The organism is Longimonas haloalkaliphila (assembly GCF_055379825.1).
The window spans coordinates 2618500-2675235 of sequence record NZ_AP043948.1 but is presented as its reverse complement, the minus strand read 5'-3'; the positions used below and the strand labels follow the sequence as shown (position 1 = coordinate 2675235).

Sequence of the window (56736 nt, the reverse complement as noted above, 5' to 3'; positions counted from 1 at the left end):
CGAGAATGGCGAGCGTGTGGTTGTCAAACATGAGGGGGAGGGGGAGCAAAAAAACAACGGAGAGGAGGCTACGCGCAGTTACGCGCTAAATCGTGCCTTTCGTAGAGAGCACCCGGTCTTGGGCCAGGTCGCGGTGTACGGCGGTTCGCAGCGCACGGGCTCCGGCCTTGAAGAGCGCTTCGATCTTGTGGTGGGTGTTGGATCCGTAGAGGACTGTAAGGTGCCAGTTGCAGCGCAGGTGCTCGGCAAACGAGTACCAGAAATGCGGAACCATCTCGGTTGCGAGGTCACCCACGGTGGGACGCCCAAAGTCCGCATCCACCTGACAGTAGAAGCGCCCCGACAGGTCAACAACGCTTCGGGCAAGGGTTTCATCCATCGGCACGTAAGCATGTCCGTAGCGGGCAATGTGGGCCTTGTCGCCCAGCGCCTTGCGGAAGGCCTGTCCGAGCGCGATTGCGATATCCTCGGTGGTGTGGTGGTCGTCGACATGCAGGTCGCCGTCGCACGTTACCTGCATCGAGAACCCGCCGTGGCGCGCAAACAGGTCGAGCATATGATCGAGAAAGCCGATCCCGGTGTCGTTTTCGTACTCGACCTGATCGGGGTCGAGGTGAACCGATACGGAGATGTCGGTTTCGTTGGTGGTGCGGGTCACAGAGGCGGTGCGGGCGGGCAGGTCGGTGGGCATACGCGGTTACGTTGCAAGAGCAGTTACTTCGGGAGAATATCAGAGCAGGCGATACCCGCATCGGCAAACGGCAGTGCGAGCGTATCGTTGCGCTGCCGGGTGTGCTTGGCAGCATAATCACCGTCGTTGGGATCGGTGTAGATCTCAACACACGACGACGGCAGGTTCACGATCCAGTACGTGGGGATATCATGCTGGGCATAGAGACGACGTTTCGTGTCCTGGTCGAACGCAAGCGACGTGTCGGCGACTTCTACCACGAGTGTAGCTGTATCAGGGTGCACGTCGAGGAAGTCTTCATTTGACCCAGGTACAACCATCACGTCAGGCTCCGGCTCCGAAGCGGTGCCCAAAGCAAGTGGCACCTGACTTCGCACATGATGCGAGTCTGGACACATCCCAACCAGCGTGGTCAGAAGACAGGTTGTTACGGCAGCATGGCGACTGTTTTGTGGACCCATAGGCACAATCTGTCCGTGGATCAGCTCAACCCGATCGCTAGGCCCAAGCACACCTGTCTCCACCATACGCTCATACTGCGCACGGCTAAAACGGTAGCCATGCGACAGGGGCGTGCGGTCTGACCCTTGGATTTGTGGGGAAGCAGGGGAAGGCATAGCAGAATTAGCGCGATTGGCGCAGCACTTTTCATGCACGGCTCACGGCAACGAACTGCATGAGCCCGTTACGGTTTTTATACTGTATGCAGTATTGCCAACTGTCCCAATTGTTCGACCTTACGGTTCTGTACAGATCTTTTATGGCCACCTATAGCGAAGCAGACTTTGAGACCAGCCGATTCGATTACGGGGAGCGCGTGCGCATCCTCCTGCGCCATCCGAAGCACGGCGGCGTTTTCGGCATTGCCGAAGGCACCTGCGCCGCTCGCGAAGTGGATGTCGAGTTTGAAGCCCCCGATGGCACTATGCGCCGCAAGACCCTCGTGTGGCTGAAAGACATCGAGGGGTACGAGAAGCCGCACGACAACATCCCCGACGAAACCAAGGAGGTGAAAGAGGCCTGGTTTGCTGAGGAGGCCCTCCGCAAGCTTGAGGGCGACATGCTCGACGGCGTCAGCTTTAACTAACGGCGCCCATCCTGCACGAGGGCGCTGCAGCCACGCATCCCCCTGTACCCGTACCACGCAGTGCCATTGTGCACCGCGCCTGCACCTGTTGTACCCATTTTTATCGGCTACACCCCACTGCACATGTCCAACCCCACCACGTGCCTAACTGTTACCGCCGCGCTGCCCTACGCCAACGGTCCGCTTCACATCGGCCACCTGGCGGGCGCCTACCTGCCCGCCGATCTGTACGTGCGCTACCAGCGCCTGACGGGGCGCGACGTGGCCTTCGTATGCGGCTCCGACGAGATGGGCGTGGCCATCCTGATGCGGGCGCTGCGCGAAGACCGCACGCCGCAAGACATTGTGGATACGTACCATCCGCTCATTAAGGAGAGCTTTGAGCGGTTCGGGATGAGCTTCGATCACTACGGACGCACCACCGACGACGTGCACGCCGAGACGACCCGCGATTTCTTTCGCACGCTCGACGCGAAAGACGCGTTCGCGCTCAAAACGCAGGAGCAGCTCTATGACCCGAAGGCCGAGATGTTCTTGGCAGACCGGTTCGTGATGGGCACCTGTCCGAAGTGTGGCTACGAAGAGGCGTACGGCGACCAGTGCGAGCGGTGCGGGGCCACGCTCAGTCCAGACGAACTGATCGATCCGCGTAGCACCCTCACCGATGCCACGCCCGAGCTCCGCGAAACCACGCACTGGTACCTGCCGCTCGACGAGATGCAGGAGGCCCTCGAAGCCTGGATCGATACGCATCCCGAGTGGAAGAACAATGTGCGGGGGCAGGTGAAAAGCTGGCTCGACGACGGACTGCAGCCGCGCGCCATCACCCGCGACGTGCCGTGGGGCGTGCCGGTACCAGCCGATGTGGCCGAGCGCCACGGCATCGAGGCCGACGGCAAGGTCATCTACGTGTGGTTCGATGCGCCGATCGGCTACATCTCGATCACGAAACAGTGGGCCGAGGAGCAGGGGGATCCGGAGCGCTGGCGCGCCTACTGGCAGGACGACGACACCGAGCTCATCCACTTTGTGGGCAAGGACAACATCGTCTTTCACTGCCTCATGTTTCCGGCGATGCTGCAGGCGCATGGCGACTACGTGCTGCCTGAGAACGTGCCCGCCAACGAGTTCTTGAACCTGGAGGGCAAGAAGCTCTCCACGAGCCGCAACTGGGCGGTGTGGCTGCACGAGTACCTCGACGATTTCGCGGATACGCAAGGCGTCGATATGCTGCGCTATGCGCTGGCCACGACGCTGCCTGAGACCAAAGATGCCGACTTCTCCTGGGATGCCTTCCAGAACCGCGTCAACGGCGAGCTGGCCGACGTGCTGGGCAACTTCGTAAACCGGACCCTCACCTTTGCCGACCGCTACTTCGACGGCGCGGTGCCTCCGCTTGAAGCGCCCACCGACACCGATCAGGCCGTACTCGACGCGCTCGCTGAGGCGCCCGCCGACATCGCTGACTCGTATAATGACTTTCGGATGCGTGAGGCCGTCACCAAGACGATGGCCCTGGCGCGCCGCGGCAACAAGTACTTCAACGACACCGAGCCCTGGCACACGCGCAAAAGCGACCCGCAGGCCTGCGCCAACACGGTGCACGTCTGCCTGCAGGTGTGCGCCGCCCTCAGCATCTTGATGGATCCGGTAGTGCCGCACGCAGCAGCACGCCTCCGCCAGATGCTGAACCTGACCGACGTCCGCACCAGCACGCCTGGCCCCGACGCCTCCGACCGCGGATGGGACGCCGCCGGATCCGCTCTGTTGCAGCCCGGACACCCCTTGAACGACCCCGCTATTCTCTTCGACAAATTAGACGACGAACGCATGGACGCGCAACGCGACAAGCTTGGCACCGACGACTCCGACCCCACGCCCGAAGATCAGGGCTACGAATCCCCCAAAGCCCCCATCGAGTTTGGCGACTTCATGGACCTGGACCTCCGGGTGGGCAAAATTACCCTGGCAGAGCCGGTAGAGGATGCCGATAAGCTGCTTCGCCTGGAAGTGGACCTGGGCTATGAAGAGCGGCAGATCCTGGCAGGCATCGCCCAGCACATGGAGCCCGAGGCTATCATCGGGAAGCACGTGACCGTGGTGGCCAACCTCGCCCCTAAGACCATGTTTGGCCTCGAAAGCCAGGGTATGGTGCTCATGGGTGAAGACCGCGACGGCACCCTGTCGCTTCTGACAACCGATGCAGAGCCGGGGTCGGTGGTGCGGTAACGCGCGTTCCGAAGACATAACCCGCGGCGTTCGCGTTTGTGCACTGCAGGTGGTATGTTTTTTGAAGTGGTACAGCAGTGCATCATAGCACGCTTCGCTTTTATCTGCTCGTTTTTACGTCGCCGGCTCCCTATGTCTGTAGTAAGTGCTCGGTCTGTCACGGTCGTACGTGGCGGCGCACACATCGTGGATGCGGTGTCGATGGCGGCAGAGCCCGGCGAGTGGCTCGGGATTATCGGGCCAAACGGAAGCGGAAAAACCTCGCTGCTCCGCACGCTGTCCGGCTCATGGGCACCCGATGCCGGTACGGTGTGGCTGCACGAGAAAGCGCTTCCCGAATGGTCCGATCGCGAACGGGCGCGGCAGATTGCCGTCGTGAAGCAGGCGCCCTACGTGGCGTTCGACTTTACGGTACGGGAGCTCGTTACGCTGGGCCGCGCGCCGTACCGGGGCTGGATGCAGGCGTTCACCGCTGCCGACCACGAGCACGTTCAGGGCGCCCTTGCGGCGATGGACATTGCACACCTGTCCGACCGGGCCGTGCCGTCGCTCAGCGGGGGCGAGCGCCAGCGTGCGTTCCTCGCACAAGCGCTCGTGCAGACGCCCACCGCCTGGCTGCTTGACGAGCCTACCGCCCATCTGGACATTCAATACTGTTTTTCCTTTTTTCAGTACCTGAAGCAGCGACAGTCCGCGCAAGAGGCCGTCGTTGCGGTGGTGCACGACCTGGAGCTGGCGGCTCGTTTTGCCGACCGCCTGCTGCTGCTGGACGAGGGGCGCGTCGTTACAACCGGATCGCCCCGCGAAGTGCTCACGCGCGACTATCTGGCCCAGGTGTTCGACGTAGACGCAACCCCCGAACCCACCCCGCATGGACTGCGCCTGCAGGTGAACGGCCCCCTCGTATCTTCCTGACGTATCTTCCTGACTTAGCACGTTTTCTTGTATGCCCAAAATCTACACGCGTACCGGCGACGACGGTACAACAGCTCTCTTTGGCGGCGATCGCGTCGGCAAAGGCCATCCACGCATTCGCGCATACGGTACGGTTGATGAGGTGAACGCGCTAGTTGGCGTCGCACGGGCACATCTCCCCGAAACAGAGGCCACCGCACCGCTGCAATCCATCTTTCAGACGCTGCAGGAAGACCTGTTCGTGGTTGGGGCCGACCTGGCCACGCCGGAGAACGCCAAGCCCGTGGTACCGCGCATCACGGAAGCGCATATCAAGACCGTCGAGGAGCACATCGATGCGCTCAACGAAGACCTGGAGCCGCTGAAGCATTTCATCTTGCCGGGTGGGTCGCCTGCTGCCGCGGCGCTGCACAACGCCCGCACCGTATGCCGCCGGGCCGAGCGCCTGAGCGTGGAAGCGAGCGCCTCTACGCCGCTCAACGAACACGCACTCGTCTACCTGAACCGCCTGTCTGACCTGCTCTTCGTGATGGCTCGCTGGGCCAACCACGCCGCAGGGGGGGCTGAACACACCTGGGTGCCCAACGCTGCGGACTCTGCCTCATAGCTGTCTCATCGCCGTTTGTAGCTGTACGCAGCACCCTGCACAACACCCTGCAACACCCTGCCTCCCTACTACCTTTCGTCGTAACCAAACGCATCACCCACATATGTCCAAGTCGCGTATAGCCCGGTGGAGTGCCGCCCTTGTCGGAGGCGTCTGCTCCTTTGCTCTCGTCGTTCTAATCCTATCGCCCTTCGAAGACGAGCGCCCGCCCGACGACGCCGCTCCAACGGTACAGACCGCCGGCTTTGAAGATGCCCCGTCCGAAACTGCCGCCTCGTCGGCGAACGTACACGGCCTGCCCGAACGGGGGTGGGAGGTCTCCGAGCGGGTCATCCGCCGCAACCAGACCTTCGCCGACCTGCTGCTTGCCCACGGCGTGTCGTACCAGCAGGTGGTGAACGTAGCCGGTGCGGTCGAAGATATCTATAACGTGCGACGCCTGCGTACCGGAAGGACCCTGCACGTCTACAAAGACCCGTCCACCGAAACCGCCCGCTACGTTGTTTACGAAGCCAGCGCTACGCGCTACGTGGTGTACGACCTGGACACCCCCGGCGAATCGCGCGTGGTGCAGCGCGAAATCGATACGGCGTGGGAGCACGTGTCGGGCACCATCGACGGATCGCTTTACCAGACCCTCGTAAATAGCGGTGCGCACCCTGAGCTCGTTATCAAGCTGGCCGACGTGTACGCCTGGCAGATCGACTTCTTTCAGATTCGAAAGGGCGACCGGTTCGACATCATCTATGAGTCGCGCTCCATCGAAGGCGAATCCATCCGTCCGGGCGACGTCGTGGCAGCCCGCCTCGTCCATCGCGGCACGCCCTACTACGCCTTCCGCTTTCAGGAAGAGGCCGATGCGCGCATCGAGTATTTCGACGAAGCCGGAAACAGCCTGCGCCGCGAGTTTCTGCGCGCCCCGCTCGACTATACACGCATCAGCTCGCGCTTCTCGAACAATCGCTACCATCCCGTGCTTGGCGTAAACCGCCCCCATCACGGCACCGACTACGCTGCGCCCACGGGCACGCCAATCCGCGCCGTTGGCGATGGCGTGGTAGAGTTTGCCGCACGTAGCGGCGGAAACGGCAACTACGTTCGCATCCGCCACAACGCAACGTATACCACCGGCTACCTGCACATGAGCCGCTTCGCAGAAGGCATCCGCCGCGGCGTGGAGGTGGAGCAGGGGCAGACGATCGGCTATGTAGGACAGACCGGACTGGCTACGGGGCCGCATCTGTGCTACCGCGTCTGGAAGCATGGTACGCCTGTCGACGCGCTCGACCTGGACCTGCCGCCGGCCTACCCGGTGTCTCCTGAGCTGCGCCAGCCCTATCTGCGTATGGTCGACCGCTTGCTTCCCGCGCTGGAGCAGGGCTACTTCGCCGCTGCTCCTGCTAAGTCGCCACTGACCTCCTCATGAGCATGGACTTTCCTGGGCATTCCGGGGTGATAGGGGAAGCGGGGCCGATGGCGCTGTTGCACGGCGGGGCATGGGCTATACCCGACCGGGCGCTCTCCGATCACCATACCGGCTTGCAGGCGGCAGGAACGGTGGCCACACGTGCGCTGAACGCGTCTACACATGCCTGTGCTGCAGTCGCCGCTATCGTGGCGGCGCTTGAGGCCGACGGCGCCTTCGATGCAGGCTGCGGCGCGATGCTCAACCGGGCCGGCGAGGCTGAACTGGACGCCGGGCTCATGGACGGCGTAACCGGACGCTACGGCGGCGCGATGGCTGTAACGCGCATCCGTCACCCCATTCGCGTAGCGCACGACCTGCTCACCGAGGGCGGCGGACAGGCTACGCTGCTTGCCGGGCAAGGCGCCGAGGCGTTCGCTGAACGCGTGGGACACGCGCTCATCGATAATGAGACGCTCATCTGCGCCCGCGAGCGCGCCCGCTACAAAGAGCACCGCGCCGCCGCGGCCGTCGACCCGAGCGATTCGTTTCTTCCGCCCGAAGGGCCGGGCGATACGGTGGGCGCGGTGGTGCGCGACGCCGAGGGCCGGCTGGCTGCAGGCACATCTACAGGCGGCACGCCCTTCAAGTGGCCCGGACGCGTGGGCGACTCGCCGATACCCGGGGCTGGCTACTACGCCACGTCCGATGCCGCTGCCTGTGCCACCGGCTGGGGCGAAGCCATCGCCGGACACAGCCTGTGCGTGCGCGCTGTAGACGCGGTAGCACGCGGCGAAGCGCCGCAGTCTGCCGCCGAGCGCCTCCTGCATGCGATGCAGCAGCGCTACACCCATCCGCGCGGCGAGGGCGCACGGGCCGGACTGCTCGTGCTGCCTGCCACTGGGCCCGGCGCGTGGGCGTTCACTACCCCGAGGATGGCGCGGGCTGCGGTGACTCGCACCGAAATAGCGACCGCTGTGCGTGTGGAAGAGACGCTTCGCCTCCGGTAGCATGCCTCCGGTAGGCAACGATGCCCCCAGCCTGCCGCGACAGACATTCGTTTGGAGCCAATCACTTCGCATTCCCCCTAAACCATTCTATGGATACCCCCCGTATTGAACTTACCGCCGACGGCCTCGGGCAGCAATTTGGGCGGTTGGTGCTGTTTCGGGATATGGCATTTACGCTTCGAGAGGGGGCCTCGGTAGCGATTACGGGGGCGAACGGGTCGGGAAAGTCGACGCTGCTGCGGATCTTGCTGGGGCTGCTTACGCCGACGGTCGGAGAGGTCACGTTGCAGCTTGACGGCACGCCGGTGGAGCGGGCAGAGCGTCCGCAGCAGATGGGGCTGGTGGCACCGTATCTGGGCGTGTACGATGCCCTGAGTGCGGCGGAGAATCTGGCGTTTCTGGCACGGGCACGCCGGCTGCCGGATGCCGAGGCACGCATCGAAGAGGTGCTGGCGCAGGTTGGGCTCGCCAATCGGGCCGACGACGCGGTGGGCACGTACTCGTCGGGGATGCGCCAGCGCGTGAAGGTGGCGGCCGCGTTGCTTCATCGTCCGCCGGTGCTTCTGCTCGACGAGCCCTCGACCAACTTGGACGCGCCCGGGCGCGCGATGATCGAGGCGGTGCAGCAGGAGCATCTGTCGCGGGGTGGGCTGCTTGTCGTGGCCACCAACCACGCTACCGAAGCCGAGGGCCGCGACCGCGTGATCGACATCGGAGCGTTCTCGGCGTGATGGCTCGGCGCGGCCCCTCCGTGCAGGTCTGGCAGGCCAGACTTGTATAGATCAAAGATGTTGTGTAGATTATAGGCGTTCATAGGCGTGCGGTGTACAAAACACATATTACGACAGCATGCAATAGCCCCCAATTCTTCTTTTCAGCCGTTTCTATGACTCGTTTACGCGTATTTATTTCCGTTTTTCTCCTCTGTGCAGCTGGGCTTCTAATGGGAGGCTGCGCAAGCTCGCAGCCGGATTCCTCCGATGGAGCAGCGCTCTCCTCCGAAACCGAGGAATCGGACGAGCCCGTGCGTGTCAGTCCGCGTTTGGTGGGAGGCAGGCAGGCGTTTTACGATGCGTTTGCGTTTCCACGAGACGACATGGATCGGGCCGAGGAGCGTACCGTACGGGTGCGTCTCCTGATTGAGGCAGATGGATCCGTTGCGGTGCAAGAGGTTGTGCAGTCGTCGGGCGTCTTTGCGATTGATCGGGCGGTGGTCGAGACAATAACCAGCCTGGCGTGGGAGCCCGGCACGGAAGACGGCGAGCCGGTGCCCGTGCGAATGACGATCCCCTTCGTGCTCCGGACGAGTCCGTAGTGCCCGTCTCTTTCCGGTGCAAGTTGTAAGTGCAAATCAGAAGAAGGAAAGAATGATGCTTCGATTCGCAGCACAGATCTGTTCCGTTTTTGTCGTTTCAATGCTGGCTGCACTGTTTGCTGGATGCGGAGGCAGCGAGGCCCCCGGAGCCACCCACACGGTCGAAGACGACGACGGCCGTACGGTTATCTCGAACACCAATGCGCCGGTTTGGCACCACCCTTCCGAAGCGCCGCTTCGGTTCGAGCAAACGGGCTCCTTTGGGGCCGAGGATGCCCCCGCTGAAGCGCTGCTGTCCGAGGTTGCTGATATCGCGGTCGACGATGACGGAAACGTATACGTTCTCGACCGCAACGACAGTCGGATAGTGGCTTTCGATGCTGAAGGAGCCTTTCGGTGGGCGGCAGGCCGCGAGGGGCAGGGGCCCGGCGAGTTTCAGTTTCCGTCAGGGCTGGTGCTGGGCCCAAGCGATGAGCTCCTGGTCTTGCAGATGTCCGGACGCCTCGACGTGTGGAGCGCCGATGGCACGTACGAGCGAAGCCACACCCCCGACAACATGCAGGTGCGACTGGGCAGTCTGGTCAAAGGCACCGAGGCAACAGCTGCCATTGTAGGTGTTGACGAGCAGTTCGAAGGGCTTGCGCAGATCATCAGCACCGAGACCTTCGAGGTGATGCACACGTTTCCTGTTGACGTGCGCATGAACTTTCCGCTGGCATACGGCCCCATCATGCGGGCTGGATACAAAAACGATGTGCTGTACGTAGCTCGCCGGAGCGGATACCAGATCGACACCTACGACGTCACCACAGGGGAGCGTATCCAGCAGATAACCCAGCCCGACGCTGCGGGCATGGTCGGTATGGGGATGGGACAGATCGAGCAGGGGACTCGCTTCTATCAGTTTAGTGCATTGGGGGCTCCGCTCTATTTTTCCGACGGCATGCGTCTTGTTTCGACCTTTCGATCTGAAGGGATCGACGACCCCAACGAGTGGGTCCAGGAGCGAGCAGACGAACTCGGCGCGGTTGAGCACCACGCGTTTCTCGATGTGTACGACGAGGACTACCGCTTAAAGGGACGTTTGCAGTGGAGTGGCACGCGCACGCCCGGCATCGGGCAGCCGGCTATGGTTGGGCCCGATGGCGCGCTGTATACGACGCGCACCGACCCCTACCCGCATGTGCGCCGGTACACGGTTACAGCTGAGTAGGGGGCGTGCTGGTCCCAAACCAGTGCTCCGGCCTCCTCTAAATCCGTTATTGCAAAAAAATGATTGCGATTCAGCAGTACTACTGCAGCAAGGGTGATTGCCACCCTGACTGCAGCGCGGCGAAGTCGAAACACGAGCGCATCGCGATCCCGAACCAGGTCCGGGATGGGTCAACGCAGTGAGTAAAACTCTACCACGTCCTGGATTTTAGAACGGTTGTAGGGAGCAGGCGGCACAGGCAAATACCGCAGTGCAAGTATTTCTTGGGATAGATTGGCACAGAAGGGACCTCAAACCCTCCTGTCCACTTTCTCCCCCTTTTCGAAGGGGGAGATGTCCAGAGGATCACGCCTGCGGCGAAGCTCGAAGACAGAGGGGGCAACAGACTGTGATGAAGTAGCCTACGTGACAATCACCTACCATTGAACCGCTAAATATTGGATAAGCGGATATCCCGGCATTCTACGCCCCCGTAGCGCATCCGATCTGGCCCCTTGATCTTTGCGCAAAACGGACGCGGTGCGCTTCCCTTCGTCTCTGGTGCCGCCTACATTACATATCCATCCCGACAAAACTACCGTAAACCGCGCGTCCATCCCCGCTCTCATGCCCGACCTGTTCGACGCTCCCCAAGACGACGATCGCAAAAAATTTGTCACCATCTCTGGCAACATCGGCGCCGGCAAAAGCTCGCTCACCGATATCCTGAGTTCCTATTTTGGGTGGGAAGCCTTCTACGAAAACGTCGACGACAACCCGTATCTTGACGACTTCTACGACGATATGCGTAGGTGGTCGTTTAATCTGCAAGTCTTCTTCCTCTCCAGCCGGTTCCATCACCAGCGGCGTATCGAAGAATCCGAGCAGTCGGTCGTGCAAGACCGATCTATCTATGAGGATGCCGAGATCTTTGCGCGCAACCTCTACGAAATGAATCTGATGAGCGAGCGCGACTATAAAAACTACACGGAGCTTTTCAGCATCATGACCTCCTACCTGCAGCCGCCCACGCTGCTGGTCTATCTCAAAGCCTCGGTGCCCACGCTCGTCGACCACATCCAGATGCGCGGCCGCAACTTCGAGTCGACCATCCGCATCGACTATCTCGAACGCTTGCAGAAGCACTACAGCAACTGGATCGAAAACTATGACCGCGGCCCGAAGATGATCGTCAATGTCGACGAGGTCGACTTCGTCAACAACGATGCCGACCGCCGCCAGGTCGTGAGCCAGATCGAGAGCCGCCTCTACGGACTCTTCCCCGACGAGTGATGCTGCATCTACGCATCGGGTATATTGCGCTTGCGCTGTGCTGCCTGTGGGTTGGGGTAGAGGGATGCGCACCATCACGCCCCCTCGCCGCGCATCCAACGGCCCTGCAGGGGCAGTCCCCCTTCGATGCGCAGCAGGTGCAGGTGCACCGCACTGCCCGCTCCAGCAATGCTACCGAACCGTGGGCCTGGTATACGCATCAGGTGCATCCCGACACGCTCGACGCTGACACGCTCGACGTGCGCGTCCCGGAGGAAGTCTTCCCCGACGCCGATACGCTCGATACCGATACGCCCCAGCCGCCCCGTGCCAACGCCGACGACGCCGAGGTGTCTTTGCGCCCACTTCCCTTTCTGCCGGCTGCTCCAGAGCGTACGCTGACTGACACGGTGCTCTACCGCCGCGCTCATCCTCGCATCGCCGAAAACCTGGCCGAAGCACCCGGCAGCTTCCTCTATCACCTCGGCCCTGAAGGCAGTCCGCACGGCTGGGCGCGCTACGGACTGCCTCCGCACCACGTTGATTACTGGATCGACGACCGCCGCTATGCCGACCCGGTTACGCAGCAGCCGCGCTACGACCTGATGCCGACCCTCTTCCTGACGCGCCCGAGCGACGATGCGCCCGATGGAAGCGCCGGAGCGGTGCCGCTGTCGCAGCAGTGGCGTACCTTCACACCCGATCGGCCGCTCACCGAACTGCGCTACCGGCGGGGCGGGGGCGACCTGCAGTCCATCGAAGCGGCCCATACGCAGGGGCGCCCTGTCACGTGGTTTGGCCGTCCGGCGCGCTTCGCTGCCACGTTCGGGTATGGCGGACGCTCGACCGCCGACACGTATCTAAGCACCGAACTCGACCTGGAGCGCCAGGTGCTGCTTCGGGTCCGGTATCAGCAGAACCGGTTCGCGGTCGACCTTACGAACTATTCGGTGCGGCACCGCAAGGATACGCACGGCGGCGTAGAGCCGGCAGTGCCCGGCGTGCGGGCCAGCCTGTTCTTTCCGAATCAGGCGAATGTTCGCGATGCCGCCCAGCGCCAGACCATTCGCAACGACCTGGTGCTGCGCGCCCGCCTCGCCTGGACGACCGCCCAGCCCGCGCTGCAGGTCACCGGCGGGTGGACGTCCAATACCTTCGACTATACCCCTGCCACTGAAACCACGCGCATCCGCTCGCAGGTGTGGACGACCACGGTGCGTCAGCCGCTGCGCTGGCAGCGGCATCAGGGTGCGCTCTTTGCCTATACCGAGCGCAACACCGCCCCTCGCGACACGCTCGCCACCGGCAACCCCGTCGTGCAGTCCACACAGGTGGGACTGCGATATACAGCTCCGCTCAGCCCGACCGATATAACCGCGACGGCACAGATGCATCAGCATACCGACCACGCCGTGTATCCTACCGCACAGGTTACCGCGCGCCGCCCTTTCGGAGAGTTGGAGGCCGAGGCGCACATGGCGACCTCGGCCCGCCCCAGCTCGCGCCTTGAGACGTATGGGTCCGGCGCCTTCGTCACGCCGCTCGACGCGCCGGTGCTCACGCGCACCCACCGCGCCCGGCTCGGACTGAGCTATGCGCGCGGCCCGCTCCACGGACAAGTGACGGCTTTCGGGCACCGCATTCAGGATGCCGTTGAGCTGGAGCGGGGGGGCGAGCCCAGTGAAGCCACCGCACGGCAGGCCCCGGGCGCTATCGACGTGGCGGGCGTGTCGGGGCGGCTGCGCTGGCGCTACGCGGCCGAGCGGGGCCTCTACGCCGTGGCGCAGGCGACCGCACTGGAGATGCTCAACGCTACCGCCTCTACGTTTCATCTGCAGTACGCTGAAAGCCTCCCCGACGCATACGGCCGGGGGCGCATCGGAGCGCGGTTTGTGCTCTTTCAGGATCTCGACATCGATCTGTACGCAGAAGCATACGGCTGGTCGGACTTCGGGAGACGCTGGTTCCACGCGCCGACCGGACTGCTTACGCTGCCACAGCTAACCGAGCCAGCGACGCCCGACACACCCATCCGGTTAATGCCGGACGGTGTGATGAACGTGCATGCCGAAATCGACCTGCGGGGCGCTAAGCTGCTATTTAGTTTCGAGAACGCTCTCGGTGGTACCGACATATCCCCTGGCACGTATGTGGTGCCTACCTATCCGCTTCCGAATCAGCGCTTTCGGTTTGGCATCCACTGGCCGCTGTTTGACTGACCGCGCAGCGTAGCAGTGCACACGGACGGGTATGAGAACCAGGTACAAGCATGTGTCCTTGCCTGCGCATCCCCAGAATAAAACCAGAATAAAACGGATCAGAGATAGATTAGATGGAAGGAGGGCGAGGCGGGAACGACTGCCCCATGATACTCATCCGACCTTTTGCAGCATTACGACACAACCGCTGCACAAATTGCCGTTATTGCAAGTAATTTTTTGATACAGCCATGAGTCAGTACAACGAGCAAGACCTGGTCACCCTCTATGAGCGCACCGACGCGCTCGGGGGCTATCTTTGACCCGGCTGAACGCGAAGCCCGCATCGCCGAGCTAAACCAGGAGCGCCTCGACCCGTCGTTCTGGGATGACCCGGAGCGTGCCCGCACCGTCGAAAAGCAAATTGCGCGTGAGCAGGAATGGCTCGATGCGTGGGAAGAGCTTCAGGAGCATGTCGAAACGCTCGAAACGCTTCAGCTGCTGGCATCGGAAGAAGACGAAGATCTGAGTGACGAGATCGATGCCGAAGCGAAGACGCTGCAGCGAAAGCTCGACAAGCTTGAAATGAAGAGCCTGCTCGACGGTCCCGACGACCACCGCGACGCAATCATGACGATCAATCCAGGCGCTGGGGGCACCGAGAGCCAGGATTGGGCGAGCATGCTTTTACGTATGTACAGCCGCTGGGCCGAAAAAGAAGGCTACACCACCGAGATGCTGGGCTACCAGCCTGCTGAGGCAGCCGGCATCAAGAGCGCAACGCTCCGCATCGCCGGAGACAACGCGTACGGCTACCTGAAGTCCGAGCGCGGCGTCCACCGCCTGGTACGGATCTCCCCATTCGACTCCAACAGCCGCCGTCATACCTCGTTTGCGAGCGTGTTTGTGTATCCAGAGGTGGATGACACCATTGAGGTAGACCTGAGCACCGGTTCGACCGAGCTCCAGACCTTCCGCTCCGGCGGGAAAGGAGGGCAGCACGTGAACAAAGTATCTACCGGCGTGCGTCTCATCTGGAACGGGACGCTCTCGAACGGCGACGAAATTGAGGTTGTGGCCGAGTGTACCGAGGAGCGAAGTCAGTTGCAGAACCGCGAGCGCGCCGAGAAGATGCTGAAAAGCCGCGTCTACCAGGCCGAGCAAGAGCTGCAGGAGCAGGCCCGCGAAGAGGTCGAGTCGTCCAAGAAAAGCATCGAGTGGGGCAGCCAGATTCGTTCGTATGTGTTGCATCCGTACACGATGGTGAACGACCACCGCACCGAGACGAAGCTCTCGAATGTGGAGGCTATTCTGGAGGGCGAGATCGATCCGCTCATCCAGGCGTACCTGACGCACGGTAAGAAAGGCATCAAGCCGGTGGAGTCGTAGGTCGGATATGGGGGCCCTTTCCATCTAAAATCACCTTCGCTCTGGAACTGAAGTCCAGAGTGGAGGCTATGGGTCAGAGCCCTGTTTGAAACGATGTTCGCTGTCTACCGAGCTTCGCCATAGGCGTGGTTCTGTGGATGTTCTGTGGAAGAGTGGAAGAGAAATCCAGCACGAGCCCATAGGGCAGCCCATAGGGCGACTGAGGAAGCGACGCTCAAAACATTCTTATCATGGCTTGTCAAACGGCTTTTAGAGCCTGTTTTGATTTCTTAATTTGGGCTCCGAGCGGCGCTGGACTGCAAATTGCCCCCGATGTCGGCCCGTAGCCCCGGCTACGAACCGCCATCGTGGTCCAATTTTCGCTTCAGCGGCGCTCGCTCTCGCCTACAAACCAAAACCCAAACAGGCTCTTAAGGATTCTCCACTCAATCAAAAGTAGGACTGTTCATGGCCTTCTCGCTTCGTGGCAGTGTAATTGTATGCCTGTTTGTGGGTATGCTTTTCGGGGTAACGTCGTGCACCACGGCGTACATGACGCCGCCTCAAACGCCCTCTCAGCAGCGAGGGACGGCAGATTCGGGATCTAATGAAAATGAAGAACGCGCCAGCGAGGCTTCTGCGGGCTCTGCATCGACAGATATCGAGCGTACCCGCACGCGTCCGGAGGGCATCGACAGCGCCCTGGTCCCGGAAATAGTCCCCCTGCTGAACGCAGCGCGCCAGCAGTCCCAGCAGTGCGGCGATGAGACGTACCCGCCGGTTCAGCCGCTGCTGTGGGACGACGCGCTGGGATATGCGGCCTTAGACCACGGTGAAGATATCGCCTTCCACATTATCCGTGGGCATGTCGGTTCAGATGGATCGCAGCTCCGCGATCGGGTTCATCGGTACGGAAACTACTTTGGCCGTCTCGGTGAGACGATAGCACTGGGCACCACGACGCCAGAGCGGGCACTCCAACGCCTGCTCCGTAGCGATGCTCACTGTCGCATCCTCATGACGACCGAGCATAACCGTCTCGGCGCAGCCTGGTCCGAAAACCGGCATGGGTATCCTTATTATGTACTTGTTCTTGGGCGGGCCTACTGAGGCTAACTTCGCAGCCCGTAACTGAAGCGGGAGCACAGCGCATCCTGATACAAATATTGTCTTATGAGTAGCACAATCGCACCACAAACCGACTTCCTCGTTATTGGAAGCGGCGTAGCCGGGCTCACGTTTGCGGTGAAAGCCGCAGCGTACGGTCGGGTCACCGTCATTACGAAAGACGACCTCGGCGAAACCAACACCTCGTACGCACAGGGTGGAATTGCTGCGGTCATCGACGAGTCAGACAGTCCCGATCAGCATCTTGAAGACACGCTGGACGCGGGAGCCGGGCTCTGCGATCCGGAGGTCGTCTCGATTGTCGTAAACGAAGGACCAAAGCGGCTCCGCGAACTCATCGAGTGGGGGGCGCACTTTACCCGCACCGGCAGCTCCGACGCGCTCCACCTGGGACGCGAAGGCGGCCACTCGGCCAATCGCATCGTGCATGCCGACGACGCTACCGGTGCCGAGGTGCAGCGGGCGCTCATGGAGCAGGTACAGGCGCATCCGTCGATCGATCTGCACCCGCAGCACACCGCCGTCGACCTGCTCACCGAGCATCATCTCGGGCAGCACGTCAACCGCATGCGTCCGGATGTGCACTGCTTTGGCGCCTACGTGCTCGACCGCACCACCGGCACCGTGCACACCGTGCAGGCACAAGCCACAATTTTGGCGGCAGGCGGATGCGGACAGGTCTACCAGCACACCACGAATCCGCCTGTGGCCACAGGAGATGGTGTGGCGATGGCCTACCGGGCGAAAGCGCGCGTATCCAACATGGAGTTCGTGCAGTTTCACCCGACCTCGCTCTACCATCCTGATGCTGACTCTTTTCTCATCTCGGAAGCGGTGCGCGGCGAGGGCGGACGCCTCTACAACACCGCGGGCGAGCGCTTCATGCCCGACTACGACGAGCGGGCCGAACTGGCCCCTCGCGACATCGTGGCCCGCGCGATCGACGACCAGATGAAGCGCCATGGCAACGACCACGTCTGGCTCGACATTTCGCACAAGCCCGCCGAAGAGGTCCGTGGGCACTTTCCCATGATTGCGGAGACGTGCCTGCAGTACGGTATCGACATCACCGAAGAACCCATTCCGGTCGTGCCCGCTGCGCACTATATGTGTGGGGGCGTGCAGACGGATGCGCACGGGCGCACCTCAATCGATCAGCTCTACGCAATTGGCGAGGTGGCCTGCACCGGACTCCACGGCGCCAACCGCCTCGCAAGCAACTCGCTCGTAGAGGGGCTCGTGTTCGGGCACCGCGCCATGCAGGTGGCCAAAGACCACCTCGACGACGCCTACGCCCCGCAGCCGATCCCCGACTGGGACCATAGTGGCACAGAGGCCCCCGGCGAAGAGATCCTGATGACGCATAACCGCGATGAACTGAAGCGCGTGATGTCAAACTACGTCGGCATCGTGCGTTCGGACGTCCGCCTGAAACGCGCCGCGCGCCGCATCCACCTGCTCTACGAAGAAACCGAAGCGTTCTACCAGGAGGCGCATGTCTCAACCCGCCTCTGCGAGCTGCGCAACATGATTACCACGTGCTACCTCATCGTGCGCAGCGCCCGCATGCGTCGCGAGAGCCGCGGACTGCACTACACCGTCGACTACCCGGAGTCACAGCCTGAAGAGCAGCGGGCCACGCATCTGTAAAAGAAAAGAGTATTGGGTAGGGTATAGACGCTAAATGATAAAGCGATTGAATGCCGTAGCTCTTTCTTTTTCGAACCTCCTCTCCCTTATTCGGCTTCGCTCCATCAGTCGCCCTACGGGCTTGTGTCGGGGTTCTCCCCTTGTCCAAGGGCAGATGTCCACAGGATCACGCCTTCGGCGAAGCTCGGCAGACGGAGGGGGGGCAGGTTGCGATGATGTAAACCACAGGCAATCATGTAACATTGAACCGCTCCCGAGTATCGTTCGTGTGGGCCCTGGTCCTCATATCCATATGTGCAGGGACACGGCACGCTATGTCTCTACGTGGTTGGGCCACCATGTCGGAATGTCCGCATTTACATGGGCGATACGCATACCTTGCGTACGCCCGTTCAACAGACGGGGTACGCGGTCGTTATACGCGATCGCTATAGGTGTCCCTGCTCGTGAATCCTGGCGCAACAGATGGAAGCTCTTCTCTTCGTTGGTCTTTTTCTTTTTGGCGTACTGATTGCGATGGGCATGACCGTTGTGCCCATCGCCTATGTACTGGTTTCGTTGACAGGCTACACGACGAAGTGGCTGAACGGCGTGTTTGGACGCATTTTTGGATACGGAGCGTTGCTGGCGCTGCTCATGACGGGATGCGGGGCCAGCGGCACGAGTCTCAACGACATTCAGCGCATGCGTCAGGTCGAGCGGACGCCACAGGTAGAGATTGCCTCTATGATCTCAGGTGAAGTGGCCATCACCGGAACGATTCGGTCAGGCAGTGAGCTACTGAACGCTCCTGCCACCGGCTCCGAAACGATTTACTACCGCTATGTGATACAAGAGCGCGACGACGACTCTTGGAAGCAGGTCGAGTCCACAAACAACCGGGTCGAGGAGTTTGTCGTCGAGGATGCAACCGGGCAGGTACGCGTCATCTCAGCCGGGGCGCGCATCGATGCTTCGATAAAGCACCGCCGGGTGGAAGGTGACAGGCGCTACACCGAGTACCGACTGGACCCAGGCGATACCGTCCACCTCATGGGATACGCCACATCAAGTGGACCAGAGTACGTGGTTGGGTTTCAAGAGCAGGGGGACTACTACGCTCGCATCTCCTCGCATGAGACCTCGGCAGAGGGCTTTCGGGGTAATAAAGCGGGGCAGAGCCGCTTTCTGATGGCCTTTGGGATAGGTTGCCTGCTTACCTTCGCGTTCTTTTCCCTTCAACGTCTTCTCGTGCATGGCACCACGTTCTATCTTGTAGGGGCTACCGCTGTCGTCATCGGCGTTATGGGGATGCAAGGCCTGTTCATGCTGCGCAGCGACATCGAACAGGCCCACCGCGCTGCTACGCATGTGATGCAAGAGGGAGAACAGGCCATACAGCAGATTCTGCAACGCCATGACATCGCGGCAGATGCGCAAAGTGCACAGCGGCTCGACGAGCCCCCGTTCACCGTACTCTCGGAGGCAGAGCGGCAGCGCATCCGCGGCGTACGCATCCGCATGGCCCAGGCCGTTGCAAATGCAAACGCCGCGCAAACGCAACTCTTTGACCGAGCCGTGGCCCAGTCGATGGGGCTTTCTGCGTTCTCCGCTATTGAACTGCCTCCTGACGAAGCAGAACGCGTTTCTTCACTCACCGCTATGACGCCTACGCGCCCCAATACCGTAACTGCAATGCTGGCGTTGGTACTTGGCGGGCTGGGCATGTACGCAGGCACCTACTGGGGATTTCGGTGGACGCGCCGGCGTCGCATCATCGAAAACGTTCCGCCCTCGCCGACCGATGGTGTGACGTACGGACTCACCGAACTGGAGGGGACCGTTGAGCTTGCTGACCCGGAGCGGCCGCTGATTTCTCCTGTAACGAGAACTCCGTGCGCGTGCTACACCCACGTCGTGCACCACTCAGACGGGAACGCATCAGGCAGCAGCTCAAGCAATTCAAATGCCACGCATACACAAGAAGGCGTCGACTTTTGGTGTTGTGATGAGAGCGGACGGATTCGGGTTGCGCCGAAAGAGGCCGAGATCTATGGCACGCAGCAGACGCAAAAGTCCATAGGAAAAGAAACGCATGTCGAGACGATTGTAACGCCGGGCGAGACTGTGTACGTGATGGGTACGGCGCAGGTCACCCCCGACACGCATGATGCCCTCATCATCGGTTCCGATGCGACCGACAATGCAGCCCCGTTTGTCGTGAGCACTGTGCCGGCCGATGTGCTGAAGCAGCGCTTTGCTTTGTGGGGAGCCGGACTCCTCAATGTCGGGATCTGGGCGACCACAGTGGCAGGCATCTGGGGCACCAGCATGCTGCTCCCAGTGGGACCGTCGATGTACCTCACGATTGCTGGACTCTCGATTTCATATCTCTTTGTGGTTATGGGGGCCATCTACTACAACGATTTCATTTTCTTGAAGCAACGAGCCGCCCGCAACGCAGCAAACATTGAGGTAGCCCTCCAAAAGCGGTACGACTTGATCGGCAATCTGGCGTCGACGGTGCAGCAGTACGTCGGTCACGAGCGGTCGATTCAAGAAGTGCTGGCCGAGCTGCGAGGATGGCACGACGCAGAGGGTGAACAGAATAACGAGGTACATTCGGGCACGACCGCACGTACAAAACTGCTGGCGCTGGTTGAAGACACGCCTGCGCTGAAGGCCGATACACTGATTCAAAACCTCATCGACCGTCTCGAAAGCGTAGAGAACGACATTGCCTTCATGGGTACGGGCTACAACGATGCGGTAGAACGCTACAACATGCGCATCCGACACGTGCCCGAAATACTGATTGCAAAGATGTTCCGATTCAGGGCGTTGTCGTGGCTATCGTAACCGTCATAGCAACGACATAAACAAGTGCGGCTCGGAACGAGCCGGGGCTACCCTGCTGGGACTGAGACCGATCCGCACATCCGCGCGTGCACCCATGCGGGCACATCCCAGACGACACGTGCGTACTTAGAACCTGTTTGATTTCTTAATTTGGGCTCCGAGCGGCGGCGCTGGACTGGGGCCGAAGGTCATGCCCCTGGTGCAAATTGCCCCCGATGTCGGCCCGTAGCCCCGGCTACGAACCTCCATCGTGGTCCAATTTTCGCCTCAGCGGCGCTCGCTCTCGCCTACAAACCAAAAACCAAACAGGCTCTTAAAACAACGCCGGGTTATCTGCTTGGCCCGTTCGCCAGATTTTGCGCACCCTCTACGCTGCAGCATGTCGTCTCCGCCCGCCCTTCCCGATTGGCAAACCGCTGTTGTAAAAGTCGGTAGCGCCCTCATGGCCCCCGACGCTCGGGGCTGCTCGACCCGTTATCTGCTGCCCATTGCGCAGTGGATCCGGGAACATCGGGCGCAGGGGAAGACCGTGATCGTTGTGTCGTCGGGTGCGGTGGCGGCCGGACGCGCCGCACAGGGCCGCATGGATGCCACTACGTCGCTCACTATCCCGGAAAAGCAAGCGCTGGCCGCCATCGGGCAGTCGCTTCTCATGCAGCACTGGAGCCGCCTCTTCGACGTGCCCTGCGCGCAGGTCCTGCTTACCTACGACGACCTGCGCCGCCGCTCGCGCTTCGTAAATGCCAAGAACACGCTCTCTGCGCTCATCGACACCGGTGCGCTGCCTATCGTGAATGAAAACGATACCGTGGCCGTTGAGGAGCTGCACGTGGGCGACAACGACAACCTGGCCGCGTTCGTCGCCGTGCTCGCTGAGGCCGATCTGCTCGTCATGTGCTCCGATGTCGACGGACTGTACGACGCCGACCCCCACACTACGCCTGGCGCGACCCGCATCCCTCAGGTGGATGCGATCGATGCGTCGATCTATGCCCTTGCGGGAGGGAGTCATCACGCTGCGGCCACCGGGGGGATGCGCACGAAGATCGAGGCTGCCGAAAAAACGACCGACCGAGGCATTCCGGCCGTCATCGTCAATGGCACAAAGCGAGCACACTTCGACGCCCTGCGTAGCGGAGAAGTGCCTGGCACGCTCTTCATGGCGGCGGCGCCCGACCGGCAGCTCTCCAGCCGCAAGCACTGGATGCGCCACGCCCTGTCCGCGACCGGCATACTCTTCGTAGACGCAGGCGCTGCTCGTGCGCTTCAGAAGCAGGGGGCGTCGCTGCTACCGTCAGGGATTACAGACGTGCAGGGCACGTTCGCGCAGGGCGATGCGGTGACCGTAGCGCTGCGCATTGATGGCGAGATTCGGCCCATTGCAAAGGGCATCGCGCAGTACGGAGCCGCCGAGGTGCGGGCTATTCGGGGCAGGCACAGCACCGCCATGACCGAAATCCTCGACACCGCGCCGACCGACCACGTTATTCACCGAAACGATCTGGTGCTACTGTAGCATGCGTGCTTGCAGAGGCAGGAGGAGGGAGCGACCGCGGCACAAGCGCAGACGCGCCGGGTACGGATACAGAGCTTTCTCACCTACAATCAACGCTAAAATCCATGGCCAACGCCTCTACTGCATCCGATCGTTCTATTGAATCTCTGGCGGCGGCATGCAGCGAGGCTGCTCGGCAGGTTGCAAATCTCTCAACCGCGCGCAAGAACCGCGTACTTCAGCACATGGCCGATGCGCTGCTCGACCACCAGGACGCCATCCTGGAAGCCAACGCGACCGACGTATCCGGTGCCCGCGACGACGGACTCCCCGAGGCGATGATCGACCGGCTCGTGCTCAACGAGGAGCGCCTCCAGAAGATGGCTGCTGCCCTGCGTGAAGTGGCAGGGTTTTCGGATCCGGTCGGACAGATGTCAGCGACGACTACGCGCCCAAGCGGCATCGAGGTCGGGCGCATGCGCATCCCGCTGGGCGTTATCGGCATGATCTACGAAGCGCGCCCCAACGTCACCTCCGACGCCGCCGGGCTCTGCTTCAAAGCGGGCAACGCGGTGTTTCTTCGGGGCGGATCCGAGGCGTTTCATGCCAACCACGCCATTGCCGATGCCCTACACGCAGCGCTCGAAGCCGAAGATGTAAACCCGGCAGCTATCACGCTCGTGCCCACGACCGACCGCGCCGCGGTGCAGGAGATGCTCACGCTCAATCAGCACATCGACCTGGTTATTCCGCGTGGCGGCGAGGGGCTCATTCGCTTCGTTGACGAAACCAGTCGTATCCCCGTCATCAAGCACTACAAGGGCGTGTGTCATCTGTATGTGGATGCGGCGGCGAATCTCGACATCGCGGACGATTTGCTCATTGATGGTAAGACCTCGCGCCCGAGCGTCTGCAACGCGCTGGAGACGCTCCTCGTGCACGAAGACGTGGCCGACACGTATGTGCCACAGGCGTGCAGGCTGCTGCAAGACGCCGGCGTCACCGTGCGGGGCGATGAGCAGGTGCGTGCCCGTGTGTCTGACGTAGAACCGGCCACTGAGGATGACTACGCCGCTGAGTTTCTCGATCTTACGATTGCGATGCGTGTGGTGGAGAGCAACGAGGATGCTCGGGAGCACATCGCCACCTACGGATCGAACCATACCGAAGTTATTGTGACCGACGACCTTCCCACTGCGCGGGAATTTGTGCGCACGGTAGATGCCTCGGTAGTGCTCGTGAACGCGTCATCGCGCTTTTCGGATGGGGGCGAGCTCGGACTTGGCGCTGAGATTGGGATCTCAACGACCAAGCTCCACGCCTACGGCCCGATGGGCTTGCAGGCACTCACCACGCAGAAATTCGTCGTGTACGGGGCTGGCGAAACCCGCCACCCCGTACCCGAACGAACGTCCTAATCTGCTGCCGAATTGCAGGTGAGGCATTGTACTGGCAGGGCCTCGACCTAAGAACCTGTTTGGGTTTTGGTTTACAGGCGAGAGCGAGCGCCGCTGCAGCGAAAATTGGACCTCGATGGAGGTTCGTAGCCGGGGCTACGGGCCAACATCGGGAATAATTTGCACCAGGGGCATGACCTTCGGCTCCAGTCCAGCGGAGCCGATCGCAGCCCAAATTAAGAAATCAAAACAGGTTCTAAAACGACGGATGGTGGGGTACGGGAGCTCGCTGGTGGTGACGCGGCGCGAGGGGGGCGTCATCAGCCGATCGGACGCCTTCTGTATCCGAAAGGGCTTCCATCCATAGTGCCCAAGGAGGAGTGCCTTCGTCCCAGAGCTGGTTCAGCGTGTTTTTGTCTTTGAGCGTATCCATCGGATGCCAGAACCCGTCATGGCGATAGGCTGCCAGTTCCCCCGCTCGGGCCAGGCGCTCCAGCGGATCGCGCTCCCAGATCGTATCGTCGCCGTCGATGTAGTGAATAACCGCCGGGTCGAGCACAAAAAAGCCGCCGTTGATCCAGGCGTCTCCATCCTGAGGCTTTTCACGGAAGCGCGTTACGCGTGCGGTTTCCTCAGTCAGCGAAAACGTGCCAAACCGTCCGGGTGGCTGCACGGCTGTCATCGTGGCTAGCAGGCCATGCTTCCGGTGAAAGGCCAGCGACGCCCCAATATCGATATCGGCAACGCCGTCTCCGTACGTAAAGAAAAACGGCTCATCGTCGAGCAGCGGGCTAACTCGTTTGAGGCGCCCGCCGGTAAGGGTCCCGGAGCCTGTATCGATCAGCGACACCGTCCATGGTTCGCTGGCGTTGTTCAGAAACGTCGTGCTGCGGGTGCTCAAGTCGACCCGCATATCAGTATTTAAAAGATGGTAGTTGTAGAAGTACTCTTTGATCATATGGCCTTTGTACCCGCAACAGATGATGAAGTCCGTTACGCCATGGTGGGCGTAAATTTTCATGATATGCCACAGGATGGGTCGATTACCGATTTCGACCATGGGTTTGGGGCGTACACCCGTTTCCTCGGATAGACGGGTGCCGTATCCGCCGGCTAAAATGACAGCTTTCATGGGAGTGCGGGGTGGCAAGTGAGTAAGAAGAACGGTCTGTAATGCAGCGTCGTGCGGCCTATGCGGTAGCATGCACAGGGGCCATGCCAAAGTGGGCGGTCTGCTCGGCCCAGAGGCGATCGATGAGTCGGCCCTCAGGGAGCAGCACATCATCGAAGGTAAGCGCCTGATCTTTGGGGATGTCGCGCAAGAGCGTAGCGCCCTCTGAAAGACCAAGCGGAAGCAGGTTGTCGCGGTAGGTGACATCCGCGTTATCGATCCAGCCGTATGTGCAGAAGCCGCCGAGTCCGTCGAGCGTCTCGCCCTGCTTCAGGTCGCGCTTGGCCAGGGCAAGCACGTGGCACACAGGCGGGCCGAGGGGCGCCACCGTAGCGTCACCGAAGCAGACGGCACGGGCCACGGTGAGCGGCACCTCAAGATGGGGAAGATGATACGGCGTGTAGAACACGTAGAAGGGTCCGTCGCCCATCTTCAGCACCGAGGTATACTGCCGCTTTACAGGGTGGTCGTTGTAAGCAATGACAAAGACCCCTGGACCGGGCTCGGCGCCGATCACGTAGTCGTTGAGTCCGGTATCGAGCAACTCGTCTTTGGGAAACAGATCGACGGCCTCGGTAACGTGCGCACAGCGAGGCCCGTACATGCCGCGCTGCCCGACGGGGAAGCCCGTGGCGTTGGCGGCTACGGCGTTTTCCATTGAGATCTTGGTGCCGTCGGCAAACGAGGTGACCATGTAGGGCGCCTGGCCGTGCTTTTCGGCCCATGCGCGCTGCGTCTCGGGCGTGCGGTAGTGATCGAGCAGGCCTTTTATGTTTCCGACCAGTACCGGGCGGTATCCAATGGCATCGACAAACCGGTACAGGTTCATCATGCTACCGGGCTGGTCGCCATCGATGTCGGTGAGCACGACCCCTGCCTGTTCGGCGTAGACGTTCAAAATGGGGCCGAGCGTGGCATCCAGTTCGGCGTTCGAGAGAATCAGGTGCTTGCCGTTTTCGATTGCAGCGAGCGCGACCTGGGCGCCAAACTCGAATGTGCCGGTGGCTTCAATAATCGCGTCGATGCCTTCGGCACGGCAGAGCAGCTCTGCATCCTCCGTGACCGCGAATCGGTCGGCCGCAATGGCTTCTTCGAGCGCAGACACGGTGCGTACATGGGTTACATCGTCGATCCTGGCCTCGGCGTAGGCGGCCTCGGCGCGTGGGAGGGTGCGGTTCGAGATGGCCACAAGGCGCATCCCGGTGATAGCTGTGCAGATCTGCAGGGCAACGCCGCGGCCCTGATATCCGGCGCCGACAAGCGCCACGCGGATGGGGTTGTTATCGGCTTCGCGCTGTTGGAGGGCGGTATCTACAATGATCATGGTATCTACGAGAAATAAGGGGAGAGGGCGTGCGGGGTGCGCGGACTCAACAGCGTGCTGAGCGGGGTCGTCATTGTGCGATACAGAGCGTCGGGCGTACCGATGTCCAGAAAGCGCCCGTCAGGTACATATACGCTCTGGATGGTGAGTCCGTCGTCGAGTGCATCCTGAAACAGGTGACCAAGATGCAGCTCGCGCTGTTTGAGAGATTTCGGGTCGAGGGATTCCTGTTCGAGGGAGGGAAGAATCTCGGCCAGCCGGTGGTGCAGCCAGCGAGTAAAGGCAGGCTGCCAGGCGGCACACATCCAGGCCGTTCGAAGAGGCGAGTCAGCTCTCTTTACATGAACAGACTGTACGGATCCGTTGGGAGCACGCTCGACCACGTCGACCCGGGCGGGGTCGGAGACAGGCATGCAACCAAGCACCACGTCCGCATCCTCCTGAAGCAGCCGATTGTGCAGTTGGGCAAAAAGGTTGGAGGGATGAAACAGAATATCTGGAAACCCGAGGAGTACGGTGCGGTCGCGAATAAACGGCGCTGCTTGGTTGATGGTAAACGGCACGCCATACGGGTGGCGCATCATGCAGTAGGCAAAGTGCATGCGGAGGCGGTGGCCGTTGCCCCAGTAGGCGGGGATGTCCCACTTGCCGTCACGCAAAATCCAGTAGACGGTTTGGACCCCAGCAGTCCGGTGGGCGGTTAGCAGATGCTGCGACGCGACAACCGGACGCGGGGTGCCGTCGGGCGCCGGGGCCTGGCCGACCGGAAAGAGCTCTTTGCTGCCCGGAAGCGGCGCCACGCGGGTGCCTCGACCGGCAGCGGGGATAAGACCAACGGGGGCAGTACTCATATGAGCGTGGTGGTTGGGGTGAGGAGAGGCCAGGACCGGTCTTTATCGGAGACCACGCGCACCGGTACAGGCCATGCGATGTCGAGTGCAGGGTCGTCGTAGCGAACGCCGTTCTCGGACTCGGGGGCGTAGCGGGCGGTGACGGGGTACATGACTTCTGTGTCGTCGGTGAGGGTGAGGAAGCCGTGGGCGCATCCTTCAGGGATGTAGGCCAGGCGGCGGTTGTCGGCGCTGAGTTCGGTGCCGAACCACTGCCGATACGTGTCTGAGGTGGAACGCAGGTCAACCATCACGTCGAAGATGGCCCCCCGCGTACAGCGCACGATCTTGGCCTCGGAATGCGGAGGCGTCTGGTAGTGAAGCCCCCGCAGCGTACCGGCTTTCGCGCTGTAGCTGATGTTGACCTGTATGATCTTCATGTTGAGTCCGTGCGCTGCAAGCTCATCGACACAGAGCATGCGGGCAAAGAAGCCACGATCGTCACCGTGTGGTTCAGGATCAATCAGGTACGCTCCAGAAATCAGGGCCCGAGTAAACTTCATTATATTGGAGGATTTACGTGGAAAGAAGCGCGGCGTCGGGGGCAACGCCTTCGCGCCATAAGAACCGGCCGTCCAGCTGGTCGGTGTCGAGCAGGTATTCCAGCTGCTTCAGCCGGGTGAAGGCGCGAAAGCCGAAGGTTTCAGGGGTAAGGTCGATAGCCTGGTAGAGGGCAGCCATCTGGCGAGCTCCGTCTTCGAGCGTGTGGGCTGGCTTGAAGCCTGGAAGCTGGGTTGCGATCTTGTCGAACGAGACGCGGTAGCTGCGGTCGTCGCCATCGCTGGAGCCCATAGACACGCGGCAGTCCGGCAGGGCAGCCGCTACGATCTCGACGATATCGCGCACCTGGTAATTTTCGTCGGAGTGACCGACGTTAAAGATCTCGTTGTGGATCGCATCGCGCGGAGCTTCGAGGGTACAGGCAATGGCCTGTGCGATGTCGGCAATGTGCACGAGCGGCCGCCACGGCGTGCCGTCGCTGCGCATGTTGATGGTGCCGGTGGTGTAGGCGAATCCGCTCAGGTTGTTGAGCACGATGTCGAATCGCTGACGCGGCGAGGGGCCGTAGGCGGTCGCGTTGCGTAAGAACGTCGGCGAGAAAGCATCGTCGGCCAGGGCACCCAGGTCGGTTTCTACGTTGACCTTGCAGCGTGCATAGGCCGTTAGGGGATGCGTAGGAGAGGTCTCTGTTTTGAACGCCTCGCCGTTCTGCAGGCCGTATACGCTGCATGAGGACGTGTATACGAAGCGCTCAATGCCCAGCTCTTTGGCGAGCCGAGCCAGGCGAACCGTGCCAGCGTGGTTAACGGCATAGGTATTGGCTTCGTTATGCTGCCCGAGCGGGTCGTTAGAGAGCTCTGCCAGGTGGCATATGGCGTCGAAACCTGTCAGGTCGTCGCGGTTGATGGCGCGGATGTCTTTCCACACTTGACGAACGCCCGGGGGCCACGGAGATTCGAAGAGCGTGCCGTCGGCGTAATATCCGGTATCGAGCCCGGTCACGGTGTGGCCGCGTTCGTGTAGCAGCCGCACGAGGGGATAGCCGATGTAGCCTTGGCTTCCAGTAACGAGAACATTCATAGGATAGGGGTAGGATGGGTTGGGGGTGTAAGAAAGAATCCTTGGCGGGTCTACTGCGCCTGCGATGAAGTCTCCCAGGGCATCGGATAGACGGCACGCAGTCCGAGAACGCGTGGAGGCGGTGTGGAGTGATGAAGGCCCACACGGGCCGTCGTGAAATAGAGTGCTTCGCGCACGTACTGCGGTCCATGCCGTAAGGCATAGTAGCGCATCAGCCGGACGCGACAGCGCCACCGGTCGTTCGGTGACAGCGGGGCGCGTTGAATAGCGCGGTGTAGTTCGCGGAGCCATCGCATCTCCAGCCATGGCAAGCCGCTTTCCCGATTCGGATCGAACCAGTCCCAGATCGGTGCAATCTGTTTGTCGTTGGACTTCGTCGAATTGTCGTCGTGCAGGCGGTTCAGGAAGAGCCGCTCTGGAACTTGATAGACGCCGCCCCAGAGCGTAAATTCACCGATCAGGATGAGGTCAGCCGACGGGAAATCGCTATGTTGCATCGTTGATCGCAAGATGTCGGTCCGGATAAGCCCAAAGAGCGGCCCGGGCTCGCCTGCCCAGCAGTACGATTTCAGATAGCTGGTGAACCGCTCCACCGGGTCGCTGTCTACGGTGTGTAGGTCCCGCATCCAGGACGGATCGGATTCAGGTGTACCCGACGCGTCGATCACCTGCGTTTTCGTGTATGCGAGCACAACATCAGGATGGGTGTCGAGCACGTCTACGCAGGCTTCGATACAGGTCGGAGCAAGCACATCGTCATGACACATCCACCGGAAATACGGGGCCCGTGCTCTGGCAAGCGTGCTGTTATAGTTCTTGGCAGCGCCCAGATTCTCGGGGTGCCGCTCGTACCGGATTCGGCTGTCGCGCTTAGCTGCTGCCCGACAGATCGCCTCGGTGGCATCGGTTGAGGCGTTGTCGCAGATGATGAGCTCAAAGTCTCTGAAGGTCTGACCCAACACCGATTCGAGGGCCTCTTCAAGGTAATCCGCTCCGTTGTATACGGGAAGGCCTATGCTGACGCGAGGCACATGTGGGGAGGTAGAGTAAGTGACCATACGCTAAGGTCAATAAATACATGTATGGTGACTACGAATGTCACAAGTAAACATAAGCCAATGCGTATGTGCCGTACCAATGTATTTTGGTGCTTTAAAAGCAGACTTTTGGTGCGATGGGCAGTAGCTATTCCGGCGTGAGAGGTGGTGTGAGGGGATTCCAGGGGTTAAGTATCCAGGCCGGCTCTCTGTAATTTTGTCTCGTCGTACTGGTGCGCCTGCATGAGATTCGCCAGGAAGCAGGGCGTCTTAAAATACCATTATAAAGCCTTACGGGGCAACATAAGTGTTGTAAAAGGCATCACGTACAACATATAAAGCAGTAATGCCTATACGTGATGTGGAAAAACAGATCACCGGGTTCTGGCTGCAAACGTAAGGTTTCGACAACCAATCTGTAGGGGGCTAGTCCGATAGAGCCCCGAGCGGTACGCTTGCGCTCAAATAGCGCTCAGGTAGCGGAGGCCGGCCCACATATAGAACCTGTTTTGATTTTTTAATTTGGGCTCCGAGCGGCGGTGCTGGACTGGGGCCGAAGGTCATGCCCCTGGTACAAATTGCCCCCGATGTCGGCCCGTAGCCCCGGCTACGAACCGCCATCGGGGGCCAATTTTCGCCGCAGCGGCGCTCGCTCTCGCCTGCAAACCAAAACCCAAACAGGCTCATAGTTTTTTACATCGGGTTAGCAGACTCCTCGTGGACGCGTATCTTCTCCCTATTGTCGCAGGCATTTTCATATTGGGCATTCTTGCCCAGTTTCTTGCTCATCGCCTTCAGATTCCGAGTGTCCTGTTTCTGATCTTTATTGGTGTTGCGCTTGGTAGCGAGGGGCTGGGCGTTGTCACCTACGATCTCTTTGGAGAGGGCCTCTCGGTCATTGTGGGACTTAGCGTAGCCCTCATCGTGTTCGATGGGGCCTTCCAACTGCGCAGAGAACGCCTCCGGGAGGCGCCTGCTGTTACGATTCGACTGGTGACGCTTGGCGCAGTCGTTACACTGGCGGGCACGGCCGTTGCGGTCTACGGTCTCCTGGATGTGCCCTGGTCTATAGCTCTCCTGGTCGGGGCTCTGCTTGTCGCTACCGGGCCTACGGTTATTACGCCCATTCTGGAGGTGGTGCGCGTGCGCGAGCACGTGGCTTCTGTTCTTGAGGCTGAAGGAATTATCAACGACGTAACGGCAGCCATCGCGTCGATCGTCATCTACGAGACGATGGTTATCGGTGATGCAGGCACTTCGGCGAGTCTGGTGGCCTTTGCCGAGCGCCTGGGCTTCGGTCTCCTGGCTGGGGGGATCACCGCAGGAGCCATCCGCTTCGTGCTCACGCGCGATCTGATTCCAGGCGACGCCCCTCAGGTCGCACGGTTCTTCTTTCTGAGCGCGGCCCTCGGCGCGTTTGCACTGGCCGAGGCGGTGGCTGCCGAGGCCGGTATCGCTGCAGCGGCTACGTCGGGTATCCTGCTTGGAAACATGAAGCTACCCCACGAGGAGACGATGGAGACGTTTGGACGAGACCTTACACTTATCATGCTCTCCTTTATCTTCATCGCGCTTGCAGCCCTGATCGATGTTCAGGCGATGCTTGCGCTCGGCGTGTGGGGCGTTGCGGTCGTGCTTGTGATCGTGCTTGTCATTCGACCCGTTGTGATCGCCGGAGCCACGCTGGGCGTCAACCGGTTCACCATGCCGGAGCGCCTCTTTCTCGGACTCGTTGGACCGCGTGGCATTGTACCAGCCAGTGTGGCTACGCTCTTCGCGATCGAACTGGCCGCGGAGGGGGATGCTGCCATGGCCGATGTGCTGACCGGAGCGGTCTTCCTCGTCATCTTCTTCACCGTCGTGCTCCAGGCCGGTCTCGCACGACAGATTGCACAAGCTCTTTCTGTTTCTCCTATGAAAACACTCCTTATCGGCGGCGGTCGTGTATCGCGCGCCCTGGCCGAACGCCTCGAAAAACGTGGTGAGTATGTGATCGTTATCGAAGCCAACGAACAGGTGGCCCACCGCATGCGTGATGATGGGTTCACCGTGCAGGTCGGCGATGGCACCGAACCGGATGTGCTGCGAAAAGCCGGCGTTGAAGACGCCAAACAGGTTATCGCCGTTACCGAAAACGACAACGATAATCTGCTCATCTGCCAGCTGGCCCGGTCTAAGTTTGGTATCAAGAACGTGTATGCGCGGGTGAACGAGTCGGGCAACATGGAAGCCTTCGACACGCTCGACGTTACGGCGATTGACGTGCCGATGGCGGCGGCCTTCGCGATCGATAATGAGATCGAGCGGCCCGCGATCACCCACTGGATGAACGTGCTGGGAGAAGGACACGATATTCAGGAAGTCGAGATAACAGCGAGCGACCTGGTGGGGCAATCCATCCGCAAACTCAACAAGCAGATTCCGGGTGGCTGCATTGTGGTCGTCATTGCCCGCGACGACATTACCTTCGTCCCCTCGGCCGACGATACGCTCAAGAAAGGCGACCGTCTCACGTTTGCAGGGGATGAGCGGGCCGTTCAAGATGCGGTAAAACGATTTCATCCGCATGACTGAGCAGTCCGTTGAGGAACGAAAGCAGCTTAAAAACACAGAGCTACCTTCAACTCGAAGCACGAGCGCCCGTAGAAGCGATGCCGTTGCCTTTGCAATAGTCACACGCCCAGTATGGAATCCCCAGCCGCTCCACGCCCGACCGATACATCGAGCACAGACCCAGCGCCTTACGAGCAAGGCGACGCGCTACGTAGCGCATTTGAAGACCGCGACGCTCGCGCCGCCGAGCTCTCGCTGGCCGACGTGCTCGACGATCCGGATGGGTGGGACCTGACCCGCGAAGAGTACTGGGACTGGGTTGCACACCTGATTCGGGCCGGGCGAGACCTCGACAGGCAGCTTAATGAGGTGCTGCATAAGGCCTACGGATGCTCTACGGCCTTTTACAGCCTGCGAAGCCGTAAGCGGCTGCACCAACTGATGGCCGAGCTCGGACGCCTGCAGCCCCAGCTGCGCGACCTGGAGCGAGACGTGAAAGAGCTGGCGCTGGTCATTGCTGCCGATCCCGACACGCCCAACACCGACGCGGACAACTTCACGATGATCGTGCTCGATAGCGCTAACCAGACCTACGACCGGGCTTACCAGCTCTGCCAGGATAAACTCGCCACCATCCAGCAGGGGTGGATCACCGCCACGAATATGTTCTTGAGCATCGTTATGCTCATCGTGACGATTCTCTTCTGGATGGAGTTCTGGGAGTAGGCGGCGTATACCAACCCTGTATGATTCGTTAGTATATGAAGGGATGGACGGATAAACGCCGTCCATCCCTTTATGTATCCATCCGATCATCTTTAAATCCGGTACCCTACAGGAACAATACCGCAATCCTTTTCAAGGGAAGGGTATCTGTTTAGCCGGCTTCAATGATCGCCCGGGATATCCGCTTTGCTTCTGATCCTGGGCTAAGGGAATCCCATGGCCGGAGACCGCTTGCATCCCTGGTGCCCTATGAGCCGAATGCTATTAGAATTGCACGCGTCCCAGACTACAAGTCGCTAAACACGTACAGGGAAGAATTACGGAACGTGTTCATGTGGCAACCTTCATTTCTGCAGAGACACACCTCAAAATGAAATGCGTTTCGTTTTGACATTAATGGCGATTTTACACATATCCGCTGTTAACTCTTATTATTTATAAAAAAGACAATGAACAATACAAACTAATTAAGTTGCTTACTATATATCTATTGGCATTATTGGTTTTTTAATTTGGAGTAATATATACCTAAGGTGGGGTGCGAATCCATGCAGAGGGATATGGAACCGTCTAACACAAGCACTTGGTCCCAGACGATATCAATCCGAAGCAGTATCCGTAGTGAAATGAATGTTACCCAAAACGTACTCGAAAATGCATGAAAACTGTTACTAAACTTCTGAAAAGTGGCACTACAATGATGGATTCTCGAGGGGCGGTATGCCGACACCTAATGTCACGGATGGTAAAATCGGTCTACCTGATCGCTTTCACGCTTGTGCTATTTGGCGGTTTTAATACACTTTCCGCCCAGGTGATCGACTTTAGCAATGTAAACCCAGATCAGGGCACAGGTCATGGAGACCCGATCACCGCTACCGGCGTGGATGGCGTGCAGGTTACCGTCGAGTTTGTCAATATTGAAACAAGTAGTGTGGTAGAACCTGTTTTGATTCCTTAATTTGGTACTTGGTAGATGCTAAGTGATTTTCTGGTTGTACGTATCGATGAATAGCTTTGTCCTCAGATGCAGCATCCGCTCGGTCTGGGAGGCCGATCGCGTTTCTCGGACATATCGCGAGAGCCGCTGGCGAATCCGCCCGAAAAAGCGTTCAACATGAGCAAGTTCTCCGCTCGTTTTCCCCACGTGCTCGTGGGTTGGATCGGTTTCGAAGAGCGGGCGATACGACTTCCAAAAGTCACTAAAGCTCTGCTTGTGCTTGTACCCCTCGGGAATCTTATTCCAAAGCCGGACACAAGTCCGTGCAGACCGGTCTTTAAGCTCCTGCTAATCACGAACGCAACAATTTGCCGGGTTCGGCGGCACAGCGCTACCCAGAGCCACCGCTTATTTGACCGGTGGCGGACGTAGGTCCAGCACTCATCCAGCACTCGTCCAGTTCAAGGACATCGCCGTCCTTGGGCGGCTCAACCTGCTCAGCTAGCGACTCGGCTAGCGAGTCAACTTGACGTCCCTTTTTTTGAGCCAGCGAGAGAGCGTATTTCGGCTCACGCCAAAGATGCGGCTGATCGCGCTTTTGGACCCGCGCTCTCGGTAGGCCTGTAGGACGCGCTGCTTCTCTTTATCGGAGTACTCGTTTGAGTCCGGGGCAAGCACCAGGTAGGCCCCACAGCTTTTGCAATGGTACTGCTGCGACCCGCTGGCGCTATGACCGTTTTTGACGATGTCAGAGCTTCCGCATTTGCGACAGGTGTGAGTCGTCTGAATCATGGCCGGATTGGACCGATTGATTTGACAGAACCAGAACACATATATTCAATGAACCTAATCACTACAGGTTGAGCAGCTACCCAGAACGCATCACGATAACGACGTTATGGACACTCCGAGTAGGGGTTGTATAGATGGGTAAGTCCTCCGCATCATGCATGGACCCTTCGTATCCCCAAACAAAAAACCGCCCACGGCCTGAGGGGCACCGGACGGTTCTATCATTGATCTTGGCCTGTTTGTGCTACGGATGTTTAGCATGGTGCCGTATCCACCCAGACACGCGCTCCAGTGCCGCAGGCGCCATCGTCGTTTCAATCGCGCCGTACTCGGACGGATGCCCGGTCTCGGCGGGTTGAAACAGGTGGTTGAGCCCATCGAGCACCTCCACCGTCGCATCGGGACTTGGGCTTTCCTCTAGCGCCGTGCGCATAATCTCAGCGTTTTGCCCGGGCAGCACCTGCAGATCGTTCTCCCCAAAGAGCGCAAGTACCGGAATGTCGATCTGCGTGAGAGTAGGCTGCGGGTCATAGTCGAGGAAAAACCTGAACCACGGCGCGGTGAAATTATCAATCTGCGATGCGCGCTGTTCGTCGGATACCCCCTGCTCCTCCAACACAACCTGCAACGAGTCGGCTGCTGTCGTGGTGTCGGGCGCCTCCCGTACAACGCTAAGCGTGCGGTGCTGGGCCGTGCGCGTCGAATCAATCTCGTCCTCCGGAGTCCCCACGGCTCGGGCCATCTGGGCCGTCTGCTCAATAATGATATCGTACCCAGGTACGGAGGGCCCGGCCATCAGCACAAGAAAGGCAAGCGGTTCATGCTGAGTATGAACCATCGGTCCGATCAGCCCGCCCTCGCTGAGTCCGATCAGGCCTACGCGCTCTGCGTTCACCTCGGGCCGTTCCTTGAGAAACCGAACGGCCGCTGCGGCATCGCGAGCATACGCTTCAGAGGTCGATGCTGGAAACGCGGGACCTTCCGATTCACCCACGCCGCGCTCGTCGTAGCGTAGCACCGCAATGCCCTGTTGCGTTAGATGATCGGCGAGCACGTGAAACAGGCGGTGGCCCATCAGTTCAGAGTTGCGATCTTGCGGGCCCGACCCGCTTACCAGCACCACGGCCGGATGAGGCCCTTCGTCTTCCGGAGTGGTTAGCGTACCTGCCAGCGTAATCTCGTCATCGGTATTCGGAAAATGCACCTCCTCTTCGGCATACGGATACGGCGGCTCAGGATGCTGCGGACCCGTAGGGGCCTCCACCATGTCCTCACCAGCTGGAGAAAGCGTGAGCGAAAACGACTGTCCGGCCTGTGTCCACGTGCCGTCAATGGTTTCGGGGGCTGTGAGCACGCCCACGTACTCCCCTTGAATAGCAGGGACCTCCATGGTGAGCGTATCCCCTTCCAGCATCACCGACTCAGAATCTGTTTTGATATGCCGTTAGAGGCGGCTGAGGGCCAATCGTAGCGACGCGAGCCGGACCATGGCGGCACTCGTCTCGGCCAGGCGCTCGTACTCCTTCGCAAGTCGCCGCCAGCCCCCCAACCAGCCGAGTGTTCGTTCGACAATCCAGCGCTTCGGCTCGACGGAGAAGCCCGGCTCTTCGGAGTCGGATTCGGTGATCTCAAGCCGAAGCCCAAGCGCTTCCTCAAGGTCGTCTTCGAGATCGCCGCGGTAGGCCTTGTCAGCGAAGACCGCTTCAAGACGTTCGCTTCGCTGTTCAGCCCGTTCAATGAGCTTGAAGGCGTGCTGGCTTTCGTGCTCATTGGCGGCGTGAATGCCGACGGCCCACGTCCAGCCCTGCGTGTCCGTGAGTATGTGCCGTTTGCGCCCTTTGACTTTTTTATTGCCGTCAAAGCCGCACAGACCGCCTGAGCGGGTGATCGAAACCGATTGGCAGTCAATAATTACCACGCTGGGCTCGGGTTCGCGCCCGGCTTCTCGCCGTGCGCCTCGCCGGGCTATGCTGAGCAGACGTGCGATTACGCCGCGCTGTTTCCACGTTCGGAAGTAGTAGTACACCGTCTGCCACGGCGCAAATCCACCAGGCAACATTCGCCACTGACATCCCGTTTTGACCACGTAGAAAATCGCATCCAGAATGTCGCGGCGCAGGTCATGTTGGCGGTGGCGCGAGGTATTGAGAACCGCTTTAATGTTGTGCCATTGGGAGTCCGTCAAATCGGAGCTATAGTCTTTGCGCATAGCTTCGGTGTCGCTTTCGGTGAAACGTCTGTTCACCACCGAAAACGAGGCGGACTCCCGTTCGTTTTCACTCGCGACGTGTGAAATCAAAACAGGTTCTCAACCGGAATACCTGTGGCGCCCTGATCGGGGCTATCCATACTGGCTGCAAGGGCGGTACCGGTATCTTCGATATGGAATACAACGGGGAGCTCCATGCCATTCACATCCAACGCTCCTTGCCATGAACCCACAATGTCATCGGGAGCGGATTGGGCATGCACGGGCAGTCCCCAAGGTATCAGGGCGGCAAGTGCAAGAATAGCTACAACGCGGTGTACAATCTGCATGAGTTCTTGTCGTTTTCGTTTTTGGGAATGCCGTAGGTGCACGATGCACCGTTGTTTTTTACAGCCCCGACCATCCGTCTTCGGGACGAATGTAGTATCCTATAACGCGCCAGGCCCCATCGTCTCGGGTAAGTGTTAACGTTTCGATCACTGTTTTTCCGTAATCGGCCCGGTACTGGATCGCGACATATTCGTCGGGCACTTGTCCGGGCAGCTCGCTCATCCGCGGCTGATCCCGCGGCGAATCGGTGTAGCGGGCAGCAATCAACGTGCGGCCCTCAAACGATTCAAGCCCCTGCTGATTATGGCCTTGCTCGACCAGGTGGGCCCACTGTTCGGCGGTAAGCTGATTCTGAAAGAAGCTGGCTGCTTCCGTCCACGATGCCTCGTATTCTCCAGCATCGACCAGTTTCAGCCACTCAGAAGCAGCTTCCGTGGCCTCTTCTACATATACCTGTTCCTGCTCCGATGGCCCACAGGCCACCAGCACACTGCACAGCAACAGCCATTGGCCCACATGCATGATCGATCGGATTAACATTGTCGCAGCCCGTCTCAGATACGGAATGAATAATGCCAATGCGTTGTATTGCCTCACCCGTCTGCAGATGCACCATTCGTCCAGCGTACGAACCGATCATCTAATTCACCGTCGCATCTATCCACACGTTTTGTCATGTTCAGCATGCACACGCTCCGTTTTTCATGCGTCCCTTGCCGTCTATGCCACTATCTCTCCGCAATGCCCGCACACGCTGGATCGGGCTTGGCATTGTGCAACTCGTTGGATGGATCGTCTATGGGATCTTATACTACACAACCCTGCGGCCTTACAACCCGTTTACTGAGGTGGTGCTGTAGCAGGCCCTCTGGGCCACCGGATCGGGCCTGCTCATCAGCTCCCTGTTGGGATGGGTCTACTACGCATTGGGGCTATCGCAATGGCACCTGGGATGGCAGAGCCTGACTGTGACGTTGGGATCGGCGGCCGTGGGCGCCGGCTGGGCCAGCGTAAACCACTGGGGCGCCACCTATATTGACCCATTTGCGCTGCCTGTTCTTGCTTATGTGGACCTGCTTCCTGGCCAGGGCTCCTTGCTTTCGCATCCCGCCGCCTTTCCGGTGGTGCTGCTCATGTGGAGCGGATGCTACCTCGGCATCGCCTTCTGGCACGAACGGCAAGCCCAGCAGAAGCGCGTGTTACAGGCGGATGCGGAGGCCCAGCGCGCTCGATTGCAGATGCTCCGCTACCAACTCAATCCGCATTTCTTCTTCAACGCGCTCAACACCATCAACGCACTGGCCGATGAGAATCCGCGCCGTGTGAAGGAGGCCGTGCATGAACTGTCGGGCTTCCTCCGGTACTCACTTCTCGATGAAGACACGCTCCTGGTGTCGCTCGATGAGGAGGTGCAGGCCGCAAGGCATTATTTTGCCATCGAAACCATGCGCTTTGAAGACGATCTTCAGGTTACGGTTGATGTGGAGGCTGCCGCTGCTCATCAGACGGTGCCTGCGTTTCTGGTACTGCCTCTGATCGAGAATGCGGTCAAGCACGGTCAGCACACCAGTCCGTTTCCGCTCCGCATCCGCCTGACGGCCTCGATGGCGGATGGGCGTCTTCGGATAGCGGTCTCAAATACCGGTCAGCTACGCACGTCCCCCTCCATAGAGGCGGGTACCGACACCGGACTCAACAACGTACAAGCCCGGCTCCAGGCGCAGTATCCCGATGCGCACCGCTTTACGCTGACGGAGAACGACGGCTGGGTGCATGCTCGTATTAGCATCGAACATCCTGCATCTAATCCTGACGCCTCTTTATGACTGATTCGCTTGCTATCCTTGTTGTAGATGATGAGCGACTTGCCCGCCGCGCGCTGCGCAACACGATTGCTGAACAGGACCACGCCATGGTCGTCGGCGAAGCCCGTACGGTGGACGAAGCGGCCACGCTGATCGAGGAAACGGCCCCGGATGTGGTACTGCTGGACGTGCAGATGCGCGGCGAAACGGGCTTCGACCTGCTCGACCGCATCGACACGCCGGTGCAGGTGGTGTTCGTGACGGCCCACGATCAGTACGCCGTGCGCGCGTTTGAGGTCAATGCGCTGGATTACCTGCTCAAACCCGTCTCGCCCAACCGCCTGGCCGAGGCGCTCCGCCGGGTGCGTGCGACCGACGCTGCAATCCCGCAGGACACGCGCCGTAGCGATGCACCGTTTCGGTACGACGATCTGTTTTTCTACGAGGAAGGCCGCCAGCCGCGCTTTATCCGCATTGCAGATATCCACTACATCACAGCCGAGGGAAATTACACGGCCTTGCACCTCACCGAAGGCCCCGATGCATGGACGACGACTACGCTTAGCGAATGGACGGAGCAGCTGCCCGATACGCACTTCGTCCGCATCCACCGCTCCACCATTGTGAACACCAACCACGTGGAACGCATCGAGCGACAGCCGAACAACACGTTCAAGGTGTTTGTGGGCCAAGCCGATGCGCCGCTCTCCATGAGCCGCCGCCGGGCACAGGCGCTGAAAGAACGGCTCGGGTCGCTCACGTAGCCTCGTGCCGTTGTTTAGCAGTTGTCGATGCGAGACTGAACGAAGAAGTCAAGGGTACCGTCTTCGCTTTGTCCAGCAACGGCCTCCATGTAGGAATCGGCAGCGTCACTTCCGCGCTGCTCCTTCAGCATCCGATACGTTGTGAGAGCGCCTTCGAGTCCGCCCACATTGACCGAAACCTGATCATCATCGGGATGCTCGATCATATGGGCGGCGCTCGATAAGATAAATTGCAGTAGCATCTCAGCCTGGTAGGTGCTTTCTGATTCCATCAGCGGACGCTCTTCAAGGGCACGAATGTCGTTGGCAATGCCGTTAAGCTGCGCATCCGAAAGCGAGCCACTCGGGGGCGCTTCGATGGTTAACGGCTCACCTACATGCTCCTCCGTCGGTGCAGAGGAGGTTGCTTCCTGCGATCCAGAACACCCGGCCACGATAAGCAGCAGAACGGCAAAGAATGAGAGGGTACGTGTTCGATAAGCCATGATATTAGAAGAGATAAGTAAAGCTACAAGAGAATAACCATACAGTAAGCGATAGTAATTACAATTACAACGTAGCGTCTCGTCGTCGGGATCAACCCTTTATCTTCCAACAGGGGGCTCCCTTTGGCTAAGGGAGAGATGGCCACAGAATCACGCCTGCGACAAGGCTCGATAGACAGAGGGGTTTAGAACCGGCCCCACAGTAGAGACGTCCGGGTCGGACGTCTCCACGGTAGGTGCAGCCCCCAACAAAAACCGCCCGATGCTCCGCAAAGAGCACCGGGCGGTGGTGTGGTATAGCCGGTAAGTGAGCTTGTGCTTACGCCACGCCGTCTTCGGCAGCGGGCTCGGGCTCTTCGGGAGCGCCATCGCCCGAGGCGGCAGGCACGTCGTCGAGTTCCAGCTCATCGGTTTCGCCGGGCGCGCGGTCTTGCGTGCGCGGGTCGACGCCGTCGCCGGGGAACTGCTTGATGTGCTCCGTCGGCGTCTCCTTGCCGGCGTCGCGTCCGAGCGGACTGCCTTCGTGGATGTAGAACTCCTTGTTCGGCAGCGTGTCATTGTAGCGCAGCGCCGCCTCAGCCGCTTTGCGCATGCTGTCGTCGGCGTTGTCGCGCAGGCGGCCGAAGTTCGTGTAGATCTTGTTCTCGAACCACTCGAACAGATACTCAAACGCCGCACGGTCGCGTTCGAAAGCCGGACCGTACTCGCCGGTGCGTAGCTGGTCGTCCATCTTCGAGAGCGATGCGGTGAGCGCGTAGAGGTAGATCGCGTTGTCGGCCACACGCGCTTGCTGCGCCTGGTGCTCCACAATCTTCTCGCGCTCCCACTTGCTCGCCATTTTGAAGAAGTGCGAGTGCTTCTGGATGAGCGTCGAGAGCTTCTCTGCCTGCTGACGCAGGGCCGGGTGTACGCTGCGCACCTCTGGCGCCTGCGGCTTGATGCCCATAAAGAGCTGTCCGGCCAGCGGCAGCGCCTTTGACATCACGGTCGGGTTGGTGGCCGCTGTGAGGATGCGTGAGAGATTGTCGCCGATGCTCTCGTCGGTATCCCACGTCAGCGCGTCCTGCACCGACACCATCTGCTCGGCGAGCTTCTTGCCGCCGTACGCAAAGATGAATGACTGCATCACCTCGTTTGAGCCCTCCACAATAGCGTGGATGCGGTTGTCGCGCCAGGAGCGCTCCAGCTCGTGCTCGGTCATGTAGCCTTCGCCGCCCATGATCTGCATCACTTCGTTGATGACCTCCCATCCGTAGTGCGAGCAGAAGACCTTACAGATGGCGGTTTCGACCATGATGTCTTTGTCGCCCCGGTCGAGCATGCCCGTCATCATGTAGAGCATAGCGTCCATGGCGTAGGTAAGCGCCGACATGCGCGCAATCTTCTCGCGCACGAGCTCAAAGTCGGAGAGCGGACGCTTGAACTGGTAACGCGTCTGTACCCACTTGATGCCCTGCTCCTTGGCTGCTTTCGCCGCGCCGGTTACCCCCGCCGAAAGCGTGCAGCGTCCGTAGTTCAGGCACGAGAGGGCTACGTTCAGGCCGCGCCCTTCGCTGTGCAGCAGATTTTCCTTGGGGATGCGCACGTCGTTGAAGCGGATGCGCGCCTGCCACGTGCCGCGGATGCCCGTCTTCGAGCGGTTCTTCTCGAAGATCTCCACGCCCTCCATGTCCGGCGTGCAGATGAGCGCGTTCACGCCCTTCTGTTCGAGCTCGCCCGTCTCCGGGTTCTTGATCATGTTCTTGCACATCACGGTAAAGAGCCCGCTGAGTGCGCCCGAGGTCGACCACTTCTTCTCGCCGTTCACGATATAGTCGCCGTCTTCGGTTTTCACCGAGAACGACTCCTGTCCGGCCGCGTCCGAGCCCACGTTCGGCTCCGACAGGCAGAACGCAGAGAGCTTCTCGCGCGCTACCATCGGCAGGTACTCGTCTTTCTGGTCTTCGTTGCCAAACATGACGAGCGCTTTACAACCAATGGACTGGTGCGCCGACACCATAACGGCGGTCGAGGCACAGTGGCGGCCGATCATCTCCAGCACGCGGTTATAGCTGGTCACGCCCAGCCCGAGTCCGCCATACTCTTCCGGGATGATCATGCCCATCACGCCCATCTCGAAGAGGCGCTCGATACACCACTCCGGAATGTACTCCTCCTGGTCGATTTCAACCGAGGGGTGCTCGTTTTCGAGGTAGTCTTCCAGCTCCTCCAGGAGCGCATCGCAGGTCTCGCGCTCCTCTTTCGACTCGCGCGGATACGGGAAGACGAGATCTTCGCGGAAACGTCCCCAGAAGATATTCTTCATGAGACCCATGTCTTCGGGCTCAGGGCCCATCATGGTCTCGATATTTTCAATCATCTCCTTGTCTTGCTTGGAGACGCCTTTTATATTGCTTAGGCCTTTATTCGCCATGACGATAGCGGTAGTTATGGGGGATTAGTGAACCATTCCGGGCAGCCGGTAGTGAAGAGCAGGTGAGACGCTGCATGGAAGTGCTTCCACCGGTGCATGAAGGTTGTAGCGGGTGTGTAGGGTACAGTTCCTACGTTACAGCATGCTGTGCGAAAAGTCCACATGCATTATGTTGCAGATGCGCACCGTTGCGCCTACGTTGCAGTCCGTTGCTACCCCAACCGTTTTCCTCTTGGTGCCATGTCGTTTCTCGACCGTCTGCGTACCGCCCAGTCGCACATGTCGTCGCGCGTATGTGTAGGTCTCGACCCCGTCCCCAACCGGCTGCCCGCCCCCTTTGCCGAGCACCGCACCGATCCCCAGGCGCTGGCGGACTTCTGCATCGCCATCATCGAAGCCACCGCGCCGCACTGCTGCGCCTACAAGCCCAACCTCGCGTTCTTCGAGGCGCAGGGCGCTTCCGGGTACGCCGCCCTCGAATCCGTCGTCGACGCCATCCCCGACACCCACTGCTGCATCGCCGATGCCAAGCGCGGCGACATCGGCCACACGGCGCGCTTCTACGCTCGCGGACTCTTCAACCACCTCGGCGCCGATGCCCTCACCGCCGCGCCGTACATGGGTCGCGACAGCATCCTGCCGTTCTTGCGCACGCCCGGACGCGGTGTGTTCGTGCTAACGCGCACCTCCAACGCCGGCAGCGCCGACCTGCAAGAATGCCAGGTAGACGCCACAGACGACCTCCCCTGCGAGCCCGTCTACCGGCGCATCGCCCGGCTCGTACAGCGCTGGAATGCCCACCCCGAGTCCGAGGGCGACGCCGGACTCGTGGTTGGAGCCACAGCTCCGGAGGCGCTCGCCGAGATCCGCTCCGTGTGCCCAACGCTACCGTTTCTCGTCCCCGGCGTCGGCGCCCAGGGCGGCGATGCCCGCGCCGTCGTCGATGCCGCCGTCACCGAACAGGGCCTCATCGTCGTCAACAGCAGCCGCAGCATCCTCTACGCCCACGACGGCGACGAATTTACGGATGCCGCCGCAGAGGCGGCGGCTGAGTTGCAGGCGGCGTTGGGGTGAAGTGGGGTCTACAAACTGATTCGTGAGCACGTGCTGGAAAATTGGTGATCCCCTTTAGTCGAATACGCAGAGGCCGGCGTTGCCGCGAAAAACGGTTGACAGTTAATTGTGGTGGATCTACACTGGTTGTTCAATTGTACAACTAACATATTCTGCCATGAAAGTCGTTGTCGATACATCTGCAATCATCGCGGTCCTCTTGGGCGAAGATCACCGAGATCAAATCGTCCGGCAGACCAAAGGAGTAGACCTGATTGCACCCAAGACGCTTCACTGGGAGATTGGAAACGCCTTCTCTGCAATGTTTAAACGGGGCCGTTGCGACGTTGAGGTGGCGGTTGAAGCGCTCCGGCGATATGATACCATCCCGATCCAATGGGTCGATGTTGAATTAGAGGAAGCCGTTCGGGTGTCCAGTCAGTATGACCTATATGCATATGATGCGTATATACTCATTGCAGCAAGGCGTCATCAGGCGCCACTTCTAACGCTGGATGGTGGATTAAAACAAGCGGCCCGCGAATCTGGAATCGATATTTTGGAGGTGTAGACATGAAAGTATACACATACTCGGAGGCCCGTCAAAATCTTGCTGATCTGCTGGACCAGGCCAGTCATGAGGGGGAAGTGCGGATTCGGCGGCGTGATGGGAGCGAATACCTCGTTCGTCCACACAAAGACGAAGGATCGCCGCTCGACGTACCCGCGGTGGACATCGAAGTACAGGCCGAGGAGATCGTGGCCGCCGTTCGTGCAGGACGTGAGCGTACCGCCCAGTAATGGCGACCTGCCCCGCGAGCCCGTCTACCGGCGCATCGCCCGGCTCGTGCAGCGCTGGAGCGCCCGCCCCGAGTCCCAGGGCGACGATGCCCGCGCCGTCGTCGATGCCGCCGTCACTCATCCTCGTCAACAGCAGCCGCAGCATCCTCTACGCCCACAACGGCGCTGACTTCACCGAGGCCGCCGCGGAGGCCGCTGCTGAATTGCAGGGGGCGTTGGGGTGAGCTGTTGGCTTGCGTGTGGGGGTGGTTTTGGATAGGTTGGGTATGCGTGATTGCGCACGCAGCCTCCGTGTAGCGTGATACGTCTACGCTGTTAACATAGCACCGAGCGGGTTTTGCCCATCGCACTGATCTGCCAGTTTGTTATGCGGATTTATGGATGTGTGCTATGTCACGTGTGTTGATATAATTACAAACCACATCTCAACCAGATCTGAGAAATGGATTTTAACGTCATATCGGCACTTATTGCTGCTATCTTATTTTTAACACCTGCTGTAATCTCCCACAGTACATGACAAAACTCAGACGAGCTTTCACAAAGAGAACGGGCCTATTCTCCAGCAGTACAGATCGTGAGATCAACCGCGATCTATGCTGAAGAATAAACCCGCCTTATGCCTTACGTGCAGTCGATCACCGACGTTCTCACAACCTACTTGGGTTGGCACCGCGCCCGGCTGAAGTTCATTGCTCGTTTTCAAGCGGCCTTGCTCATGCGACAGACCACCAACCTTGCAAAGCTTGCCGCATCCTTGAAAGGAGGCGTGCAGATTGCATCGAATTACCGCCGGATTCAGCGGTTTCTTTCGGGCTACGATATCGATTTTACGGCGCTGGGCCGCCTTTTAGTACATCTTTTGCCGCAAAACGGGCCGTATGTGGCCGTGCTTGACCGGACCGAGTGGTACTTCGGGAGCAAGCCCGTCAACATTCTTATGATCGGGATCGCGCACAAAGGCGTGGCCTTTCCCGTCGCCTGGAAGGTATTGCCGAATGTATTGCCGAATGGAGGAGGCTCAGGCTCAGATGCCCACATTGATGTGTTGGAGCGCTTTTTGAGGATTGTCGATCCGAAGTTGATCAAAGCGGTGGTGGCCGATCGCGAGTTTATCTCGGCCGACTGGCTGGCCCATCTTCAACAGCGGGGCCTTCCGTTTGCGATTCGCCTGCGCTCGAATCGGGGCCTCGGGGAAGCAGAAGAAGGGCCCGCACTGCCCGTTCGGATGTTCGCCCGGACCGTTGCCCTCGGCACCGAAGAGGTCCTGGAAGATCGCTATCTTTTGGGGGCGGATGGAACGAGAGTCAAGACCAACGTGGTCGTCCGGCGAATTGCTTCCGACGAGGCGGAAGATCCGTTTCTTATTTTAGCCACCTGGAATCTTGATCCAACGCGTGCTTCTGCGCTCTACCGAACGCGATGGGAGGTTGAAACGCTGTTTGCAGCGCTTAAATCCCGGGGCTACGATCTTGAGGCGACCCACTTGACCAAGCCCGACCGCGTGCAGCGGCTGATTGGCCTGTTGGCCCTGACGTTTGCCTGGACTCATCTCGTTGGAGAACAACGAGCCGGGCGCGAAGGGCCTCCGCCAACAAAGTGCCATGGACGCCGGGAGCAGAGCCTCTTTCGGTACGGGTTGGATTGGCTTCAAAGCGTGCTGACCACCCCTGAAGGACAGGCCGCAGCCTTCTTCCGCTGTCTGAGCGCACTTCGAAGTCCCACGGCTCATTTAGCCTACGCGTAGAACGTGAAGACACACTCAGCTTTTGTCGTGTACCATGGTAATCTCCTCTTTTGTCAACTCACGTACAATCAAAACTAAACCAGGAAAGCTTGAAAAAGAGACGACACGACTCTTCAGCTTTGTTGCAATGGAATATTACTGGTTAATTTTAAATCGAACGTTTCGAATCATCGTGACTGAGGATAATATCTATGGAGTCAAGGTCCGCGGAGTAATTTCAGCTAACCGTTTAACTTTCGACAGTGACTTTGTGCTCCATGGAGATCTCAAAGACCCTAAAACTTTTGAGGGACGTTCGTTTCTTCAGCAATACAAAGACATAGATCTAAGCTCACAAGAGTTTATTGAGAGTGACAGCCACAACTTCCGAATTAGGCACCACGAGGTTGAGCAAGTCAGCTACAATCCCAAGGATAAATGGGGTATGGGACAGATTCACCACACAGGTAGGTTAAATTTGCATCTTTCGGAAGGTCACAGACGAGAGTTTATCTTACTTGGAAAGCAGGATGGTGAACAACTGAGGAGACGTTTCGAAGAAGTCATATAAGAATGTACTGCGTGTCTTTACTTTCTGATACTTTAACCGAATGAAGTACGAAACGGTAGCATTTTCGTCCTCAATCCTTCTGGTTATAGCGCTGGCCAATCTTCCTTACGGATACTACACTTTCCTAAGAATTGCTGTATGTGGAACGGCTTTGTATGGTATAGTCGTGGCTCATAAAAGAGAGCCCCAAATGTGGCTAATCGCATTGATAGGAATTGCAATCACATACAACCCCCTGATTCCGATATATCTTGCGCGTGAAGTATGGGCGCCCATTAATATAGTATCGGCAATTGCGGTTGGCATCTCAGGATTTCAACTTCGTAGGTCTCATGATGATGACAATTCAGTGTCATAAGTACTCCTACAATTGACAAGGAGCAGACGCGGCAGCACCAGAGAATCTTGCCGAACTTTCCCGACATATAAACTACTTTTTCTCGTGTTGGGCATGGACGTCGAGAGCGGCAATGCAAGCGTCGTCGTATCCGTATTCGTCAACAGCAGCCGCAGCATCCTCTACGCCCACGACGGCGATGACTTTGCGGATGCCGCTGCGGAGGCGGCGGCTGAGTTGCAGGGGGCGTTGGGGTGAGCCATTGGCTTGCGAGTGGGGGTGGTGTTGGATATGTTAAGTATGAGTGATTGCGCACGCGGCCCTCCGTGTAGCGTGATATGCCTACACTGTTGACATAGTACCGGCCGGGTTTGTCCATCGCATTGATCTACCAGGGTGTTACGCGGATTTATGGATGCGTGCTATGTGGAGTGTGTTGATATAATCATAAGTTATGTGCACGTGCTTTCTATGCTTTAATAGTCAAATAATCGAGTTATGACTAACGACCGAGCTACGGATGAGACGACCGTCGTTGCCACCTACTCGGCACGCCGAGACGCTGAGATAGCGCGGGATCGGCTCGAAGGCGAGAGCATTCGTGCGTTCATCAGCGCCGATGATGCGGGCGGTGCGCACCCCGAGTTACAACCTACCCATGGAGTGAAGTTAGTCGTTTTGAGCAGCAGCGCTCGAGACGCTCACGAGATACTGGAAGGCGTGAACATGCTTCCTGAGAGGGTGCCTGCTGGGGAAGGGACGGAGCGCGGGCGAGACGGAAGCGAGCAGAAGGAGAACCTGACGTTTTCCATGGATGGAATGTGGTACGCGACCTCATGGGGGTACATTGCATTATTCGCGCTGGTCGCTGCCGCGATTATTCTCGGGCTTGTGCTTTCAGCAGTTTCGTAGCGCCGTCACTACCGTTTCAGCAGTCTGGCTTGTCTTTTTAGCAGCGCTTTTTTCGCTATGCGAATCCTCCGCCGCCTCCTTTTCATTCTCGCGCTTCCCTTTGTTCTTCTCGCACACCCTGCCTGTGCGCAGACCCAAAGCACAAGTCCGAGCGAGGCGCTGCTTGGCGCGTGGTCAGCCGAGGAGGACTACTTCCGACCGATCTTCCGGTTCGAACGCAGCGATGGCGGAGCAGTTACGGCCTTTTTGGCGGGCGACACGTCGCAAGAAGGCAATTCCTTCTCGAGTACGACTGTCCGAGGCGATAGCATCTTTCTGGAGCTTGCGCCTGCAAATGCGCAGTTCCGGGGCGCACTCTCAGAAGACGGAACACGGATCGAAGGCACATGGACGCAGGGCCGTCGCACAGCATCGCTTACCTTTAGGCCCGTCAGTGAAGATGATGCCAGCGGGCCGTCCCGCCCGCAAGAGCCGGAGCCGCCATACCCGTACGACACGGAGGAAGTAACCTTCCGTAACTCGTCCGATGGCATCACGCTCGCGGGCACTTTGACCCTGCCGAAAGAGAGCGGTCCGCATCCAGCAGTTGTGCTCCTTTCTGGAACAGGGCCTCAAGACCGGAACGCGGAAGCGCACCACCATAAACCGTTTCTCGTGCTTGCCGACCACCTGACGCGTCACGGCATTGCAGTTCTACGGTACGACAAGCGTGGGGTAGCTGAGTCGGAAGGACGCTTCATGAGCGCGCGCTTCGATGACCTCGCTCGCGATGCTGCAACGGCGCTGCGTTTTCTGAAAGAGCGCTCCGACATTGAAGAACGCGAGACCGGCCTTCTCGGACTAAGCGAAGGCGGATCTTTGGCCCCGATGGTAAGCGAGCGTTTCGAGGACGCTTCTTTCCTCGTATTGCTGGCCGCTCCGAGCGTGCCGGGGCACGAGCTGCTCACTGGACAGAACGAAAGAGCGCTCGCTCTCCCGCTGGACGCTCCGGAGGCCGCAGTTGATTCCCTTCAGAGAGTCAACCGTCGCATATTCGAGGTTACACATTCGGACCTGGACTCAACTGACGCCGCTCAGCGAGTCCAGGCGATTCTCAAAGAGGAGGGAATAGCTGGTGAGAGGCTTCGAAGATTGACCAAACAAGCCACAGCACCAGGAGGGCGATATTTCGCTCGGTACGATCCCCAGCCCGTCTTGCGGAAACTCAGTGTACCTGTCCTCGCGCTCTATGGCAGTAAGGACCTGCAAGTGCCGCCGACGCAGAATGCGAGACCGATGCGCTCGGCCCTTGAGGAAAGCTCCGGAGATGAGACCACTGTTCGCGTGCTCACCGGGCTAAACCACATGTTTCAGCCCGCCGATACGGGGCATCCGAACGAGTATGGTCAGATAGAGACGACGATGGATCCCGAGGCGCTAGACGTGATTGCCGACTGGATCCGCGAGCACGCTTCTGCCAGTGAGTAACTGCCCCTTCTCCGCAGAAGCCTGGAATAGCCCAAGTCGAGAATACTACCAAGTGCACATAACAAGGCCATGCACGCGGACCGAGGGCTGGCGCGTCTGGGCTACCGCCAAGACAACTTGAACAATCGCAGCTTCGGCCAAGTCGCTGGCGTGCCCTCAGCCGGTGATGGCCGAGCCGTTATGCCTACTCTGTTGGCATAGCACCGGATCTTCCTCGCCTATCAGGTTGATTTAGAGGAGTTTGTGATGATTTGGGGATATATGCTATGTCATGTGTATTGATATAATTAAAGGATAGGTTAAAGATAAGACATGAAATGGACCGCAGTTATTTTCAATCTGCTATTGATTGCGATGGTGGTTTTTCTGATTATCACAGAAGGTGTCCCGGATGGAGAAGATGTTTTCTTTGTAGCCCTTTTGTTAGCGGCACCAATATCTAGCTTGTTTGCTCTACTTATTGGGGATGAAGAAAGCTGGATAGGGCTCTATTTCAAGCGAAAAGCCCTCGAAGAAAAAAACAAGATTGAAAGTTTAGACAAAGGTGAGTGATGGCTAATGCCTAACAATACGCTCGTTTGGACGCTAACTACGCTGCGCTCCGTTTGCGCCACAGAGCTTTGCCGTTATGTGGCCGAATAAGAGCAACTCTAGGCTGCATGTAACTCCTTCCACAAAACGCTAAACGCTAATAAAAACAATCAAAATCGTATGTCTGATTGGGGCCAACTCAAAAGTGAAGTTGAGGAAAACGGGAATGTCTTAACTGTCAGCATGGAACGACTACGCGATGCCCTTGGGGCTGGCAAACTAGGGGTCAACGTTCGCTCCAATATTAGTAAAGAGCTGGCGGGAATGGGGCTTGGGCATGTTCCTGAAGAGCTACCCGCTTACCAACACGAACAAGTCCGTCTATACAAACGAGGAACACAGGTTGGCGGCACTATCGAAACTGTGCTGTCCCCTGGTCAGAAGAAAGATCAAACTATTGCAGAACGTTTTGGAGAAGAGCAACCGGACTACGCGAGCATCGTCGATCAGATTCGCGAGTTGGTTGCCGAGTAACTCCTATCTGATCATACCATCTGCCGCCTATTCCATCAATTTGTAAGTTTAAACTCATGCCCAAGTACAGCAATCAGTTTCGAGTTCCTGATCATATTGAACAGGTTTATGAAGATGAGGAAGGAAATATGATAGGCACTCTCAGGATTAAGCCCTCCGGAGTTGCTTGGAAGCCGAAGAACCATCACAGATTTTTCAGCGTCAGTCTTGATGATTTCACAGAGTGGATTCAGAGCGACGAGGCAGACGCAAATAAAACCAAAAGCTGATAATAACAGCTTTGCCACATAACCCTACGCTGCTGCGGACGAAGGGCGCGGGGGTTTTCGATGAGCCCGAAACGTATGGCGCTTCTGCCATCTTGTTGATATGTTGCCGGTGCCTTCGCCACAGAGCTACACCGTTACAGCGCTTGGAAACGTGGCTGTGAGCTATTGCGTTGGTTATCCTGTCCTGCTCCTTGAACATCTCCAACTCCATGTTTGAGCCTTTGGAAGTAAAAGCCCTTTCTGACTACCGCATTTGGATCCGTTATGCTGACGGTGAAGAAGGAGACGTGGACTTGTCACATCTTGCTGGCCAGGGCGTCTTTGAACTCTGGGAGGATGAGGAGAAATGGAAAAACGTCCGCATCGCCGACGATGGAGCCATCCGCTGGAGTGAAGAGGTTGAGCTATGCCCGGACGCGACGTACATGAAGCTGACGGGCAAATCCCCGGAGGAGCTGTTCCCGAAGCTGAACTCGACAGCCCATGCCTGAGCTTTGCCGGTTCTACGGCGTGCGGATCAAGATGTATTATGACGATCATAACCCACCGCACTTCCACGCCGAGTATGCAGGAGACGAGGCGCTGATCACGATTGACACGTTGGATGTGATGGCAGGTGAGCTTCCGAGTCGGGCCTTAGGATTGGTCTACGAGTGGGCCGGGAAGCACCGTGCGGAGTTGAGAGAGGCGTGGAAGCGCGCGAAGAATTTGGAGCCGACGGGAAAGATCGAGCCACTCGAATAAGCTAAAAAGGCTCTATAACTCCCGCTGCTGCGACCACGGGCTGTGGCCAGATACCAGCAGTAGCACCTCTTTCGCCTCATTCGCATGGTACTGCTGACCGTTGCAGCAGAGCCCCCATTATGAAAAACCGCACACCCAGATGGGTACCAAAACAACAGTGCAAGTGGCTATAGCCGCGTGCTATGTCATCTTGTGGGCATGGAGTCCATTCTTCGTGTAGGCTCAGGCCCCAGCGTGCACGGAGGTGCGCCCCTCTGAGGACGAACTGACTCAAATCCGCAATGCCGGTCGATGGCTCGCGCTTTACGAGATCGTCTGTGATCATGCCGATGACGCGCTGGCGGCGGCAGGGGCCTCAATCGAACGGGGACCGTGCCTGGCCCAACGAACCGGTGCGGGTTGGAGCGTCGCCTATGGCCATTGGCGTAACGAGGGCTTTGAGCAACACGCCATGGTTCGGCTTAACAGCAGCCGGGAGGTTACAGATGTCGACACTACAGCCTCCACCGTACACGAAGGATGGGCCTACGATTTCGGACGCGCAGCGTCATTCGGGCAAAGCGAAGCCCAGAACAAACTGGGCGCGCTAACCGAGAGACATACGTATGGCGTGATCGTGGCTTCATATCCGTGGCATGACACAGTGCTCACGGCCTACGTATTCCCCGATCCTGAAGAGGGAACGGTGCTGGGCGGGGATGTCCGCGTTGAAGTCGATGCCGATACCGGATCGATACTCGGAATCCAGCGCCTCCACAACGAAGTGATTCCGATGAGCGGCTCGCCACAAAATGCGAGGGTAAGCGTGTCAACCGCCGTCCGCACCTGCGTGCCCACAGAGACAGATGTCTTCATGGTGCTTCGTCGCGAGCCACGGATCCCACACATTGTCGTAGCAGAAGCGTGGATCTACGGCATCGAACCGAATGGAGAGGTCAAGGTGCTCCGCCGCAGAGAGGAATAGCGGCGCTGTGCTTCGTTCAGCATTCAGGGGTGGGACGATGTGCACCATTACAAAGTTCGCTCAAACACATGTCTACTCGCTCCGGCACGGATAGCATTTCTGGTCTTGACTATGTAGATTACTGTAACCCTTTGTCGTAGAGCGATGTCGCTATCTGCGCCCACTGTCTTACATGTACTACGCCTTACTCAGGACGTATGAATGAAACGCCAAGTCAACCCGATGGCACTGGCAATCAACTTCCACCAGATCAGCTTTTCGAAACGATTGACCGGGAAGTCAGAGAAGCCGTAAAATGGTTTTGGGCAACACAGGAGAGTCAGAAAGGAAAGCAGGCACAGTCTGAGAATAACACGCGGGGGCGGAGAGCCAATGTACTGGGCGGGAAGCAGATGGACGGATTCGCCAGTTTGATTGAGGATATCCTGCTGAGATTTGGCGTTCCTCAGACATCCATTGTCCATAATTATCAAGCCACATTACCGGGATACTTTCGCCAAGAGAAAGAATGGGATACGACCGTCGTGCATGAAGGCAATCTGCTTGCGGCGATCGAGTTCAAGTCGATTGCGAGTTCATTCGGAAACAACCTTAACAACCGGACGGAGGAAGCCCTTGGTAGTAATACAGATTTACGCCAGGCCTACGAGCAGGGCGTTTTTGCCCCTTCGGCTCGTCCTTGGCTCGGATATCTCATGCTGATGGCTAAAAAAGAAGGCGCAACCCGCCCTGTGCGTGTACGCGAGCCGAATTTTGACGTAGATCCTGTTTTTGACAGGGCATCGTACGCACAGCGCGGTGAAATTCTATGCCAATGAAGAGCTGCGGTTTGAACGATTTGCACGTCGTCTCACATACCATGTGCTTGGGGCCATGAAGTAGATCAACGTCCTTCTCCAACCCGAATGGAGTGACAAATGAAAGGATACGTTCCGACCCCATCCGATCTTGCTGATCGCATTGTGGAGCGCCTCTTTCGTGATCATGTGCCAGTCGAAGGAGACCGGATTCTCTATCCGGGAAGCGGGACATGTCCGTTTGGTGCCGCTGTTGAGAGAATCTGTGAAGCGCATGGGTGGCCGTGCCCAGAAGGGCATGCCGTAGAGCTGAATCCCCGACACATCGAAAATGCAAAAGCCCGTGGGCTGCAGCATGTTACGTACCACGAGGCAGATTTTCTTTCGTTGTGCCCACAAACGTTTGGCGCGTTTGACTATGTCGTCGGCAATCCGCCGTATGCTGGAACTGAAAAACTGTCTGACGACGAAAAAGATCGGTACCGAGCGCATTTCTCGTCAGCGTCGGGACGGATGGACTTGTATTTTCTCTTCTTTGAACAGGGCCTCAACCTCCTGAAAGCAGGTGGCCTCCTTGCTTTTGTGACTCCGGAAAAATGGACCTATGTTGAGTCGGCAGCGCCTCTGCGTCGCCTGCTCGGCAACGTCCATATTGAAGAGATTGAACACATCCGTGAGGATGCATTCGAAAAGCGAATTACGTATCCCGCGATCACAACGATCCGAAAATCGTCTCCTTCTACGACAGAAGTAACGCTCCGAAACGGAGAAACATACACAACAACGCTATCAGCATCAGGCGCAAGTTGGGCAGCCCAACTTCGGGGAGCTACCCAGCTTGATATGGATACAGGAGGCGTTCTCGGGGATGCGGTGATACGCATATCCGCGGGTGTGGCGACCGGTCGGGATCAGATCTTTGTGATCGATGCGGACGATGTGCCTGATACCCTTTCACAGCAGTGGCTTCGTCCCACGGTAAGCGGACGCGAACTCGGCACGGTGGACTTGACTTCTCCTCCAAAGCGGTTTGTCTGTCCCTATACAGATACCGGAAGTCTGTACCCTGAAGATGAGCTCGGTTCGTATCGAAATTGGGCTGCGTCGCATCGCGCAGCGCTGGAGGCCCGGTTTTGTGTCGCGAAGAACGGCAAGGCCTGGTACAGCTGGCATGAGACGCCACCAATGGAAGATATCCTCCGCCCCAAAATCCTATTTAAAGATGTTGCTTCCGAGCCCCACTTCTGGATCGATTGGAACGGCGACATCGTACCGCGCCATTCGGTTTATTACGCTATACCGAAACGAGGTGTCGATATCGAAGACTTATCAGCGTATCTAAATAGCGAAACAGCGCGGCTGTGGATGGAAGCGCATTGCCCTCGGGCTGCGAATGGGTACCTGCGTTTGCAGAGCCGCGTACTCAAGAAATTGCCCATTCCGGAGCGCTTGCACGTTGGAGGCCAATACACGCTTGCACTGTAGATGGAATGAGAAAGGAAAGATCATGTGGTTCGCTCTGGAGGGTGCTCGTCCGAGAGGACTGCTACGTCGGCATTACCTTTGCCGTAGAGCAATGCTGTCATAGCATTCGGACAACACACTGAACCATATGGTGGCAAGCGGGCGTCTTACCTCAGAAGAGCTGGTTCATCAACCTATAGACCTGCTATGAAACGCGAACAGATCTTTCATCGCGACCCTGAAATTCTCGGGGGCACACCTGTCTTTACGGGCACCCGCGTTCCGGTAGTATCACTCCTCCATCACCTGAAGCATGGAAAGCGTCTGGAGGAATTTCTCGACGACTTTCCTTCGGTACAGCGTGAGCAAGCCGAGGCCTTTTTAGACCTTGCGGAGGAAGAGTTGGTGCACGAGTATCCTTCTCCAACGGCATGACGGTTCTTCTTGACGAGAACATCCCACGAAAGCTAAAGTGGCGCTTTATCGAGCGCGGCATTGAGGTCGTTACCGTTCCTGAACGCGGATGGGCGGGCGTGAAAAACGGGGAGCTTCTACGTTGCGCCGAAGATGAGTTCGACGTGCTGCTTACGATGGACCAGGGCATCGAGCATCAGCGGAATATTGCATCGCGAGCACTCGGGATCGTCACAGTTGTTGCCCCGAATAACGAGTACGAGACGCTACTTCCGTTGGTGCCGGAAATAGAAGTAGCTCTGCGGCAGGTTAAGACAGGAACGGTTTTGTTTGTTGTAGCATAGCCCGCTTCCTACTATATCGATGACGAGACACATCCACAATGCGTTGGGCACGGAGCGTGGTAATCCGGCCCAATGTTCTACAGGGCCGACTGGAGGCGGCGGCGCGCAACCACAGCAGCCCCGACGGGTCCGGCATCGTCGCCGAGGGCAGCGGGGACGAGGCGGATCTTCTCGGCGCCCTCGCGCTGCAGGTAGTGCTGGCGGGCCGTACGGCCGATCGGGTCGATGAAGTCCTGGCCCAGGCGCTCCACGACCCCGCCACCAAAGACGATGACTTCGGGATCCAGCACGTTTACAAGGTTGGCGGTGAGCAGGCCGAGGTAGTACTGCGCGTTCTGGATGGCTTCCTCCATCAGCGCATCCTCGGCCTCCAGCGATGCTTCGATGACGCTGCTGGTAAGCTTCTTCTTGCCCTTCTTGTCCATGATCTCGAAGACCTGCGTTGAGCGGCCTTTCTCCATCTCCTCGCGGATGATCGCCTCCATAGCGGTCTTGCTGGCGTACGCCTCCACGCAGCCGTGTCGTCCGCACCCGCACTGGCGTCCGCGGGGCTGCACCACCACGTGCCCCACCTCGCCCGCAACGCCGCGCCAGCCGTAGTGCGGCGTGCCGTCGAGGACCAGTCCGCCCCCGATGCCGCTTCCCACAAAAATACCGACCATGTTGAGCGTGCCCTTTCCGGCACCGTAGACGTGCTCGCCGAGAACCCCGATGTTCACATCGTTGTCGACAAGCACGGGCAGGCCCAGATCGGCTTCAAGCCGCTCGCCGAGAGAGACGTTCGTCCAGTTCAGATTCGGAGCCGAGTGGACGACCCCGGACTGCACATCCACCGCGCCCGGCGCGCCGATGCATAGCGCGCTATAGTCGCTTGCGTCGTTGTTCATCTTATCCATCACCTTGCGGACCGTCTTGCCGATCCGCTCGATGACAACGTCGACGCCTTCTGAAGCACGGGTCTTCTTTTTCTTCGAGGCGAGGATCTCGCTCC

The 56736-nt window shown here is 58.9% G+C and carries 57 protein-coding genes and 1 pseudogene (2 of these 58 cut by a window edge); 41 read left to right on the top strand and 17 right to left on the bottom strand.

Going from position 1 to position 56736, the window contains the following annotated elements; genetic code table 11:
- The 3 genes in view from proC to ACZ48V_RS10430 are tightly spaced (at most 54 nt apart) and all read right to left on the bottom strand, a layout consistent with a single transcriptional unit that may run on beyond the window.
- On the bottom strand, positions 1 to 31 hold the start of the coding sequence (proC, locus tag ACZ48V_RS10440; protein ID WP_464538883.1) for a pyrroline-5-carboxylate reductase. Its footprint begins 791 nt before the window's first position; only the first 31 of its 822 coding nucleotides appear in the window; the start codon lies at positions 29 to 31; its stop codon lies off the left edge, out of view.
- Between the two features lie 54 nt (positions 32 to 85).
- Positions 86 to 691 (bottom strand): imidazoleglycerol-phosphate dehydratase HisB, encoded by a 606-nt coding sequence (hisB, locus tag ACZ48V_RS10435; RefSeq protein ID WP_464538881.1) that lies wholly within the window; start codon positions 689 to 691, stop codon positions 86 to 88.
- Between the two features lie 23 nt (positions 692 to 714).
- A complete protein-coding gene (locus ACZ48V_RS10430) occupies positions 715 to 1308 on the bottom strand; it encodes a Uma2 family endonuclease (RefSeq protein ID WP_464538879.1) in 594 nt (197 codons plus the stop codon).
- Positions 1309 to 1451: 143 nt separating this feature from the next.
- Here ACZ48V_RS10430 and ACZ48V_RS10425 point away from each other — a divergent pair, with 143 nt between their 5' ends.
- The 17 genes from ACZ48V_RS10425 (at position 1452) to ACZ48V_RS10345 (ending at position 23818) form a co-directional block, all read left to right on the top strand.
- The gene (locus ACZ48V_RS10425; RefSeq protein WP_464513231.1) at positions 1452 to 1778 is read left to right on the top strand and encodes a hypothetical protein; all 327 of its coding nucleotides are present in this window, start codon (positions 1452 to 1454) and stop codon (positions 1776 to 1778) included.
- Between the two features lie 123 nt (positions 1779 to 1901).
- Positions 1902 to 4007: a methionine--tRNA ligase gene (gene metG / locus ACZ48V_RS10420; protein WP_464538877.1), complete on the top strand. Its 2106-nt coding sequence runs from the start codon at positions 1902 to 1904 to the stop codon at positions 4005 to 4007.
- A gap of 132 nt (positions 4008 to 4139) precedes the next feature.
- Complete coding sequence (locus ACZ48V_RS10415) at positions 4140 to 4922, top strand: ABC transporter ATP-binding protein (RefSeq protein ID WP_464538875.1); 783 nt, start codon at positions 4140 to 4142, stop codon at positions 4920 to 4922.
- Between the two features lie 31 nt (positions 4923 to 4953).
- Positions 4954 to 5529, top strand: coding sequence for a cob(I)yrinic acid a,c-diamide adenosyltransferase (locus ACZ48V_RS10410; RefSeq protein ID WP_464538873.1), 576 nt, complete (start codon positions 4954 to 4956; stop codon positions 5527 to 5529).
- Positions 5530 to 5632: 103 nt separating this feature from the next.
- Positions 5633 to 6955 carry a peptidoglycan DD-metalloendopeptidase family protein gene (locus tag ACZ48V_RS10405; RefSeq protein WP_464538871.1) on the top strand — a complete coding sequence of 441 codons (1323 nt, stop codon included), beginning with the start codon at positions 5633 to 5635 and terminating at the stop codon, positions 6953 to 6955.
- Positions 6956 to 6957: 2 nt separating this feature from the next.
- On the top strand, positions 6958 to 7944 hold the full coding sequence (locus tag ACZ48V_RS10400) for an isoaspartyl peptidase/L-asparaginase (protein WP_464538869.1): 987 nt from the start codon (positions 6958 to 6960) through the stop codon (positions 7942 to 7944).
- Between the two features lie 89 nt (positions 7945 to 8033).
- Complete coding sequence (gene ccmA, locus ACZ48V_RS10395; protein ID WP_464538867.1) at positions 8034 to 8675, top strand: heme ABC exporter ATP-binding protein CcmA; 642 nt, start codon at positions 8034 to 8036, stop codon at positions 8673 to 8675.
- 155 nt (positions 8676 to 8830) lie between these two features.
- Positions 8831 to 9259: an energy transducer TonB gene (locus ACZ48V_RS10390; protein WP_464538866.1), complete on the top strand. Its 429-nt coding sequence runs from the start codon at positions 8831 to 8833 to the stop codon at positions 9257 to 9259.
- Between the two features lie 100 nt (positions 9260 to 9359).
- Positions 9360 to 10472, top strand: coding sequence for a 6-bladed beta-propeller (locus tag ACZ48V_RS10385; protein ID WP_464538865.1), 1113 nt, complete (start codon positions 9360 to 9362; stop codon positions 10470 to 10472).
- A gap of 606 nt (positions 10473 to 11078) precedes the next feature.
- Positions 11079 to 11744, top strand: a complete 666-nt coding sequence (locus ACZ48V_RS10380) for a deoxynucleoside kinase (RefSeq protein WP_464543121.1) — start codon at positions 11079 to 11081, stop codon at positions 11742 to 11744.
- Positions 11744 to 13942: a hypothetical protein gene (locus tag ACZ48V_RS10375; RefSeq protein WP_464538864.1), complete on the top strand. Its 2199-nt coding sequence runs from the start codon at positions 11744 to 11746 to the stop codon at positions 13940 to 13942. Before ACZ48V_RS10380 ends, ACZ48V_RS10375 begins: the two co-directional genes overlap by 1 nt.
- Positions 13943 to 14172: 230 nt before the next feature.
- Positions 14173 to 15310 (top strand): peptide chain release factor 2 gene (prfB, locus tag ACZ48V_RS10370; protein ID WP_464538862.1). Its coding sequence is split into 2 segments (ribosomal slippage): positions 14173 to 14241 and positions 14243 to 15310, totalling 1137 coding nucleotides; the frame shifts between segments, so codons are not numbered across the junction.
- A 447-nt stretch (positions 15311 to 15757) separates the two neighbouring features.
- A complete protein-coding gene (locus ACZ48V_RS10365; protein ID WP_464538860.1) occupies positions 15758 to 16399 on the top strand; it encodes a CAP domain-containing protein in 642 nt (213 codons plus the stop codon).
- Positions 16400 to 16462: 63 nt separating this feature from the next.
- The gene (nadB, locus tag ACZ48V_RS10360; protein ID WP_464538858.1) at positions 16463 to 18067 is read left to right on the top strand and encodes an L-aspartate oxidase; all 1605 of its coding nucleotides are present in this window, start codon (positions 16463 to 16465) and stop codon (positions 18065 to 18067) included.
- Between the two features lie 465 nt (positions 18068 to 18532).
- Positions 18533 to 20905, top strand: coding sequence for a LemA family protein (locus ACZ48V_RS10355; RefSeq protein ID WP_464538856.1), 2373 nt, complete (start codon positions 18533 to 18535; stop codon positions 20903 to 20905).
- 379 nt (positions 20906 to 21284) lie between these two features.
- Positions 21285 to 22421, top strand: coding sequence for a glutamate 5-kinase (gene proB / locus ACZ48V_RS10350; RefSeq protein ID WP_464538854.1), 1137 nt, complete (start codon positions 21285 to 21287; stop codon positions 22419 to 22421).
- Between the two features lie 104 nt (positions 22422 to 22525).
- Positions 22526 to 23818, top strand: a complete 1293-nt coding sequence (locus ACZ48V_RS10345; RefSeq protein WP_464538852.1) for a glutamate-5-semialdehyde dehydrogenase — start codon at positions 22526 to 22528, stop codon at positions 23816 to 23818.
- 235 nt (positions 23819 to 24053) lie between these two features.
- On the opposite strand, the gene rfbF is transcribed toward ACZ48V_RS10345, so the two are convergent.
- Genes rfbF through ACZ48V_RS10315 form a run of 6 tightly spaced genes read right to left on the bottom strand, consistent with a single transcriptional unit; the run spans position 24054 to position 29821 of the window.
- Positions 24054 to 24929, bottom strand: coding sequence for a glucose-1-phosphate cytidylyltransferase (gene rfbF / locus ACZ48V_RS10340; RefSeq protein WP_464538850.1), 876 nt, complete (start codon positions 24927 to 24929; stop codon positions 24054 to 24056).
- A gap of 58 nt (positions 24930 to 24987) precedes the next feature.
- Positions 24988 to 26292 carry an NAD(P)H-dependent oxidoreductase gene (locus tag ACZ48V_RS10335; protein WP_464538848.1) on the bottom strand — a complete coding sequence of 435 codons (1305 nt, stop codon included), beginning with the start codon at positions 26290 to 26292 and terminating at the stop codon, positions 24988 to 24990.
- A gap of 5 nt (positions 26293 to 26297) precedes the next feature.
- Complete coding sequence (locus ACZ48V_RS10330) at positions 26298 to 27143, bottom strand: nucleotidyltransferase family protein (RefSeq protein WP_464538846.1); 846 nt, start codon at positions 27141 to 27143, stop codon at positions 26298 to 26300.
- Positions 27140 to 27685, bottom strand: coding sequence for a dTDP-4-dehydrorhamnose 3,5-epimerase (rfbC, locus tag ACZ48V_RS10325; protein WP_464538844.1), 546 nt, complete (start codon positions 27683 to 27685; stop codon positions 27140 to 27142). Before rfbC ends, ACZ48V_RS10330 begins: the two co-directional genes overlap by 4 nt.
- 13 nt (positions 27686 to 27698) lie before the next feature.
- Positions 27699 to 28763, bottom strand: a complete 1065-nt coding sequence (locus ACZ48V_RS10320; RefSeq protein WP_464538842.1) for an NAD-dependent epimerase/dehydratase family protein — start codon at positions 28761 to 28763, stop codon at positions 27699 to 27701.
- Between the two features lie 50 nt (positions 28764 to 28813).
- The gene (locus ACZ48V_RS10315; protein ID WP_464538840.1) at positions 28814 to 29821 is read right to left on the bottom strand and encodes a glycosyltransferase family 2 protein; all 1008 of its coding nucleotides are present in this window, start codon (positions 29819 to 29821) and stop codon (positions 28814 to 28816) included.
- A 717-nt stretch (positions 29822 to 30538) separates the two neighbouring features.
- Here ACZ48V_RS10315 and ACZ48V_RS10310 point away from each other — a divergent pair.
- From ACZ48V_RS10310 to ACZ48V_RS10300, 3 genes are all read left to right on the top strand, one after another.
- Positions 30539 to 32374: a cation:proton antiporter domain-containing protein gene (locus tag ACZ48V_RS10310; protein WP_464543119.1), complete on the top strand. Its 1836-nt coding sequence runs from the start codon at positions 30539 to 30541 to the stop codon at positions 32372 to 32374.
- 111 nt (positions 32375 to 32485) lie between these two features.
- Positions 32486 to 33079 (top strand): hypothetical protein, encoded by a 594-nt coding sequence (locus ACZ48V_RS10305; RefSeq protein WP_464538838.1) that lies wholly within the window; start codon positions 32486 to 32488, stop codon positions 33077 to 33079.
- A gap of 658 nt (positions 33080 to 33737) precedes the next feature.
- Entirely contained in the window at positions 33738 to 34040 is a 303-nt protein-coding gene (locus tag ACZ48V_RS10300) for a hypothetical protein (RefSeq protein ID WP_464538836.1), read from the top strand.
- 18 nt (positions 34041 to 34058) lie between these two features.
- Here the strand turns inward: ACZ48V_RS10300 and ACZ48V_RS10295 are convergent.
- From ACZ48V_RS10295 to ACZ48V_RS10275, 5 genes and pseudogenes are all read right to left on the bottom strand, one after another.
- Positions 34059 to 34811: pseudogene (locus ACZ48V_RS10295) on the bottom strand (IS1 family transposase).
- A gap of 244 nt (positions 34812 to 35055) precedes the next feature.
- Positions 35056 to 36201 (bottom strand): alpha/beta hydrolase family protein, encoded by a 1146-nt coding sequence (locus ACZ48V_RS10290; protein ID WP_464538834.1) that lies wholly within the window; start codon positions 36199 to 36201, stop codon positions 35056 to 35058.
- Between the two features lie 54 nt (positions 36202 to 36255).
- Complete coding sequence (locus ACZ48V_RS10285) at positions 36256 to 37110, bottom strand: IS5 family transposase (protein WP_464538143.1); 855 nt, start codon at positions 37108 to 37110, stop codon at positions 36256 to 36258.
- The gene (locus ACZ48V_RS10280) at positions 37107 to 37349 is read right to left on the bottom strand and encodes a hypothetical protein (protein WP_464538832.1); all 243 of its coding nucleotides are present in this window, start codon (positions 37347 to 37349) and stop codon (positions 37107 to 37109) included. Before ACZ48V_RS10280 ends, ACZ48V_RS10285 begins: the two co-directional genes overlap by 4 nt.
- 58 nt (positions 37350 to 37407) lie before the next feature.
- Positions 37408 to 37890, bottom strand: a complete 483-nt coding sequence (locus ACZ48V_RS10275; protein ID WP_464538830.1) for a DUF4019 domain-containing protein — start codon at positions 37888 to 37890, stop codon at positions 37408 to 37410.
- 182 nt (positions 37891 to 38072) lie between these two features.
- Here ACZ48V_RS10275 and ACZ48V_RS10270 point away from each other — a divergent pair, with 182 nt between their 5' ends.
- The 3 genes from ACZ48V_RS10270 (at position 38073) to ACZ48V_RS10260 (ending at position 39919) form a co-directional block, all read left to right on the top strand.
- A complete protein-coding gene (locus tag ACZ48V_RS10270) occupies positions 38073 to 38210 on the top strand; it encodes a hypothetical protein (protein ID WP_464538828.1) in 138 nt (45 codons plus the stop codon).
- 108 nt (positions 38211 to 38318) lie between these two features.
- Positions 38319 to 39176: a sensor histidine kinase gene (locus ACZ48V_RS10265; RefSeq protein WP_464538826.1), complete on the top strand. Its 858-nt coding sequence runs from the start codon at positions 38319 to 38321 to the stop codon at positions 39174 to 39176.
- A complete protein-coding gene (locus ACZ48V_RS10260) occupies positions 39173 to 39919 on the top strand; it encodes a LytR/AlgR family response regulator transcription factor (RefSeq protein WP_464538824.1) in 747 nt (248 codons plus the stop codon). Before ACZ48V_RS10265 ends, ACZ48V_RS10260 begins: the two co-directional genes overlap by 4 nt.
- Before the next feature lie 14 nt (positions 39920 to 39933).
- On the opposite strand, the gene ACZ48V_RS10255 is transcribed toward ACZ48V_RS10260, so the two are convergent.
- Positions 39934 to 40404, bottom strand: a complete 471-nt coding sequence (locus ACZ48V_RS10255; protein ID WP_464538822.1) for a hypothetical protein — start codon at positions 40402 to 40404, stop codon at positions 39934 to 39936.
- A 319-nt stretch (positions 40405 to 40723) separates the two neighbouring features.
- Positions 40724 to 42817 carry an acyl-CoA dehydrogenase family protein gene (locus ACZ48V_RS10250; protein WP_464538820.1) on the bottom strand — a complete coding sequence of 698 codons (2094 nt, stop codon included), beginning with the start codon at positions 42815 to 42817 and terminating at the stop codon, positions 40724 to 40726.
- Between the two features lie 162 nt (positions 42818 to 42979).
- Here ACZ48V_RS10250 and pyrF point away from each other — a divergent pair, with 162 nt between their 5' ends.
- The 18 genes from pyrF to ACZ48V_RS10160 all read left to right on the top strand — a co-directional run bounded on the left by pyrF (position 42980) and on the right by ACZ48V_RS10160 (position 55745).
- Positions 42980 to 43891: an orotidine-5'-phosphate decarboxylase gene (gene pyrF, locus ACZ48V_RS10245; RefSeq protein WP_464538818.1), complete on the top strand. Its 912-nt coding sequence runs from the start codon at positions 42980 to 42982 to the stop codon at positions 43889 to 43891.
- A gap of 157 nt (positions 43892 to 44048) precedes the next feature.
- Entirely contained in the window at positions 44049 to 44441 is a 393-nt protein-coding gene (locus tag ACZ48V_RS10240) for a type II toxin-antitoxin system VapC family toxin (protein ID WP_464538816.1), read from the top strand.
- Between the two features lie 2 nt (positions 44442 to 44443).
- Positions 44444 to 44671, top strand: coding sequence for a type II toxin-antitoxin system Phd/YefM family antitoxin (locus ACZ48V_RS10235; protein ID WP_464538814.1), 228 nt, complete (start codon positions 44444 to 44446; stop codon positions 44669 to 44671).
- A 619-nt stretch (positions 44672 to 45290) separates the two neighbouring features.
- The gene (locus ACZ48V_RS10230) at positions 45291 to 46418 is read left to right on the top strand and encodes an IS4 family transposase (RefSeq protein ID WP_464538812.1); all 1128 of its coding nucleotides are present in this window, start codon (positions 45291 to 45293) and stop codon (positions 46416 to 46418) included.
- A gap of 34 nt (positions 46419 to 46452) precedes the next feature.
- On the top strand, positions 46453 to 46968 hold the full coding sequence (locus ACZ48V_RS10225; protein ID WP_464538810.1) for a hypothetical protein: 516 nt from the start codon (positions 46453 to 46455) through the stop codon (positions 46966 to 46968).
- Positions 46969 to 47008: 40 nt separating this feature from the next.
- Positions 47009 to 47326, top strand: a complete 318-nt coding sequence (locus ACZ48V_RS10220; protein ID WP_464538808.1) for a DUF6804 family protein — start codon at positions 47009 to 47011, stop codon at positions 47324 to 47326.
- 84 nt (positions 47327 to 47410) lie between these two features.
- Positions 47411 to 47563 carry a hypothetical protein gene (locus tag ACZ48V_RS10215; protein ID WP_464538806.1) on the top strand — a complete coding sequence of 51 codons (153 nt, stop codon included), beginning with the start codon at positions 47411 to 47413 and terminating at the stop codon, positions 47561 to 47563.
- Between the two features lie 240 nt (positions 47564 to 47803).
- On the top strand, positions 47804 to 48217 hold the full coding sequence (locus tag ACZ48V_RS10210) for a hypothetical protein (RefSeq protein ID WP_464538804.1): 414 nt from the start codon (positions 47804 to 47806) through the stop codon (positions 48215 to 48217).
- A 57-nt stretch (positions 48218 to 48274) separates the two neighbouring features.
- Positions 48275 to 49684: an alpha/beta hydrolase family protein gene (locus ACZ48V_RS10205; RefSeq protein WP_464538802.1), complete on the top strand. Its 1410-nt coding sequence runs from the start codon at positions 48275 to 48277 to the stop codon at positions 49682 to 49684.
- Positions 49685 to 49996: 312 nt separating this feature from the next.
- Positions 49997 to 50236, top strand: a complete 240-nt coding sequence (locus tag ACZ48V_RS10200; protein ID WP_464538800.1) for a hypothetical protein — start codon at positions 49997 to 49999, stop codon at positions 50234 to 50236.
- Between the two features lie 159 nt (positions 50237 to 50395).
- The gene (locus tag ACZ48V_RS10195; protein WP_464538798.1) at positions 50396 to 50749 is read left to right on the top strand and encodes a hypothetical protein; all 354 of its coding nucleotides are present in this window, start codon (positions 50396 to 50398) and stop codon (positions 50747 to 50749) included.
- A 460-nt stretch (positions 50750 to 51209) separates the two neighbouring features.
- Positions 51210 to 51509 carry a DUF2442 domain-containing protein gene (locus ACZ48V_RS10190; protein ID WP_464538796.1) on the top strand — a complete coding sequence of 100 codons (300 nt, stop codon included), beginning with the start codon at positions 51210 to 51212 and terminating at the stop codon, positions 51507 to 51509.
- Positions 51502 to 51762: a DUF4160 domain-containing protein gene (locus tag ACZ48V_RS10185; RefSeq protein ID WP_464538794.1), complete on the top strand. Its 261-nt coding sequence runs from the start codon at positions 51502 to 51504 to the stop codon at positions 51760 to 51762. Before ACZ48V_RS10190 ends, ACZ48V_RS10185 begins: the two co-directional genes overlap by 8 nt.
- A 244-nt stretch (positions 51763 to 52006) precedes the next feature.
- A complete protein-coding gene (locus ACZ48V_RS10180; protein WP_464538792.1) occupies positions 52007 to 52726 on the top strand; it encodes a hypothetical protein in 720 nt (239 codons plus the stop codon).
- A gap of 197 nt (positions 52727 to 52923) precedes the next feature.
- Positions 52924 to 53544, top strand: a complete 621-nt coding sequence (locus ACZ48V_RS10175; protein ID WP_464538790.1) for a PaeR7I family type II restriction endonuclease — start codon at positions 52924 to 52926, stop codon at positions 53542 to 53544.
- A 99-nt stretch (positions 53545 to 53643) separates the two neighbouring features.
- Entirely contained in the window at positions 53644 to 55008 is a 1365-nt protein-coding gene (locus ACZ48V_RS10170) for an Eco57I restriction-modification methylase domain-containing protein (RefSeq protein ID WP_464538788.1), read from the top strand.
- 186 nt (positions 55009 to 55194) lie between these two features.
- Positions 55195 to 55422, top strand: coding sequence for a DUF433 domain-containing protein (locus tag ACZ48V_RS10165; protein ID WP_464538786.1), 228 nt, complete (start codon positions 55195 to 55197; stop codon positions 55420 to 55422).
- Entirely contained in the window at positions 55419 to 55745 is a 327-nt protein-coding gene (locus tag ACZ48V_RS10160; RefSeq protein ID WP_464538784.1) for a DUF5615 family PIN-like protein, read from the top strand. The genes ACZ48V_RS10165 and ACZ48V_RS10160 overlap by 4 nt, the downstream gene beginning before the upstream one ends.
- A 77-nt stretch (positions 55746 to 55822) precedes the next feature.
- Here the strand turns inward: ACZ48V_RS10160 and ACZ48V_RS10155 are convergent, their stop codons facing one another.
- Positions 55823 to 56736: the 3' portion of an ROK family protein gene (locus ACZ48V_RS10155; protein ID WP_464538782.1), read on the bottom strand. Its footprint extends 67 nt past the window's final position; the window shows 914 of its 981 coding nt (coding positions 68-981); the start codon falls outside the window, past its right edge; the stop codon is at positions 55823 to 55825.

What these genes read in the sequence shown, in the direction of transcription:
- ACZ48V_RS10365 (WP_464538860.1), top strand. Translation starts at nt 15,758, where the DNA reads ATGGCCTTCTCGCTTCGTGGCAGTGTAATTGTATGCCTGTTTGTGGGT.
- ACZ48V_RS10380 (WP_464543121.1), top strand. Translation starts at nt 11,079, where the DNA reads ATGCCCGACCTGTTCGACGCTCCCCAAGACGACGATCGCAAAAAATTT.
- ACZ48V_RS10220 (WP_464538808.1), top strand. Translation starts at nt 47,009, where the DNA reads ATGAAGTACGAAACGGTAGCATTTTCGTCCTCAATCCTTCTGGTTATA.
- ACZ48V_RS10230 (WP_464538812.1), top strand. Translation starts at nt 45,291, where the DNA reads ATGCCTTACGTGCAGTCGATCACCGACGTTCTCACAACCTACTTGGGT.
- ACZ48V_RS10205 (WP_464538802.1), top strand. Translation starts at nt 48,275, where the DNA reads ATGCGAATCCTCCGCCGCCTCCTTTTCATTCTCGCGCTTCCCTTTGTT.
- ACZ48V_RS10200 (WP_464538800.1), top strand. Translation starts at nt 49,997, where the DNA reads ATGAAATGGACCGCAGTTATTTTCAATCTGCTATTGATTGCGATGGTG.
- ACZ48V_RS10355 (WP_464538856.1), top strand. Translation starts at nt 18,533, where the DNA reads ATGGAAGCTCTTCTCTTCGTTGGTCTTTTTCTTTTTGGCGTACTGATT.
- ACZ48V_RS10375 (WP_464538864.1), top strand. Translation starts at nt 11,744, where the DNA reads ATGCTGCATCTACGCATCGGGTATATTGCGCTTGCGCTGTGCTGCCTG.
- nadB (WP_464538858.1), top strand. Translation starts at nt 16,463, where the DNA reads ATGAGTAGCACAATCGCACCACAAACCGACTTCCTCGTTATTGGAAGC.
- ACZ48V_RS10335 (WP_464538848.1), bottom strand. Translation starts at nt 26,292, where the DNA reads ATGATCATTGTAGATACCGCCCTCCAACAGCGCGAAGCCGATAACAAC.
- ACZ48V_RS10405 (WP_464538871.1), top strand. Translation starts at nt 5,633, where the DNA reads ATGTCCAAGTCGCGTATAGCCCGGTGGAGTGCCGCCCTTGTCGGAGGC.
- ACZ48V_RS10160 (WP_464538784.1), top strand. Translation starts at nt 55,419, where the DNA reads ATGACGGTTCTTCTTGACGAGAACATCCCACGAAAGCTAAAGTGGCGC.
- ACZ48V_RS10410 (WP_464538873.1), top strand. Translation starts at nt 4,954, where the DNA reads ATGCCCAAAATCTACACGCGTACCGGCGACGACGGTACAACAGCTCTC.
- ACZ48V_RS10185 (WP_464538794.1), top strand. Translation starts at nt 51,502, where the DNA reads ATGCCTGAGCTTTGCCGGTTCTACGGCGTGCGGATCAAGATGTATTAT.
- ACZ48V_RS10235 (WP_464538814.1), top strand. Translation starts at nt 44,444, where the DNA reads ATGAAAGTATACACATACTCGGAGGCCCGTCAAAATCTTGCTGATCTG.
- ACZ48V_RS10320 (WP_464538842.1), bottom strand. Translation starts at nt 28,763, where the DNA reads ATGAATGTTCTCGTTACTGGAAGCCAAGGCTACATCGGCTATCCCCTC.
- ACZ48V_RS10250 (WP_464538820.1), bottom strand. Translation starts at nt 42,817, where the DNA reads ATGGCGAATAAAGGCCTAAGCAATATAAAAGGCGTCTCCAAGCAAGAC.
- ACZ48V_RS10195 (WP_464538798.1), top strand. Translation starts at nt 50,396, where the DNA reads ATGTCTGATTGGGGCCAACTCAAAAGTGAAGTTGAGGAAAACGGGAAT.
- ACZ48V_RS10290 (WP_464538834.1), bottom strand. Translation starts at nt 36,201, where the DNA reads ATGGAGGTCCCTGCTATTCAAGGGGAGTACGTGGGCGTGCTCACAGCC.
- ACZ48V_RS10385 (WP_464538865.1), top strand. Translation starts at nt 9,360, where the DNA reads ATGCTGGCTGCACTGTTTGCTGGATGCGGAGGCAGCGAGGCCCCCGGA.
- ACZ48V_RS10260 (WP_464538824.1), top strand. Translation starts at nt 39,173, where the DNA reads ATGACTGATTCGCTTGCTATCCTTGTTGTAGATGATGAGCGACTTGCC.
- ACZ48V_RS10305 (WP_464538838.1), top strand. Translation starts at nt 32,486, where the DNA reads ATGGAATCCCCAGCCGCTCCACGCCCGACCGATACATCGAGCACAGAC.
- ACZ48V_RS10400 (WP_464538869.1), top strand. Translation starts at nt 6,958, where the DNA reads ATGGACTTTCCTGGGCATTCCGGGGTGATAGGGGAAGCGGGGCCGATG.
- ACZ48V_RS10330 (WP_464538846.1), bottom strand. Translation starts at nt 27,143, where the DNA reads ATGAGTACTGCCCCCGTTGGTCTTATCCCCGCTGCCGGTCGAGGCACC.
- ACZ48V_RS10275 (WP_464538830.1), bottom strand. Translation starts at nt 37,890, where the DNA reads ATGTTAATCCGATCGATCATGCATGTGGGCCAATGGCTGTTGCTGTGC.
- ACZ48V_RS10225 (WP_464538810.1), top strand. Translation starts at nt 46,453, where the DNA reads ATGGTAATCTCCTCTTTTGTCAACTCACGTACAATCAAAACTAAACCA.
- hisB (WP_464538881.1), bottom strand. Translation starts at nt 691, where the DNA reads ATGCCCACCGACCTGCCCGCCCGCACCGCCTCTGTGACCCGCACCACC.
- metG (WP_464538877.1), top strand. Translation starts at nt 1,902, where the DNA reads ATGTCCAACCCCACCACGTGCCTAACTGTTACCGCCGCGCTGCCCTAC.
- ACZ48V_RS10175 (WP_464538790.1), top strand. Translation starts at nt 52,924, where the DNA reads ATGAATGAAACGCCAAGTCAACCCGATGGCACTGGCAATCAACTTCCA.
- rfbC (WP_464538844.1), bottom strand. Translation starts at nt 27,685, where the DNA reads ATGAAGTTTACTCGGGCCCTGATTTCTGGAGCGTACCTGATTGATCCT.
- rfbF (WP_464538850.1), bottom strand. Translation starts at nt 24,929, where the DNA reads ATGAAAGCTGTCATTTTAGCCGGCGGATACGGCACCCGTCTATCCGAG.
- ACZ48V_RS10210 (WP_464538804.1), top strand. Translation starts at nt 47,804, where the DNA reads ATGACTAACGACCGAGCTACGGATGAGACGACCGTCGTTGCCACCTAC.
- ACZ48V_RS10170 (WP_464538788.1), top strand. Translation starts at nt 53,644, where the DNA reads ATGAAAGGATACGTTCCGACCCCATCCGATCTTGCTGATCGCATTGTG.
- ACZ48V_RS10425 (WP_464513231.1), top strand. Translation starts at nt 1,452, where the DNA reads ATGGCCACCTATAGCGAAGCAGACTTTGAGACCAGCCGATTCGATTAC.
- ACZ48V_RS10280 (WP_464538832.1), bottom strand. Translation starts at nt 37,349, where the DNA reads ATGCAGATTGTACACCGCGTTGTAGCTATTCTTGCACTTGCCGCCCTG.
- ACZ48V_RS10270 (WP_464538828.1), top strand. Translation starts at nt 38,073, where the DNA reads ATGCCACTATCTCTCCGCAATGCCCGCACACGCTGGATCGGGCTTGGC.
- ccmA (WP_464538867.1), top strand. Translation starts at nt 8,034, where the DNA reads ATGGATACCCCCCGTATTGAACTTACCGCCGACGGCCTCGGGCAGCAA.
- ACZ48V_RS10345 (WP_464538852.1), top strand. Translation starts at nt 22,526, where the DNA reads ATGGCCAACGCCTCTACTGCATCCGATCGTTCTATTGAATCTCTGGCG.
- ACZ48V_RS10315 (WP_464538840.1), bottom strand. Translation starts at nt 29,821, where the DNA reads ATGGTCACTTACTCTACCTCCCCACATGTGCCTCGCGTCAGCATAGGC.
- ACZ48V_RS10430 (WP_464538879.1), bottom strand. Translation starts at nt 1,308, where the DNA reads ATGCCTTCCCCTGCTTCCCCACAAATCCAAGGGTCAGACCGCACGCCC.
- ACZ48V_RS10390 (WP_464538866.1), top strand. Translation starts at nt 8,831, where the DNA reads ATGACTCGTTTACGCGTATTTATTTCCGTTTTTCTCCTCTGTGCAGCT.
- proB (WP_464538854.1), top strand. Translation starts at nt 21,285, where the DNA reads ATGTCGTCTCCGCCCGCCCTTCCCGATTGGCAAACCGCTGTTGTAAAA.
- ACZ48V_RS10165 (WP_464538786.1), top strand. Translation starts at nt 55,195, where the DNA reads ATGAAACGCGAACAGATCTTTCATCGCGACCCTGAAATTCTCGGGGGC.
- pyrF (WP_464538818.1), top strand. Translation starts at nt 42,980, where the DNA reads ATGCATTATGTTGCAGATGCGCACCGTTGCGCCTACGTTGCAGTCCGT.
- ACZ48V_RS10415 (WP_464538875.1), top strand. Translation starts at nt 4,140, where the DNA reads ATGTCTGTAGTAAGTGCTCGGTCTGTCACGGTCGTACGTGGCGGCGCA.
- ACZ48V_RS10240 (WP_464538816.1), top strand. Translation starts at nt 44,049, where the DNA reads ATGAAAGTCGTTGTCGATACATCTGCAATCATCGCGGTCCTCTTGGGC.
- ACZ48V_RS10300 (WP_464538836.1), top strand. Translation starts at nt 33,738, where the DNA reads ATGAAAACTGTTACTAAACTTCTGAAAAGTGGCACTACAATGATGGAT.
- ACZ48V_RS10255 (WP_464538822.1), bottom strand. Translation starts at nt 40,404, where the DNA reads ATGGCTTATCGAACACGTACCCTCTCATTCTTTGCCGTTCTGCTGCTT.